Origin of the sequence: Actinomadura spongiicola, from assembly GCF_003432485.1 — a bacterium.
Classification (GTDB): domain Bacteria; phylum Actinomycetota; class Actinomycetes; order Streptosporangiales; family Streptosporangiaceae; genus Spirillospora; species Spirillospora spongiicola.
This window is the reverse complement of record NZ_QVNQ01000013.1, coordinates 57672-114376: the sequence shown is the minus strand read 5'-3', so window position 1 is coordinate 114376 and position 56705 is coordinate 57672. Positions and strand designations below refer to the sequence as shown.

Annotated in this window: 66 protein-coding genes (1 of these 66 only partly in view); 55 read left to right on the top strand and 11 right to left on the bottom strand. The window is 66.1% G+C overall.

Annotated elements, in window-relative coordinates; translation table 11 throughout:
* Positions 1-68 precede the first annotated feature (68 nt).
* The 37 genes from D0T12_RS31680 (at position 69) to D0T12_RS31530 (ending at position 29825) form a co-directional block, all read left to right on the top strand.
* Entirely contained in the window at positions 69-839 is a 771-nt protein-coding gene (locus tag D0T12_RS31680) for a transposase family protein (protein WP_117404350.1), read from the top strand.
* A 930-nt stretch (positions 840-1769) separates the two neighbouring features.
* On the top strand, positions 1770-2612 hold the full coding sequence (locus tag D0T12_RS31675) for a hypothetical protein (protein WP_117404348.1): 843 nt from the start codon (positions 1770-1772) through the stop codon (positions 2610-2612).
* Between the two features lie 1068 nt (positions 2613-3680).
* Entirely contained in the window at positions 3681-4016 is a 336-nt protein-coding gene (locus tag D0T12_RS31670) for a hypothetical protein (protein ID WP_147339716.1), read from the top strand.
* Positions 4017-4082: 66 nt separating this feature from the next.
* Positions 4083-4262 (top strand): hypothetical protein, encoded by a 180-nt coding sequence (locus D0T12_RS31665; RefSeq protein ID WP_117404344.1) that lies wholly within the window; start codon positions 4083-4085, stop codon positions 4260-4262.
* Positions 4263-4612: 350 nt separating this feature from the next.
* Positions 4613-4819 (top strand): hypothetical protein, encoded by a 207-nt coding sequence (locus D0T12_RS31660; RefSeq protein WP_117404342.1) that lies wholly within the window; start codon positions 4613-4615, stop codon positions 4817-4819.
* Between the two features lie 160 nt (positions 4820-4979).
* A complete protein-coding gene (locus D0T12_RS31655; protein ID WP_147339715.1) occupies positions 4980-5240 on the top strand; it encodes a hypothetical protein in 261 nt (86 codons plus the stop codon).
* The gene (locus tag D0T12_RS35670) at positions 5237-5374 is read left to right on the top strand and encodes a hypothetical protein (protein WP_158581702.1); all 138 of its coding nucleotides are present in this window, start codon (positions 5237-5239) and stop codon (positions 5372-5374) included. The genes D0T12_RS31655 and D0T12_RS35670 overlap by 4 nt, the downstream gene beginning before the upstream one ends.
* A 159-nt stretch (positions 5375-5533) precedes the next feature.
* Entirely contained in the window at positions 5534-5665 is a 132-nt protein-coding gene (locus D0T12_RS37105) for a hypothetical protein (RefSeq protein WP_267900429.1), read from the top strand.
* Positions 5666-5842: 177 nt separating this feature from the next.
* Positions 5843-6211, top strand: a complete 369-nt coding sequence (locus tag D0T12_RS31650; RefSeq protein WP_117404340.1) for a hypothetical protein — start codon at positions 5843-5845, stop codon at positions 6209-6211.
* Between the two features lie 173 nt (positions 6212-6384).
* Positions 6385-7005 carry a hypothetical protein gene (locus tag D0T12_RS31645; RefSeq protein WP_117404339.1) on the top strand — a complete coding sequence of 207 codons (621 nt, stop codon included), beginning with the start codon at positions 6385-6387 and terminating at the stop codon, positions 7003-7005.
* 460 nt (positions 7006-7465) lie between these two features.
* Positions 7466-7984, top strand: a complete 519-nt coding sequence (locus D0T12_RS31640) for a hypothetical protein (protein WP_117404338.1) — start codon at positions 7466-7468, stop codon at positions 7982-7984.
* Between the two features lie 121 nt (positions 7985-8105).
* Positions 8106-8456 carry a ParB N-terminal domain-containing protein gene (locus D0T12_RS31635; RefSeq protein WP_158581701.1) on the top strand — a complete coding sequence of 117 codons (351 nt, stop codon included), beginning with the start codon at positions 8106-8108 and terminating at the stop codon, positions 8454-8456.
* Between the two features lie 375 nt (positions 8457-8831).
* Positions 8832-9620 (top strand): hypothetical protein, encoded by a 789-nt coding sequence (locus D0T12_RS31630; protein WP_147339714.1) that lies wholly within the window; start codon positions 8832-8834, stop codon positions 9618-9620.
* Between the two features lie 224 nt (positions 9621-9844).
* A complete protein-coding gene (locus tag D0T12_RS31625) occupies positions 9845-10936 on the top strand; it encodes a DUF932 domain-containing protein (protein WP_117404335.1) in 1092 nt (363 codons plus the stop codon).
* A 244-nt stretch (positions 10937-11180) separates the two neighbouring features.
* The gene (locus tag D0T12_RS31620) at positions 11181-11699 is read left to right on the top strand and encodes a hypothetical protein (RefSeq protein ID WP_147339713.1); all 519 of its coding nucleotides are present in this window, start codon (positions 11181-11183) and stop codon (positions 11697-11699) included.
* A gap of 176 nt (positions 11700-11875) precedes the next feature.
* On the top strand, positions 11876-12250 hold the full coding sequence (locus tag D0T12_RS31615; RefSeq protein ID WP_147339712.1) for a hypothetical protein: 375 nt from the start codon (positions 11876-11878) through the stop codon (positions 12248-12250).
* A 564-nt stretch (positions 12251-12814) separates the two neighbouring features.
* Positions 12815-13993, top strand: coding sequence for a DNA cytosine methyltransferase (locus D0T12_RS31610; protein WP_147339711.1), 1179 nt, complete (start codon positions 12815-12817; stop codon positions 13991-13993).
* 41 nt (positions 13994-14034) lie between these two features.
* Positions 14035-14262 carry a hypothetical protein gene (locus tag D0T12_RS31605; RefSeq protein ID WP_117404327.1) on the top strand — a complete coding sequence of 76 codons (228 nt, stop codon included), beginning with the start codon at positions 14035-14037 and terminating at the stop codon, positions 14260-14262.
* Positions 14263-14554: 292 nt separating this feature from the next.
* Complete coding sequence (locus tag D0T12_RS31600; protein ID WP_117404325.1) at positions 14555-14773, top strand: hypothetical protein; 219 nt, start codon at positions 14555-14557, stop codon at positions 14771-14773.
* Complete coding sequence (locus D0T12_RS31595; RefSeq protein WP_117404323.1) at positions 14770-15219, top strand: hypothetical protein; 450 nt, start codon at positions 14770-14772, stop codon at positions 15217-15219. The genes D0T12_RS31600 and D0T12_RS31595 overlap by 4 nt, the downstream gene beginning before the upstream one ends.
* A 110-nt stretch (positions 15220-15329) precedes the next feature.
* Positions 15330-15734, top strand: coding sequence for a hypothetical protein (locus D0T12_RS31590; protein ID WP_117404321.1), 405 nt, complete (start codon positions 15330-15332; stop codon positions 15732-15734).
* A gap of 1 nt (position 15735) precedes the next feature.
* Positions 15736-16011, top strand: coding sequence for a hypothetical protein (locus D0T12_RS31585; protein WP_147339710.1), 276 nt, complete (start codon positions 15736-15738; stop codon positions 16009-16011).
* Positions 16012-16216: 205 nt separating this feature from the next.
* Positions 16217-16663: a hypothetical protein gene (locus tag D0T12_RS35100; protein ID WP_147339709.1), complete on the top strand. Its 447-nt coding sequence runs from the start codon at positions 16217-16219 to the stop codon at positions 16661-16663.
* A 147-nt stretch (positions 16664-16810) separates the two neighbouring features.
* Positions 16811-17608 carry a hypothetical protein gene (locus tag D0T12_RS31580; protein WP_147339708.1) on the top strand — a complete coding sequence of 266 codons (798 nt, stop codon included), beginning with the start codon at positions 16811-16813 and terminating at the stop codon, positions 17606-17608.
* A gap of 94 nt (positions 17609-17702) precedes the next feature.
* Positions 17703-18326 carry a hypothetical protein gene (locus D0T12_RS31575; protein WP_147339707.1) on the top strand — a complete coding sequence of 208 codons (624 nt, stop codon included), beginning with the start codon at positions 17703-17705 and terminating at the stop codon, positions 18324-18326.
* Entirely contained in the window at positions 18323-18580 is a 258-nt protein-coding gene (locus D0T12_RS35095) for a hypothetical protein (RefSeq protein WP_147339706.1), read from the top strand. The genes D0T12_RS31575 and D0T12_RS35095 overlap by 4 nt, the downstream gene beginning before the upstream one ends.
* 175 nt (positions 18581-18755) lie before the next feature.
* A complete protein-coding gene (locus D0T12_RS31570) occupies positions 18756-19238 on the top strand; it encodes a DUF3085 domain-containing protein (RefSeq protein WP_117404313.1) in 483 nt (160 codons plus the stop codon).
* Positions 19239-19474: 236 nt separating this feature from the next.
* On the top strand, positions 19475-20560 hold the full coding sequence (locus D0T12_RS31565) for a DUF3560 domain-containing protein (RefSeq protein WP_117404312.1): 1086 nt from the start codon (positions 19475-19477) through the stop codon (positions 20558-20560).
* A 198-nt stretch (positions 20561-20758) separates the two neighbouring features.
* A complete protein-coding gene (locus D0T12_RS31560) occupies positions 20759-22318 on the top strand; it encodes a YifB family Mg chelatase-like AAA ATPase (protein ID WP_117404311.1) in 1560 nt (519 codons plus the stop codon).
* A gap of 66 nt (positions 22319-22384) precedes the next feature.
* Positions 22385-23119: a hypothetical protein gene (locus D0T12_RS31555; protein WP_117404310.1), complete on the top strand. Its 735-nt coding sequence runs from the start codon at positions 22385-22387 to the stop codon at positions 23117-23119.
* A 323-nt stretch (positions 23120-23442) separates the two neighbouring features.
* Complete coding sequence (locus D0T12_RS35090) at positions 23443-24096, top strand: hypothetical protein (RefSeq protein ID WP_147339705.1); 654 nt, start codon at positions 23443-23445, stop codon at positions 24094-24096.
* Between the two features lie 132 nt (positions 24097-24228).
* On the top strand, positions 24229-25341 hold the full coding sequence (locus D0T12_RS31550; RefSeq protein ID WP_158581700.1) for a DUF4192 domain-containing protein: 1113 nt from the start codon (positions 24229-24231) through the stop codon (positions 25339-25341).
* Positions 25342-25645: 304 nt separating this feature from the next.
* Positions 25646-26047 (top strand): hypothetical protein, encoded by a 402-nt coding sequence (locus D0T12_RS31545; protein WP_147339704.1) that lies wholly within the window; start codon positions 25646-25648, stop codon positions 26045-26047.
* A gap of 639 nt (positions 26048-26686) precedes the next feature.
* Positions 26687-26986 (top strand): hypothetical protein, encoded by a 300-nt coding sequence (locus D0T12_RS35085; protein WP_147339703.1) that lies wholly within the window; start codon positions 26687-26689, stop codon positions 26984-26986.
* 384 nt (positions 26987-27370) lie between these two features.
* A complete protein-coding gene (locus D0T12_RS31540; protein WP_117404307.1) occupies positions 27371-28264 on the top strand; it encodes a phosphoadenosine phosphosulfate reductase domain-containing protein in 894 nt (297 codons plus the stop codon).
* A 14-nt stretch (positions 28265-28278) separates the two neighbouring features.
* Positions 28279-28755, top strand: coding sequence for a hypothetical protein (locus D0T12_RS31535; protein ID WP_117404306.1), 477 nt, complete (start codon positions 28279-28281; stop codon positions 28753-28755).
* Positions 28756-29327: 572 nt separating this feature from the next.
* A complete protein-coding gene (locus D0T12_RS31530) occupies positions 29328-29825 on the top strand; it encodes a hypothetical protein (RefSeq protein ID WP_117404468.1) in 498 nt (165 codons plus the stop codon).
* 91 nt (positions 29826-29916) lie between these two features.
* Here the strand turns inward: D0T12_RS31530 and D0T12_RS31525 are convergent, their stop codons facing one another.
* The 4 genes from D0T12_RS31525 to D0T12_RS31510 form a co-directional block, all read right to left on the bottom strand.
* Positions 29917-32781: an OmpA family protein gene (locus D0T12_RS31525; protein WP_158581699.1), complete on the bottom strand. Its 2865-nt coding sequence runs from the start codon at positions 32779-32781 to the stop codon at positions 29917-29919.
* A gap of 461 nt (positions 32782-33242) precedes the next feature.
* Positions 33243-34502: a cytochrome P450 gene (locus D0T12_RS31520; RefSeq protein ID WP_147339701.1), complete on the bottom strand. Its 1260-nt coding sequence runs from the start codon at positions 34500-34502 to the stop codon at positions 33243-33245.
* A gap of 59 nt (positions 34503-34561) precedes the next feature.
* A complete protein-coding gene (locus D0T12_RS31515) occupies positions 34562-34978 on the bottom strand; it encodes a hypothetical protein (RefSeq protein WP_147339700.1) in 417 nt (138 codons plus the stop codon).
* Between the two features lie 102 nt (positions 34979-35080).
* A complete protein-coding gene (locus D0T12_RS31510) occupies positions 35081-35524 on the bottom strand; it encodes a hypothetical protein (RefSeq protein WP_117404298.1) in 444 nt (147 codons plus the stop codon).
* 99 nt (positions 35525-35623) lie between these two features.
* Between D0T12_RS31510 and D0T12_RS35080 the strand changes: the two genes are divergently transcribed.
* From D0T12_RS35080 to D0T12_RS31460, 10 genes are all read left to right on the top strand, one after another.
* Positions 35624-36199 carry a hypothetical protein gene (locus D0T12_RS35080; RefSeq protein ID WP_147339699.1) on the top strand — a complete coding sequence of 192 codons (576 nt, stop codon included), beginning with the start codon at positions 35624-35626 and terminating at the stop codon, positions 36197-36199.
* 931 nt (positions 36200-37130) lie between these two features.
* Positions 37131-37724 (top strand): SAF domain-containing protein, encoded by a 594-nt coding sequence (locus D0T12_RS31500; RefSeq protein ID WP_158581698.1) that lies wholly within the window; start codon positions 37131-37133, stop codon positions 37722-37724.
* Entirely contained in the window at positions 37721-38530 is an 810-nt protein-coding gene (locus tag D0T12_RS31495) for a hypothetical protein (RefSeq protein ID WP_117404292.1), read from the top strand. Before D0T12_RS31500 ends, D0T12_RS31495 begins: the two co-directional genes overlap by 4 nt.
* Positions 38531-38682: 152 nt before the next feature.
* Positions 38683-39954, top strand: coding sequence for a CpaF family protein (locus tag D0T12_RS31490; protein ID WP_158581697.1), 1272 nt, complete (start codon positions 38683-38685; stop codon positions 39952-39954).
* Positions 39951-40814, top strand: coding sequence for a type II secretion system F family protein (locus D0T12_RS31485; RefSeq protein ID WP_117404289.1), 864 nt, complete (start codon positions 39951-39953; stop codon positions 40812-40814). Before D0T12_RS31490 ends, D0T12_RS31485 begins: the two co-directional genes overlap by 4 nt.
* Positions 40811-41695, top strand: a complete 885-nt coding sequence (locus D0T12_RS31480) for a type II secretion system F family protein (RefSeq protein ID WP_117404288.1) — start codon at positions 40811-40813, stop codon at positions 41693-41695. Before D0T12_RS31485 ends, D0T12_RS31480 begins: the two co-directional genes overlap by 4 nt.
* A 25-nt stretch (positions 41696-41720) precedes the next feature.
* Entirely contained in the window at positions 41721-41912 is a 192-nt protein-coding gene (locus tag D0T12_RS31475) for a hypothetical protein (protein WP_117404287.1), read from the top strand.
* 25 nt (positions 41913-41937) lie between these two features.
* Positions 41938-42339: a TadE family protein gene (locus D0T12_RS37100; RefSeq protein ID WP_158581696.1), complete on the top strand. Its 402-nt coding sequence runs from the start codon at positions 41938-41940 to the stop codon at positions 42337-42339.
* The gene (locus D0T12_RS31465) at positions 42339-42806 is read left to right on the top strand and encodes a TadE/TadG family type IV pilus assembly protein (RefSeq protein WP_117404285.1); all 468 of its coding nucleotides are present in this window, start codon (positions 42339-42341) and stop codon (positions 42804-42806) included. Before D0T12_RS37100 ends, D0T12_RS31465 begins: the two co-directional genes overlap by 1 nt.
* The gene (locus D0T12_RS31460) at positions 42803-43261 is read left to right on the top strand and encodes a pilus assembly protein TadG-related protein (RefSeq protein ID WP_117404284.1); all 459 of its coding nucleotides are present in this window, start codon (positions 42803-42805) and stop codon (positions 43259-43261) included. The genes D0T12_RS31465 and D0T12_RS31460 overlap by 4 nt, the downstream gene beginning before the upstream one ends.
* Before the next feature lie 362 nt (positions 43262-43623).
* On the opposite strand, the gene D0T12_RS31455 is transcribed toward D0T12_RS31460, so the two are convergent.
* The 5 genes from D0T12_RS31455 to D0T12_RS31440 all read right to left on the bottom strand — a co-directional run bounded on the left by D0T12_RS31455 (position 43624) and on the right by D0T12_RS31440 (position 47122).
* Entirely contained in the window at positions 43624-44451 is an 828-nt protein-coding gene (locus tag D0T12_RS31455; protein WP_117404283.1) for a phosphotransferase family protein, read from the bottom strand.
* Complete coding sequence (locus tag D0T12_RS31450; RefSeq protein WP_199487817.1) at positions 44448-45236, bottom strand: aldo/keto reductase; 789 nt, start codon at positions 45234-45236, stop codon at positions 44448-44450. The genes D0T12_RS31455 and D0T12_RS31450 overlap by 4 nt, the downstream gene beginning before the upstream one ends.
* On the bottom strand, positions 45233-46420 hold the full coding sequence (locus D0T12_RS31445) for a JmjC domain-containing protein (protein ID WP_117404281.1): 1188 nt from the start codon (positions 46418-46420) through the stop codon (positions 45233-45235). Before D0T12_RS31445 ends, D0T12_RS31450 begins: the two co-directional genes overlap by 4 nt.
* Positions 46421-46507: 87 nt before the next feature.
* On the bottom strand, positions 46508-46657 hold the full coding sequence (locus D0T12_RS36075) for a hypothetical protein (RefSeq protein ID WP_170180442.1): 150 nt from the start codon (positions 46655-46657) through the stop codon (positions 46508-46510).
* A gap of 87 nt (positions 46658-46744) precedes the next feature.
* A complete protein-coding gene (locus D0T12_RS31440) occupies positions 46745-47122 on the bottom strand; it encodes a hypothetical protein (RefSeq protein WP_117404279.1) in 378 nt (125 codons plus the stop codon).
* A 247-nt stretch (positions 47123-47369) separates the two neighbouring features.
* Between D0T12_RS31440 and D0T12_RS31435 the strand changes: the two genes are divergently transcribed.
* Complete coding sequence (locus D0T12_RS31435) at positions 47370-48254, top strand: helix-turn-helix domain-containing protein (protein WP_199487816.1); 885 nt, start codon at positions 47370-47372, stop codon at positions 48252-48254.
* Positions 48255-48275: 21 nt separating this feature from the next.
* Here D0T12_RS31435 and D0T12_RS31430 read toward each other — a convergent pair whose 3' ends face one another.
* The gene (locus D0T12_RS31430; protein WP_233526406.1) at positions 48276-49043 is read right to left on the bottom strand and encodes a DUF6879 family protein; all 768 of its coding nucleotides are present in this window, start codon (positions 49041-49043) and stop codon (positions 48276-48278) included.
* 180 nt (positions 49044-49223) lie between these two features.
* Between D0T12_RS31430 and D0T12_RS31425 the strand changes: the two genes are divergently transcribed.
* Positions 49224-49787: a nucleoside-triphosphatase gene (locus D0T12_RS31425; protein ID WP_158581695.1), complete on the top strand. Its 564-nt coding sequence runs from the start codon at positions 49224-49226 to the stop codon at positions 49785-49787.
* Here the strand turns inward: D0T12_RS31425 and D0T12_RS35075 are convergent.
* A complete protein-coding gene (locus D0T12_RS35075) occupies positions 49768-51057 on the bottom strand; it encodes a helix-turn-helix domain-containing protein (RefSeq protein WP_147339698.1) in 1290 nt (429 codons plus the stop codon). The genes D0T12_RS31425 and D0T12_RS35075 overlap by 20 nt on opposite strands.
* A gap of 896 nt (positions 51058-51953) precedes the next feature.
* Between D0T12_RS35075 and D0T12_RS31410 the strand changes: the two genes are divergently transcribed.
* From D0T12_RS31410 to D0T12_RS31380, 6 genes are all read left to right on the top strand, one after another.
* The gene (locus tag D0T12_RS31410; protein ID WP_117404269.1) at positions 51954-52172 is read left to right on the top strand and encodes a hypothetical protein; all 219 of its coding nucleotides are present in this window, start codon (positions 51954-51956) and stop codon (positions 52170-52172) included.
* Positions 52169-53023: an SAM-dependent methyltransferase gene (locus D0T12_RS31405; protein ID WP_117404267.1), complete on the top strand. Its 855-nt coding sequence runs from the start codon at positions 52169-52171 to the stop codon at positions 53021-53023. Before D0T12_RS31410 ends, D0T12_RS31405 begins: the two co-directional genes overlap by 4 nt.
* A complete protein-coding gene (locus tag D0T12_RS31400; RefSeq protein WP_117404265.1) occupies positions 53004-53837 on the top strand; it encodes an SAM-dependent methyltransferase in 834 nt (277 codons plus the stop codon). Before D0T12_RS31405 ends, D0T12_RS31400 begins: the two co-directional genes overlap by 20 nt.
* 119 nt (positions 53838-53956) lie before the next feature.
* Complete coding sequence (locus D0T12_RS31395) at positions 53957-55438, top strand: S53 family peptidase (protein WP_117404263.1); 1482 nt, start codon at positions 53957-53959, stop codon at positions 55436-55438.
* 99 nt (positions 55439-55537) lie between these two features.
* Positions 55538-56098 (top strand): hypothetical protein, encoded by a 561-nt coding sequence (locus D0T12_RS31390; RefSeq protein WP_117404261.1) that lies wholly within the window; start codon positions 55538-55540, stop codon positions 56096-56098.
* A gap of 410 nt (positions 56099-56508) precedes the next feature.
* Positions 56509-56705 carry the 5' portion of a hypothetical protein gene (locus tag D0T12_RS31380; RefSeq protein ID WP_117404256.1) on the top strand. 193 nt of this gene lie beyond the right edge of the window, so the window shows 197 of its 390 coding nt (coding positions 1-197); it begins with the start codon at positions 56509-56511; its stop codon lies off the right edge, out of view.

Here is a 56705-nt window from a genome sequence, read left to right as displayed (position 1 = left end):
GAATGAGTGAAGCTCCTGCTAGATGAGGTTGTCGACCAAGATCAACCTTGTCCGCACAGGAGCTTCATGTGCTGTTCTACCGTGCCGCGCTGGATCTGTCGCGTCCGACCCTGACCTTCGTTACCGGGCTGGTCCGCGATCACCGGGACCGGATCGGGTCGCGATGGCGAGCGCTGAACCCCGAGCGCCAGGCCCTCCTGGTCCTGGTGCACCTGCGCCGCAACGACACCTTCGCCCGCCTGGCCGCAGCGTTCGGGATCGGCGCGGCGACCGCGCACCGCTACGTCACCGAGGTCATCGCGCTGCTGGCCGACCAGGCCCCCGATCTACGCGAGGCGATGCGGATCGCCCAGCGCAAGGCGTTCGTGATCCTGGACGGCACCCTCGCCCCGATCGACCGCCTGTCCGGCCCTAACGACCGGCTGTACCACAGCGGCAAGCACCACCGGCACGGGGTGAACATCCAGTTCCTCACCGACCCCAACGGCGAGCTGATCTGGGCTTCCCCGGCGCTGCCCGGCTCGACGCACGATCTGACCGCCGCCCGCACCCACGGCATCATCCACGCCCTCACCAGCCGCGCGATCGCCTGCTACGCCGACAAGGCCTACGTTGGAGCCGGCGGCGCGGTCGGCACCCCCTACAAGCGCAAGAAGCGCCGCAAGCTCGGCAAACGCAAGAAGCTGTTCAACCGCTACCACGCCAAGGTCCGCGCGCTCGGCGAACAGGGCGCCGCGACCCTCAAGCGCTGGCACATCCTGCGGAAGGCCCGCTGCTCACCCAGCCGCCTGACCGCCATCGTCCAAGCCATCCTCACTCTTCACCACCAAGCCGAATGAGGTTGGAATCAGCTCACGGATGCAGCATCTTGTGACTGCCCGCTTTGCGGTAGACCGTGCACGCCGTGACGAGCCAGGGGGACGGGGCTGGCCTCCGGCAATCCCCGCAGCTGTGTGGCCGAAGCCTCCGAAAACCCAAGAACTGATTCTGGCTTGGCCGAGTAATGTTATCTTCTAAAGAACTTCCCAAGGCCTGCGCGAGGGCTCGATCAGCCCAAGCCGGCCGCTCTCGCCGTGCTGGGCGTGAGATAGGCCTCCCAAGCCTGAGAAAAAGCCGACCGGGACAGCCTAGGCATTTACCGTCCTATCAATGCAGGCACTTTCTCGCGCACGTGGCTCGCGGCTTACCTGGAGGCAGCCCGCCAGTTCAGGCCGAGCCATCAGCAACGCGCCCAGATGCAATCGGCGCAGAGAACAGGAGCTCGGCCACCATTCGTGTGCCCTCCCGCTGTATTCACCAAACGAACCTAGGAACCTGCAGCGCCCCCTATTAGGGAACCCAATAGCCCGCCCACTTAGGATCAGGCGGGAGAACTGGCACATTTGACCAGCTTAGGACGTCCCAGCACACCTCTATGAAACCGCGACTGGCTAGTCAGAAGGACTAACCAGAGGCGGAGGTGGCTTGGTTGAGGCGGGACGGGGGTTCGATGAAAGCCAATGGAGTGTCTCTTTGTTGGCATGAGAGGGAAGGTCCTGTTGGCTTTATTCTTTGATATAGCCCTAGAATGGACCCTGGGCTGATCAATCCTTCGAGAATGATCAATGTGTGGCGCGCACGGCTCCGCAAAATGCCTGGTCACACGGCCGTCAATGGCCTCGAAATAGCGACTCCGGACATATTGCATTCCCGGACAATGGGAGGTTTAATAGTAGGTAGCAGAACACAAGAGTGACGCGCAAGCGTCACGAAACGATCGGAGTCGGATCGTGTCGAACTGGATTCCGGGAAGGGCAATCCCGATCAACGTTCCGGGTGGTGATCTCACCCCAGAGGACATGTCCCGAGTGACCCCCGATGATTGGGCGGACGTGCGCACGCTGGCACGCGGCTACTGCCGCGCGGTCGACGGAACGCGGTCACGTAAGCGCATGGACGGAAGCGCAACCGTCACGCGAAGCGGGCACGGCGTCTACGGCACCGATGACGTCTCGGACGACGTCACGCAAGATGCCGTTCTGATGTTCGCCTCACGTCTGCGGGACGTGCTGAAGTCCTGCCCTACCGCTTCGCTGTGGGTCGACTCCCGCGAAGTGGCAGCGTGGCAGTACCGCCGTAAGGACGGACAGACCACGATCATCACGCGCAAGACTCTTCTGCGCTGGGCAGTCCGGGACGCTGCGGCGCGCAACGGGTACCGGCTGGACGTTCCGCCAGACGAGATCACCGAAACCCCCGGCGCTCAGCGCATGCGCGGAGTCCCGCACGCTGAGAACGTGACGGCACTCGCAACGGCGAACGGCGTCTCACAGCTCAGCGAAGCGATCATGCGCAAAGCATGGGGTGACGGTAGCGAGTTCCCGACGCTGGCAAAGATCATTTTCCTGGCTAGCGAAGCGGACGATCTGAAGCGTGCGGGCATTCTCTCTACCGTCGCGCAAGCCGAACACGGCGGAGCCTACGGCTCACGCTGGAACGTCCGTCGCACGCGGGACAAGGGACGTCGGGAGTGGGAGACGCTTTCCGAGCGTCTTGACGACGCGCGCGACGAAATGGTGCACAAGAGCATGCGCCCGAGCGAAACGACTAGTCACGCGGAGCAGGCAGAGTAAAGGAGGGCAGTAGGGAGGGACCCCTAGGGGTCCCTCCCTACTGGCCTGGGTGGCCCCGAGCATGATCAATTACGAGTGAATCACGAATGCCGAACGGACGGTCATGATCAGTGCGTCACTGAGACGTACGACGTGATCCGTGACGATCGGCTGATCACCGGAGAGATCACCTATTGGCGTCACCTTTATGTTTGACGCCAGGTGATCAAATTCCGTACGCGGGCGGGTACCCTACGCGCGATGCGGCAACCGAAAGCCTGTAACGGGCTCTCCGCGCGATACCAGACTCCCTAGGGAATGCCCTAAGGGGTCACAACTGCTCTGAGAGCCTGCCACCGGTCCGACCGTTGTTCCATACCCTGACTGGCCAGTCTGCGCACATAGACGCGCACGCACCAAACGGCGGAATCTAGACCGTAGCCGTTCCGGCTCATCCGGCAAAAGAATCTTGAAGAGTGCCGACGGTTCGGCCGTTCCGGCGCCCGTATTAGAGTGAGAGCGGATTTCACGCACAGCGCGGACAACGCGCTGACTGTGCACCGCTCACGGTATCGTCCGCGCGTATCGCGCGCGGCACGTCCCCGTTGTGCACGCACACGGGAGAACGGAATACGAGGTACCGGAGAAAGCCGTTCTCCGGGCGAACACAGGATCTTGAATGTCGCCGACGGTTCGGCCATTTCGGTGCCCGTATTCAAGTGAGAGCCCGAAACGGGGGCGGCGCATTTCGCCCGTGCCATGGCGCGTGCGGGATCGTCGCCGCTGGATCTCGGGCTCGCTGTGGCTCTGGCCCCCGCTCGGGGAGGGATGCGTCCCGGTCTCCCCAGCGGCACAGCACCTTTTGTGGGACGCCCACCACTGTTCCCGGCCGCGCGGTCCGGTGGGCCAGGGATCGCGCGCTGGGAGCGTGGTTGGACAACCCGTCTGCCTGATCGCCGGCACTGGACGAGCAGACCGTCCAGGCCGGCGGACGGGCGGCGGCAGCGCAGCTCCTGGACGGCCATTCCGACACGCCACCTGGTTGTGGCCTGGGCATCGGGCCTGGGCCCCGCCGTTCAGGAGGCTGAAGTGAGTGTGCAGCAGGCGCTCGCGAACATGGTCAAGGACGACCTTAAGGCCAAGACCTTCTCCAGCGGGTCCAAGGGCTTCCACGCCACCGGCAAGATCACCGTGGACGGTGACCGGTACCAGGCGCAGGCCCAGGCCGTGCTGATCGGCTCGAAGGCCGACCCGAAGGTCAAGGTCCACGCCAAGCGGGACGAGGCGGTCTCCGTGCTGGCGGCCATCGCCGAGAACCTGGCGCCCAAGACGTTCTCCTCGGGCCGGACCGGCTACTACGCCACCGGCAAGGCCGAGATCGGCGGGCAGCGCTACCAGGTCCAAGCCCAGGCCGTGCGGCTCTGACCCCAGGTTGCGGGGCTGGGATGTCGCGTGTCTCCCGGCCCTGCCCCGTCCCACTGGAGGATCGCCATGTCCGCACCACGCGTCGGTAAGGACCGGTCGCCGTGGCGGGTGTACACCCGCAACCCGGCCACCGGTGTACTCGTCCACGACGGGCTGATCTACCGGGGCGAACGCTGCGCCCAGCGAGAAGCCCGTAAGATCAACCGCGTGCTGGGCCTGCCCGCAGAAGCGCGGCCGGTCGACTGAACCCCATAGACACCCCGCCGGGGTGACCGTGCCCGGTCACCCGGGCTGGGGTTGGCTCATCCGCCCGGTGAGAGGCGGACGGGCTTACGGGCCGAGATTAGGGCCCCTCGGCCTCGACTGTGCTCGGCGAGTCTCGAACTTGGCTCCGTTCTAGGTGGCTTCCGGCACACCACCCGCGAACCTGCAGGCGGTGTGAGGTGCGGAGTTACGAGGCGGCGCGCAGTCTCCCGGCTAGTGGACGCGGCCAGTCCACGCCACCGGCTCCCGAGCACAACGCATCACGCGGCCAACGGCCTGCGTGAACGCCGACCTGCGAACAACCCCTCAGTTCCGCAAAGGAGGCGGTCCCGTTGCGGCCCCTGCTTCACCCTCACCTGCACCACGACGACCACCACCGCGCCCACCTGATCGCCCCGGTCGCCATCTTGCTGGCCGAACTGGCAATCATCCTGCACCTGCACATGGTTGCCCTGCACCTGGCCCTGGCGATTGGCGCGTTCGGCCGCGAGACCTACATCACCCTGCGCCACCGCCGGACGGACAGCCCCGTCCAGTAACCCAGCCCAGCCTCTCGCCCGGGGCCTCGTCCCCCCGGGCGGGAGTCCTCCCCTGCGATTTTGCGAGGTGATCGTGATGGGCAAGGTGTCCATCCGCTCCGGCGTTGGCGGCCCTGACGGCCCCCTGGCCCGCCTTCAGCCGTTCGATACTCACGGCGCCATGAGCGCCGTGCCCTACGCACCGTCCTCGACGGGACGGTTGCCGCTGCCCTGGGCGCGCCAGTACGACAGTGACGCTCGCGGGCCGGGGATCGTCTACACCGTCCGCTCCTATGCCACACCGATCGCCTGGGTGCGTGCCGACGGACGTACGGTCATCCCGCCGGTGTCCTACTCGGCCACCACGACCCGGCACCAGAACCTGTGCCGCGCATGGCTGGGCGCCGCCGCTACGGCATACGAAGGAGCGGCAGCGGCATGACCCAAATCATCAGCCCAGTACGGGCCGTGCGGCACTACCACGTGTACGACTCATCCCTCGGTTGCCTGCCCGAGTCTGATCCGTACGTCACCGATGAACCGAGCGACGCGGTGGAGACGCTGGCGAGTCGGTGACAGCCCCGATCAGATTCACACCGCCCTTCGCAAAGCGAAGATCACTGGTAGCGCGGCAGCCGGTACGACTGCCCCCTGGCCCGGTACGTCGCCGACCATGCGCGCAAGCGGGTGCCGTCGGCCCAGGTGAGGGTCCGTGTCTACGAGGGTGCAGTCGTCGTGGAGATCGAGGAATCCGACACCGGCGGGTACCGCGAGGTCGGCGTGGAGCAGTCTGAGGCCGTGAAGCGGTTCGTGCAGGCGTTCGACGGCGGCTACTACCTCGACCTGGTCGACCGGGCAGCCGCCTGACGCCGACAGCTATTCCCGAAGGTTCCGGCTCATGCGCCCGCGCGGGCGCGGTACGAGCCGGTCTGATCGTCCCGCAGGTCCCTGGCGAGGGGGTGGGGACCTGCGGGACCCGGCCGATCGGTGCACCAACGCTCAGCTCTGCCCGCGCCGCCGACCTGGACGAAAGGGGGTTCTTGCATGCCCATCAACAATGCGATCACCGATCGGTGGCTGGCGCAGGTGCTGAGCAAGCTGGGAAACACTCACTCAGCCGTCGCTGCCAGGCTGCGCGCGGCGCAGGTCACCGGCCGCCCGGGAGACCCGTGCGCGTGCCCCATCGCGCGCTACGTCCTGGCCCGGGTCCGTGAGCACGTGCCGTCCGGCCCGGTGCTGGTCACCGTCACCGACAAGGTGTTCGTCGACATCGATACGCCAAGCGGTGACGGCTACCGGTCGGTCAGCGCGACCGTTCCGGAGCCGGTCACCGAATTCATCACGGCCTTCGACTACGACGATCACGAACCGCCGCGCCTCTACAGCGACCTGATCGAGCACGCCTTCGCATGAACTCCCGCGCTGGTGCGCTCGCACAGGCGGACGCTTCCTGAGCCCGCAACGTCGGGTCCTACGCCGGGCCACTGCTGCCGCAAGCCCCCGAACCCACTCTTTCCGATCCGGTCCCGCAGGTCCCGACAGGGGGGACGGGGCCTGCGGGACCTCCCATCTGCGGGAGGGATTCCATGACCACGATCGAGGTGAGCATCGACGTCCACCGCCTCGACGATGTGACCTTCACGGTGGACACCGGCGAGTTCCTGGAGGCGATCGGGCCGGTCGACCGCAAGGTCGAGGACGCGCTGAACGAGGCGCTGGACGCCTACGTCGACGAGCACGCCTACTACCAGTCCGAACGGTGGTACAGCCTGCTCCACGAGCGCGATTCGCAGAAGGTGCTGCGCTACGCGCTGGCGACCGCGCTGGGCATCGATGCCGATGAGGTGTCCACCGATTACTCGTTCTGCACCTGCAACTTTGAGAACCACCTGGCCGAAGACTTCGGCGGCACCCTGTGGGATGTCGCCGACGGACGTCGGTTCCTGACCGTCGAATCCGGTGCGCGCGGGTTCATGAACACCGCCGTCGAGGTGCGCGCGATCACGTGCGAGGAACCGGCCTACGCCATCACGGTCAACTCCACCGAGGTCGATATCGGCTGCACCGCCTGCGACTTCACCCTGGACACCGGACACGACCGCATCCCCTGGACCGACCTGACCCGCGCCGACCATGACGGATGGGCGCGCGACGGGCTGTTCTGCCCGCGCTGCCAAGCCCCGATGACCGCCGAGGTGCGGATCTAACCCGGCCTTCCTGGCCGAGCGGGCGCACTCCCTCGGTGGAGTGCCCCCGTGGGGACGGAACTCGAAGAGGCGAAAGCCGCTGTCGGGAACGTGGTCCTGGGCGGATGCCCTGAAGGTGGGGTTCAACTCCCTCCGTCCCTACGCAACGCGCTTGCCGCACGCAGGAAAGACGGAATCCGTGAACGAGTACACCGTGACGCTGAACGTCACTGAGGAGCCGTCGGGCTAATGCGTGCAGATACATCACCCGGTCGAGAGCGCCGCGTGCGCCTGTGAGGCAGAACGGGTCGCCGCCCGGCGGTTCCGGGACGCGATGACCGCCCGCCAGGCCCGCAACTGCGCGCGCCACCGTCGCCATGACCGTGCCCGGCATCAACCGCTGGTTCTGGTGAAGCTGACCAACCGGCCCCCTTGCTGGCACGGGCCGACCGCACACCCCAGGACAGGAGGTGACCTGTTGATGATCGAACTACCGCACAGCGGCCTGAGCGTGCCGCATACCGACCTGCATGTCGTCAGCCTTCGTGAGGCCATGCACTCCTACGGCGTTTCCTTCACCGCCGTACTGGCTGTGGGACAGCGAGTCGTCGGCGCCGCAGAGAACGACGGTCGCGGCGGTCCAACGATCTTCCAGCCCGGAGCAGGCAACGTCTTCACGTGGCGGGACATGGAAGCCTTCGCCGCGCAGTGCCGACACGGCGGCGAACCGGTGGACGTCGGTGGGGTGCTGGACTGCCTCGTCGATGAGTACGACCTCGCCCGGCGCCTCGCCACCGCGGCAGAGCTGGGGCGGACCCTGATCCGCGCGGTCGTCATGGACCGCTTCCCGGTGAACGTGGTTGAGGTCGACCCGCCGGCAACAGATGCCCAGCGCGCTGCCCTGATCGCCCATCTAGCCGACGTGCCCGTGCCCGACGGTGCCCGCTGGGAGATCTGGGACGGCCACCGCTGGTCCCCCCTGACCAGCCAGACACCGTGACCGATCAGGCCTGCTGGCCCCTTGTTCGGCCACAGCCCGCGGGACGTCGGGCGCATCCATGCCCCGGCGAGCGTCCAGGAGACGCCGCTATCGATCGCCAACAGACAAACGGAGGGACCCGATGAGCGATCGCGAAGTGTTTCAGTTTCTGGCCTTCCGGTGGGACATCACCAAGGCCCAGCAGATCGCAGCCGACCTGCCGGTCCACCGGTTCGACCCACGGCCGTGGTTCGGCTGGCTCGCCGCGATCGCCCTGGACGAGGACCACATCCCCGCCGTGGATCTGGATCGCCCGCTCATCGCGGTGCGGCTCCGCGAGGCCGACGGCTCAGCAATGATCATCGACGGGTGGCATCGCGTCGCCCGCGCTCAGCGCGACGGAGTCACGGAGCTGCCGATCGTGGTCCTGGATGAAGACCAGGAATACCAGGTTCGGATCTTCGGCGGCGACAAGGTCCCTTGCTCGCCGTGAATCGCCCTGGTCCGGACGCGAGCGTGACGGCCAAGGCCGCGCTGCACTGCCACCCACAAGGGCTCGGTGTCACGTCGTGGATGTCTGTATCCCATCTCGACCTGAGGGGCGGTCCCGCACTGCCCGCATCGTCACCGGCTGCCCGGACGAGGTCCGCGAATAGGCCGAGACCCAAAGCCACACGCCTGCTGGCCCTTCTCATGCCCACCGGCACGGCTCGCCGCCAGGGCGAATCGGAGCCGGTGACCGCTCACCAGGTGTGGACATGGCGGGGCGGGAGATCGCGCTGACGGGAGGCGACTCCTCCCGTCGCGCCGACTCTGCGAATGACCAGCCATGGACCGTTTTCGGTCCCAAGCTCCGGAGGGAGTGCCAATGTCTTCAACCACGACCTATCGCGCACAGCGGGCCCTGACCGGTGACGAGCTGACCGCAATCAGGAAACAAACCGAGGCCGCCGGTAGTCCTGCGGAGATCGTCGCCACGGTGGTGCGCGCGGTGTTCACCGTATTGCTGGCGCCGCTGGGCGAGTCACTGGACGACTACAACCGCGACCGCCAGCTCATCCCCGGCCAGTTCGCCATCCCACAGACCCAATGGGAGGCGATCAGCGACGCGGCGCTGAACCGGGCCGACACCTTCGCCGCCCGTGCCCTGCTGGCGTTGGAGCTGATCGACGTAATGCCGTGCACCTATCCGGACCCGGACGCGCCCGTCCCACCGGTAGAGCGGGTCGATCAGCGCCCGTATGAGCATGTGCTAACCGTCGCGCGGGAGGCCACCGACGTCATCGCCGCCGCCAGCGCGCACTGTGACCGGCTCGGCGCCGCTTTCGGCGTCGGCTCGCCGGAATACCGAGAGGCGGTCACGTCCTGGCAGCACGGCCTGTCCCGGCTGTTCGCAATGGGCTTGGGTGCCCGGACCTACGTCACCCGCGACGGTGAGCTGTCGCTGCTGGTGCGCTGCGAGCCCGGGTTCGTCTACGGCATCGTCTTCCACCCGGTGCAGCGCCGGTGCACCCGGGACGGGTGCCGCGCGGTGATCAACGACGACGGTCACGCCTGGACCTACCTGCGCGACGACCCGAAATGCCCTGACGGCGACCACACACCGTCCTACCCGCTGGACGCGCCCCACCCGGGCATCTGGCAATTCCATTCCTGACCGCGCGTCCACACGTCCGGCCCAGCGGCGCGAATAACCCGCCCTGCGCCGCACCGGCTGACTGCTAACGCCCCGAGGGCTGGGCCCACGGGGGCGTGCTTGTTCCCCCGGGGTGCCGCTGCCCGCACACGGGCCGCCCACGCAACCCGCCCGCCCCTTGCTGGGCTGCCCACGCTGGGTCAGCGGCGCCCCGGGCCGTTCCCGCAGAAAGGGGAGAGTCCCGCATGTCCAAAGAGACCTTGCAATGGCTGAACCAGAACACGCTGATCGGGTTCACCGACAAGCGCGGCACGGCCTGGCACTACCGGGCCGACCTGCAAGGCGCCGAACCCAACCACTACTCGGGCGCCATCCCGACCGGTGACGTCAGCCGTCGGCTGTTTCATTGGGAACCGGTCGAGCAGCCGATCTACGTCCCCTCCTCGGGGATGGAGTGGACACCGAATGGGCATGTCCCGATCCCCGGCACGGTGGAAGCGGTGACCGACACCGGCGTGCTCAAGCTGGCCCCACTCCATGACCGCAAGGCCATCCAGCGCTCCGACACCGGCCACACCATGGGGATCTTCACCGATTCCTACCAGCCGCACGAATACAACGAGTGGCTGATCAACACCATCGCCACGCTGCTGGACGACGACCTGTCGATCGGGTCCGCCGGGCTGCTCAAGAACGGCGCGGTCGCGTGGGTGTCGGTCGAGGTCCCCGACAACGTCACCACCCCCGAAGGCGTGGAGTTCCGCCCCCACCTGTTCGGCGCCACGTCGTTCGACGGGTCGCTGGCCACCACCTTCAAGCGGGCCGTGACCAGCATCGTGTGCGACAACACCATGGCCGCGGGGCTGGGCGAGGCCGGCCAGCAGATCAAGATCAAGCACTCGCGGCACTCCAAGCTGCGCATCGGCGAGGCCCGCGAGGCACTCAACATCATCTACCAGGTCGCCGACGACTTCGCCGCCGAGGTCACCACGCTCTGCCGCACCAGCGTCAGCGACACCGAGTGGAACGCGTTCCTGGACGCCCATGTGCCGATGCCCGACGAGCCGGGCCGCTCGCGCACCATGGCCGAGAACAAGCGCGACACCCTCGCCCGGCTGTGGAACCACGACAAGCGCGTCGCGCCCTGGAAGGGCACCGCCTGGGGCGTAGTCCAAGCGGTCAACACCTACACCCACCACGAGCAGACCGTCCGCGGCGCCGTACGCGCCGAGCGCAACATGCTCCGCGCCGTCACCGGCGGCGTCGACGAGCTGGACCACACCACCCTGCACACCCTGGCCACCGTGCAGAACAACCCGGCGCTCCTGGCGGCCTAGCTCCTCGGCCAGCGCGGGTCTCGGTGGGGCGCGTGCCTGACAGGCGCGGCGCCCCACCGATCCGAAGCCGCGTAACAACGCAAGCGCCGTGATGTGAAGGAATATGCGCTACGAAGTACGCGGCGGCAAATCAACGCTTTGATGGCACATATACACCCATTTCGATTAACTGTGCGGTGGCGTCTCAGCGACATGTCGATCAACCGTATACAGCCGATTGGAGAGAGCAGTGAGGAGTGACGTCATGAGCGATTGGGCCAAGGCATATGTGACGATCGATGGTCACGATGTCTTTCCCGCCCAAGTGGCGACCTGGACGTCATGGAACGGCGCCGCCTGCCCGCGCTTCACCCGACAGGTCGTCGAACGAGTCGTCGAAGCCGTCACCAAAACCAAGCAGCGAGCGCCCTACGAGGACGCCGAGGAGTTGTTCTGGGACGGTGACGTGATCATCTGTCGGGTCCCGGGAACCGAAGGCCAGGAAGGGTACGAGCCCGAACGGATCGAACCCGACCACGACGGCATGTACGCGATCGGGTGGAAGGCATGGACCTGGTCCGAGGTGTGGTGCCACGGCGACACCCACTCCGGTGAGCCCGATGACCTGGCCACACCAGTGGCGATCCTCACCTGGGTTGAGCTCGACCAGAGCAGGCCCGACGCACAGCCCGCCCTAACGGACGCAGCGTTCTGCGCTCCCTGCCTGGAGCGGGCGCGGGCCGCCCATCCGAAGGCCACCGTCACCTCCCTGCCCCCGCTGTAACCCGCGCAAGGCACCGCCCGCATGGAGGCGGTGGCGAGCCGAGCCGGGCGTCGCCAAGGCAGACCACATAAGACCGAGATCGCGGCCCCCTCCGGAGCATGTGGCCCGCATAAAGGCGCAGCCGGTGACGCTCTGCATCGCTGCCAGGAGTTATCGCTCCAGAAAAGGGGGAAATCGTGAATGTCACCGTGACGGTCGAGGTTTTCCATAACGTATCGAAGGATGCAGCGGGGAGACATCTGGGTTTCGACGGCTACCAGCAAGGCCATCCCGTGGTGAAGGTGTTCGAATTTCCAATGGAAGCCAACGAAGCCACTGAGCCGGTTCGCTTCGCTGAGACAGCGTTCCAGATCGGCAACGAGCTCCACGAACTGAGCGCGGACTATTACCGCCGCCGCCTTCGGTCGCTCAGCGTCGGAGACCTGGTCAAGATCGGGCTGCTGTGCTTGTCGTGCGAACCGGCTGGCTGGCAGCCCATCACCGATCACCACCCTAACGACCTCACCGCCACCCACGAGGGCGAACACGGCACTCAACCGTGGAGATCCTGATCGCGTCGTAACCCAGGTCGGTCTGCGCGGCCACAAACGGCAACGTACGACAGGAGGAAGGCGCTAATGACCTCCGGCTGGCCTGCGGCATCGGGATGGCAGTCCACTAACGGCGACACCATTAAGCACCTCGTCGCCTGACAATGGCAGGCCGGACAGCTGATCTGCGTGTCATGCATGCCGATCGGCACCGGGCTGGAACTGTCGGATCGGTTCCCCGAATGGGCTGACGCGATCGGTGAGGTCTACCCCTGGACCATCCCCGACGGCACTGCCGAAGGACGACTAATCTGCGACTTGTGCGGCCAACCGATCATCGCCCAAATCGCCTAGCTGACGACGGGGACCCCGGCCCACTACCGCACCTCACAGAGGTTGGAAGACGCCGAGTCTTCCAACCACGACGGGGGAAGCCGACCGTGCTAAAGGGGCACCGACTCACGCTAGCTGGAAGGTGCGGCGCTCTGCGTGAATGCGGTCGCGCTCCTGAGATGACAGACCCAACCAATTCGCGCCGCGCGGGATTCCGGTGCGGAGCCTTTTGTGTACTCGGGGGAGGACAGCGTGCTGACATCGGTGCACTTGATGGCCGGTGGTGGAGGTGATCTGGCCGGGTTCGCGCTGGCCGGTTACGACACGCTGGCGGCGGTCAACCATCTCCAGGCCGCAGTGCAAACAGTTCTGCTCAACCGGCCGGTGAACGGCATTGTCGAGGACGTCTCACGGCTGGACATGCTGAGCCTGCCGGGCGCCGATGTGCTGGTCGCCAGCCCGATCTGCACTGAGGCGGCGCCTGCCGGCGGCAACGCCGTCCGCCAGCAGCGCCAGCAGCCGTGGGCGGCGACGCGGGCGACAGCGTGGTGCCTGATCCGCTACGCCGAGATCCACCGTCCGGCCGTGATCGTCGGAGAGAACGTCCTGCGGTTCGCGCGCTGGGACCTGTTCGAGCCGTGGCTGAAGGTGTTCGAGGCGATGAACTACACCGCCCGGATCGTCCCGGTCAACGCCGCGCACATCTCCTCGCCCGGCAACCCGGCCGCCCCACAAGTGCGCGAACGCCTGGTGTTCGTGCTGGCCCGGCGCGGTATCGAGGTCGACCTGGAGGTGCGCCCCGCAGCGAGGTGCCGCGTGTGCGGGCCCGTTCAGGGCGTGCGGTGCTGGAAACCAACCGCGACCAGGATCGCTGGCCACCTGATCGGCGACTACGACCCCGGCACCGGCAGGCACGGCGCCTACTACTACCTCTGCCCGGCCGGGCATGGCCGGGTCGAACCGGCCACGACCGCGATGGCACCGGGGATCGACTGGTCGCTGCCGATGCGGCTGGTCGCCGACGGGCACCGGCGCGGACCGTATGCTCCCGCCACCCGAGCCCGGATCCGGCACGGCCTGACCCGCTGGGACGGTCGCCCCTTCGTGGCGATCCTGCGGCGGCACAAACTGTCGGAACCGCTGGACGGCCCGGTCGCCACGATCACCGCCGCGGGCACCCACCACATGCTGGTCCAGCCCGGCGACGACAGGACCATCGATGGCTGCCGGGTGCGGATGTTCACCACCCCGGAAAAGGCATACGCCCAACGGTTCCCTGACAGCTGGAAGTTCGTCACCCGGTTTCCCAAGGCCGACCGGGACAAAGTCCCCCACGGTGCCACGCCAGGTGGGCTACTCACTGGCAACGCCGTCCCCTCGAACATCGCCGAATGGGCGGGCGGGCGCATCAAATACGCTCTCACCGCTTGACCGCCCAATCCGGCTCCTGCGATATGTGAAAGGAGGCCACTGTGCGGACGATCACGCTCGGAGAAAACGACGACCAGCCTAGCGCTTTCGTTTCTGACTTGACCGCTGGCGACAGCTACGCGCCCTGGTACATGGATGGTCCCGGCGCTTGGCAAGAACTGCTGGAAGACCCTGTCCAGCACGGCGACGAGATCTATCTCTACCACGTCTCCGATGATGGAGCCTCTCCCGCCATCTTCGACGCATCCACGCTGGTGCGCGTCCGGTGAATGCCGCAAGAGCTCGCGGCTCGACGGCTCGGTCACCAAGGCGGTTCATAGCCAGGCGAAGGGCTGAAAGCCGGGCGCCGGGCACGCACTTCAGCCACCCGGTATCGCTCCGTGAATCGAGTGGTTTCCGGCGTGGCTCCTCCTGACCGCCTGAACGACATCGTTGACCCGCTGGAGGCGATCAATCATGTTTCTGTCGACGTTGCGAACGAGTCTTCGAGCGACCTTGAGTCCGCTGCTACGGATGGTCTGGGATGGCGAACGCTTGGCCGGTTGGCGCTGCCGTGCGGCAGTGTGTCTGGCGGGCGCTCACCTGGACCATGTCACCGCTGGGCAGACCGCCGTCGCGGTGTGCGGCTGCGGCGAACCGGTCGCCGAATACTTCGGGGACTGGTTCCACGTCCTCAACCCCGAGCTGCGCGGCACCGATGACCACTGGGCCAAGCCGACGCCCGGGACGGTGGTCCGGTACCGGCACTGGCGGCCCCTGGACACGCTGGACCCGCCATGAGCCACGAGCAATGGCCGGGCGTGGATGAGGCCGTGGCGGCACTGCGCGAGGCGTTCGGAACTGCCTACGTCGAGCACACCGGTGGCGGCTGCTTCTCCATCTACGTCCCGATCGAAGGGATGGGCGTTCTGTCGGTCGGGGACATGCACGGACCGCTGGGCGACAGCAACCACGGCTGGGGCGTTGAACTGATCGACCCCGACGGCGACTACGCAGGGCCGGTCTGCAATGTGCCAGACCGCAGCGTCCCCAAGCTCGTTGAGGCGCTGCGCGCGTTCCTGCGCGACGGCACCCGCACTGGGCTGACCCACCACGACCTGGTGTGCATGCGTCGGGACCAGCATCACGCCGACACCGGGCATTTCGTCAACCCAGCACACGCGGGCGATCCCGAATGCATTGAATGCCAGGAAATCCACCAAGGATTCCAGGCCGACGAACAATGAGGCAGGGCGGCGCAACATTTTCACGAAGGCGAGCCTCATGGGGCTCCGGCCTGGCGGTTTAGTGCCCCGGGATGCCCGCTCCTGCACCCGAGATACTGGGAGGAGTGTCGATGATCCATAAGAGTCACATCACCGAGGACTCGCCGCGGGCAGTCCGGGAAATGCTCAAGACACTCGCCCGGCTGGCGGGCGAGCGCGAGGACGACGTGGTCCGTTCGGCAACCATGCTCCAGAAAACGGAAACCAACCACCAGCAACGGCCGATGGCCGATACGCGAATGCGGCCGGAGGACGAGGCCCGCATCGCGCGGTCCAAGGCCGACACCGCGCGGCATCTGCTGATCGAGGCTTGGGTTGCCGCCGGGTACGACGACGAGGGCCGGCGATGGATCTCCCGCACCGAGGCCGAGCGATTCGCCGACGCAATGATCCAGATCGCACTGGCCGAACGCTGCGTCCCCAGCTTGAGCCTGGAATTGGAGGATGTCTTCACCGGCAGGATCGAGGTGACCTGACATGCCGCGAGAGCCCGATCGGGTCGGCTGCCGTCACCCGGGTTGTGCGGGCGCGATCGAGGCATGGGCGCCCTTGTGGCTCAGTTTGCACGCCGACGGAACCTGGTCGGTCTACGGAGTCGGCGACGAAGCAGCTGAGATCATCTGCGACGAGCACGGCCACAACAACCTCACCACGGTCCTGCACAAGAGCCTGAGCGCGTTCCTGGACGAATTGCTGCCCAACGGCACCTGGCAAGGCGCACGCCCCGCGCCGGGAGACACCCCGGAACTGTGAAACCCACCACCGCGCAAGCGAGGGCATGACGCCAACCGACAGCGCATCCCTGACGGCCGATGCGCGGGCCCGAGCAAGGACCACGTTTCAGGCTACCCCGCGCGGTACCTCACGCTGCGCCGCCGTCGTGGTCACGCAACTCCTCATATTCCAGGCCCGGCTATGCGAAAGCGAGATGAATCTTAAAGGGCAAGGAGAACCGCCGATGCAGCCATACACCATCAACGTGTCCGGTTCAGAGCGCCACGACGGCGAGAAGCCCTACACCTACGTACTGAACACCGAAAGCCTTCCCGAGGCAAAAGCAGCGGCATGGCTGTATCACCTCTGGTTTGCCCAGTCGGAGCAGGGATTGGTGGCCTTCGACGGAACGATCCTGAACCAGCCGAACTGGTGGGACGCCCACGGACGAAACGCCGACGTGGTGGTCATCGACTGCCCTGAATTCCCCTGCCACCCGGGGATCCCCCCGCAGTGCACGGATCGCTGCCACCGCGACGCGATTGTGGAACCGACATCGTGTCGCTGCCCATTCGCGTGGCACTGGATTTACCGCACGCCACAAACCTGCCTACCGGTCGGCGCGATCGACCGGCTGAAGGAACTCGGCTACGACCTCCCCACATCACCGCCAGAAGAGACCACTTGGTGAAACCAGCTAATCCTTTCAAGCGAAACTACCCCTCATCGCCGTAGACAGGCCGGGTGATCCGGACCTCGCTTTTGCGACGGCCTCGCCTAAGCGACTGGAGATCCATATGGAGGTGTCGTGCAGATCGCGTCAGAACAGGAGTTCCCCATGATCACCGAACAGTTCCTGCCGCTGGACATCGAGTGTCTGATCAAGACCGCCGTCGAACTGTGGGAACAGATTGATGTTGGCGACCTGTCCGAACGCCAACAGCAAGTTCTCAACCGTGCCCGCCACGCCATGTACGCCGAGTACGCAGGCGAGGAGCCGGGCGCCCCGATGACGACAGCTATCCCCGGGCCAAGCCCGCAGCGGGCGTGGGTGCTACGCCGCTGGGAACGCCACAGTGACGAGGTGACGCTCTGGGCCGACGAGGACTCCGCCCTGCGGGCCCTGTCCGAGCACGCCCGGTCGAGCTGGGACAGCATCGCCGACCGGGACGATGTTCCCAACCAACCGCCCACCGATAACCGCCAAGCCGTCGACCTGTACTACAGCCCCGAGCAGGAGCGCGGCGAGGAGGGCTACACCCTGTACACCGACGAAATTCGCACGAGCGCCCCGCCTGGCGGCACCAGCCTCGTGACGGCGCACGGCTACCAATTCCCCAACACAGAAGACTGCGAGCGGGCCAACCGCGCCGCTGCCTTCCACCCCATGCGCGACGAGGACACTCTGCCGTGCATCGAGGTCGCAGGCATTCAGGTCTACACCTACCTCGACCCCACAACGCGAACAGTTCGAGTCTCCATCCACCTCGACACCACTGACGCCGCCCTCCTACGGCCCGACGAGACGGTACCGCTGCGCGTGATGTGCGGGGACGAGGTCCTCTTCGACGACGACCGACCCCTCAGAGGCACCGCCGCCGCAAACTATGGTCGCCACCGGTTGACACCTGAGTGAACAATTCGCGCATTCCCTTCAGCTAGCCGCATTTGGCGTCGCCAATTCTAGGCATGGAAGATCCCCCCGTCCGACTACAACAGGGGGGAGCTCCATGGACGACCGAGGCCGATCGGACCACGATCTGACCAGTACGGACAGCGCCAGCCCAATTCACGTCGTTGGCGAGCAGCAACAGCTCTCGTTGCCAGGCACGCTATGGCCGGCGGGCTGTGACCGTGGTCAAAGCGATCCTTTGTTCTTCGCACCGGTCACCAAGCAGCAGGCCAACGAGCTCCTCGTGGCCTTCAGTCACCCACTCGGCCCGTTCACCCGCCCCTTCGGCTATCAGGCGTGGGGTCTGGCGATCGACGGCCAGGCAGTCGCAGTCGCGGTGTCCGGCTCGACGGTCGGCGCGCGTGCCGCTGGTTTCGCGCGTCGCGAGGTCGTCGACCTCGCCCGGATCGCGCGCCACCCGCAGCATCCGGGAATCATGCGGGTCATGCTTCGGCTCTGGCGTGACTACCTGGCGCCCCGCTGGAACTACTGGCCCATCCGGGCCGCGGTCAGTTACGCATTGCCCGGCAAGACCGGGAACCTCTACCGATTTGACGGATGGCGCAAAGCCGGAGTGTGCAAGCCCTGGGCTGGCGGGGGCACCTGGAGTAACCCTTCCAGAGCGAATACGATGGCCGATGGGATTAAAACCGTGTTCGTCTACGAATACCCACCGTCTTGACCGAGGCTCAAGCGAAAGAGTTCGATCCTAGCCCTGGCACCGCCACCCTCTGCGACGAATGTAGCGAGTGGATCAATGACGCCAACCCGGGAATGCTCAGCGTCGACCACGCATCGAGCTGCTCGCTGTACCCCGCGACGGTCCGCTGCAAGTTCTGTGGCGAACTCGCCGACAAGGCGACCGCTCACCTGCATGACGGCGGTTGGGTTGGCGGCGAGTGTTGCTGGGAAGCGCGGCTGCGCGGCAGCGAGTAGCGAGCCAGTGCGCCCAGCTCACCCCTGATCTCTGATTCCGTCGCCGCGCCAACGAATAGGGCTCCACCGCCGCATATCCTGCGTTAACGGTTGCTCGCTAATCAGTTCATGCACCATCTCGCGTCTTACGGCGACGATGAAAGCGTCCCTCCCAGGATGAAAGGAGTGCATTGGCATGCCCAGACCCTCGGTCGAATTGCGCTTCGACTTGGCCGCGGTCTTGCGGCTGGCTGAAGATGCCACTGCGGCCAATGAGCACACCACACGCTGGGAACCCGGTCCAGCCCTGAATCACCCGGGTTTCGAGGTCGATGCCGGACCTTGCCTGATCCTGGTCCGCGACGACGGCGTCTACCTAATGTCGACTGACAAGAACGCCCCGAGGGACGCCGAGGGCCGCGTCCCGCTCTGTTATGCCAGTGGTTTCGATCCCCGATGCGGAGACTGGTGGAGCCGGTGGAACCGCACCGGGCTGCCCGGCGACGACTTCGCTGAGTATCTGGAGCTGGTCGAATCAGGTCTGCTCGATGATCTGCGTGTAGCGGCCGAGCGCGGCTATCACTGGTTTGTCATCACTTTGGGCGAGGAGGTCCTCAGCCTTAAATTCGAGCGCGACTTCCCACCGAAGCCCAACAATCAGGCTTCCTTGGATGAGTAGTGAATCGAAATACCAAATGAGGCACGGGAGAGACCCTGTTGGACTTCTAACATTCTCCGCAAACCAGTCCGGCTCCAGAATCAGCTAAGAAGGTCCACTTCCACTCCAGGGGCTAGCGGGCCTGGAAAAGTCTCCGCATCTATACGCTGGCGCCAGATATACGGAGATTGAATAATCTTTTTCACCGGCCCAGGAAATGCCCGGCTTCGACTCTTTGGACTTTTAGGGGGATTGGTATGCCAATTGTCATCAAGCATACCCGTGACGACGGCACTTTGATCGAGGGATCCGAAAAGGGCGATGGTGTTTATGAGGTACTGCGCGACTTGCGGTGTGGATGGCGGTGGATGCGCTCGATCGGCAGGATCGGGTTGCAGCGTAGCCGGTTCAAGGCGGCCAAGCGGTATGAGATCGAGCAAGCCGCGCGGGCATTGCGGGCGGCGGGGCATGACGTCCAGGTCGACATCGATGACACGACGCTTCCCGCGACTGGCTTCGCCGAGCAGGAAGCCGAGCGCGTCCAACGCGCCGACCAGCGTGCAGACCGCTACGGCGACTATGCGGGTAAGGCGGCGGCGCGCAGCGAGGCGGCGTACGAGCGCTACCGCCAGTCCGCCGACAGTTGGCCCTTGGGGCAACCACTCATCTCAGACTCGGCGCGCGCCGCGCACCGCCGGATGATGGCCGCCCACGACGCCTCCATGGCTGAACAGGACAAGGTCCGGTATTGGGCGGGCCGACGCCGGGCCGCCCAAGCCCACCAGCGCCACCGGGAGGCTTTGCCGACCGTGCTGCGCCGGATCGAGCGGCTGGAGCAGCAGCGCCGGCGACTGGTGCGGCTGCTGGAGGGCGAGTACCGGTGGGTCCACGACGACAACGGCGGGCCCGCGCCCATGCGCCGCGACGGCGACATCTACCGCAAGGTCACCCCGGCCGATGCGGGCCGGTGGACCGCCGACCTCATCCAGCTCGACGGGGAGCTGGGCTACTGGCGCGACGTGGTCACCGACAGGCAGAAGGCGGGGCAGAAGGTCTGGAGCAAGGACGATTTTAGCGTGGGTGATTTCGTGAAACGGCATGGGACTTGGTTCGAGGTCATGCGGGTCAACAGCAAGTCGGTCACGGTGCCGTGGATGATCGGCGGAGTCACTCGCGGGATCTACACCGTAGCCGATGCCCGTCGGCAGTTCCCGCAGGACAAGAAGGTCAGCACAGACACGATCCCCTATAACAAGGTCGAGGGTCGCGCTTCGGCCCAGGAGGTCCGCGATGCAATGACGCGCGCCAATAGCGAGAAACGTCATTTCGATAGCGGAAATTAGCTCACAAAGGGCCGGGGATCAGGATCGCTACTGCCCGCGCTCTTTTGTGCTTATGCCCGTGGGTTCCCGCGAAGCTCCGGATATCTCGCAAATCCGCACGTGCGTTCTCCCGAGCGGAGAACCACTTATTTGGACGGGGCTTGATCCCGTCTAGCTGTCGTTGCTCGCCTCAACCCCCGACGAAAGGTTTGACGTGCCATGGGTATAGCCCGTACTCGCGCGATCGCGCTGGTGGGCATCGACGCCGTCGTGGTCGACGTCGAAGGGTCGATCACCGATGGGACGCCCGGCTTGCACCTGATCGGGCTCCCGGACACAGACCGTAACGAGATCCGCGATCGTGTTCGAGCCGCCATCATCAACTCCGACCAGCAGTTCCCTCACCGCCATATCGCGGTCAGCCTGTTCCCCGTCAGCTTGCCCAAACACGGAAGCGTCTTCGACCTGGCCATCGCCGTGGCCGTCCTGGCTGCCAGCGGCACCATCCCGGCCCAAGCGTGCGCGAGCATGGCGCTGATCGGGGAGCTGGGACTGGATGGGCAGGTGCGGCCTGTTCACGGCGTGCTACCCGCGGTCCTGGCAGCCGTCGACGCCGGAGTCAGCGTGGTGGTCGTCCCTCAGGCCAATGCCGCTGAAGCATCGCTGGTGCCCGGCATCGACGTGATCGGCATCACCTCGCTGGGCCTGCTGATCGCGCAGCTGCGCGGCATGCCACCGCCCGACAAAGGCGGCGACGATCCGCACGACAGCTACCACCCCACCGCCCACCCCGCGATCGGGCTGCCCGGCGATCTGGATCTAACACAGGTGCGAGGGCAAGCCGGTGGGCGCGAAGCGATCGAAGTGGCCGCCGCGGGCGGTCACCACCTCGCTCTGGTCGGCCCCGTCGGCACGGGTGCGGTCATGCTCGCCGAGCGGCTACCGGGCCTATTGCCCGACCTCGATCACGACACCGCACTGGAGGTGACCGCCCTCCACTCCCTCGCGGGCCTCCTCCCACCCGACAAGCCTCTGATCGTCCGGCCTCCATTCCGCGCGCCGCACCACACCGATCCGCGCGGCGCCGTCCTCGGCGCCAGGACCAGCCGCACCGTTCAACCCGGGGCGGTCGCCCTCGCCCACCGAGGAGTGCTCTTCCTGGACGCCGCGCCCGAATTCTCCGTCCAGACGCTGAAGTCGCTGGCCCGGCCGCTGGAGGACGGGACGGTCACCGTCAGCGGAGCCGAAGGGATCGTGACCTTTCCCGCGCGTCCGATCGCGGTGCTGGCCGCCCATCCGTGCCCGTGCGGCGCACCAGACTCGCAGGCGTGCACGTGCCCGCCCGGCATCCGCCAGCGCTACCTGGCCCGGCTGCCACGATCACTGCTGGACCGCGTCGGCATCAAGGTCCGGCTCACCCCGGCATCGCCGACCGAGCTTCGCCGTGATCTGGCCGCGGCCGAGTCCAGCGGACGCGTCGCCGACCGGGTCCAGGCCGCCCGTGACCGCGCCGCGCGTCGGCTGGCGGACACGCCGTGGCGCACCAACGCCGAGATCCCAGGCCCGGAACTGCGGCGCCGTTTCACCCCACCAGCGCAGGCGACCGCGATACTCGACGCCGCACTGACCGGCGGCCAACTGACTCCGCGCGGCCTCGACCAGGTGCTTCGCCTGGCCTGGACCCTCGCTGACCTCGCGGGCAGAACCGCGCCGAGCTCCGAGGACATCACCATCGCCGCGCGTTTGTGGGACGGCTTCAGCGAACCACCCAGCAGCTGACTCAAGCAGGCCGTTCCGTTTCTCCATCGCCTCGAAAGGGGGTGTTCACGCATGGGTGAAAGTGGTGTGACCGTCGGAAAATTCTTCGCGCGGTGTCGACTCGCCTACCGGGACGACACCAGCCAGATGCGGCTCTGCGACACGAAGTTCGACCTCCGGGCCGAGTTCGTTGAGCACATGGCGGACGTGCACGGGCGCACCCAACCCCGGACCCCGGGCCAGACCCCGAAAGCACGCACCTGGCGGCGCCCTCAACGGACTCGAAAGCTGTATGAACCCAAAGAATACGGAGTCGGCGCCTGGGTCACGTTCACCGAAAGCCGTGACGACAAGATCGTCCTACGGCGTGGACAGATATGGTCCCTGGGCCCTCCCCGCATCGGCAACAGCCGGTGGGTGGTACCCGACGACGACGGCGATGCGGTCGTGGTGAGGATCAACCAACGTCCGGTCCTCACCAGCCAAACCTTGCTGGACGTCGTCCCCGGGCACAACATGCACCGGCAGAACCTGCGGCGGGCCGAGAACCTGCGCCGATTCGGCCGGCTCTTCCCCGTCGTGGTCAGCAAGCACTGGGAGTACCTGTGGTTGACCGGTAAGACGCTGGTCGAGTCGTGGTGCTGGCACGTCGACCCGATGTGCCCGGACGCAGTCGGGAGAGCGGCGCCCTCTAAACAATTCCAGCCCTTCAACATCACTCAGGTCGTTCTGGAGTTGATCAGCGGCCGGATCAACGCTTCGACCTCGCGCTTTTGCCGCCGCTGTTTTTGGCTCGACGACACCAATGACACAGCGGCCTGACCACGCCGACCTGCCCTGGCGGTACTCAGGCGCAGCGCAGCTGACGCAATCGCTCAAGGAGCCCCGTAGAGCGCGGTGCGCCGCGACCTGCTACCCCGACGGCCCCCGCTTTATCAAGCTGAACCCCAAAACTGCCAGCAGCCATGCTGTGGGCCTGGTGTGCGACCTTGAGGAACTCGGCCGAAAGAATCAGCCAGGACGAGTCCGACTAGCTGTTCACGCTCGCCTTCACCCGTCGGGACGAGGGACTTACACGCAGCGCACTCGATTGCCAATTCTGTCGTCACCGCCCCTTTCCACTGAAAGCAACATAGGAGTGCAACATGCCTGATACGCACCTGCCAACTCCTGCGCTCTGGCGAGGCTTGCCCGTTCCCTGGGTGGTCCGCTGGACCGGAGAAAAGGTCGACCCTTCGCTGCGGCTCGGCTGGCAGGAGGGGCGGCTGGCCTACCGCCGCGAACTGCCCACCGACCGACGTTTCGGAGCGGTGTGGTACCGCAACCGAACCGGCAGGTCAGGCGAACCGGAATTCGCCGAAATCCATACAGGGCGGCAGTTGGCCTGCATGACCAGCGGCATTTGCCAGGTCTGTGGTGGCAATGCAGCCGAGACTGATGGTCGAATCGCCTGGCTGCTGCCGGGAGATGAATGGCCGTTGCTGACCGATCCGACCGAACCCAACCTGGTGCCGACGCCGCCCACATGTCGTGCCTGCTGGTCCCTGGCAGCGAGTTCTTGCCCGCATCTGCGGACAGTCGGCTCCGTCCCCGTCACGGCGGCAGCCGCAGTACCTGCCGCCGCTCATGGCGACCTGTACCGACTTGAACAGGCGGCACCTTGCGCCCGCAATGTCATGGTGCCGCTGACCTCTCACAGTGCCTTGCGTCGGATGCTGGCCAAGCAACTGATCGTGGAACTCCGCGACATCCGGGCCGCGGGAGACCGCACCACGGCGCAGGTGCCGGGTTCCGGTTAACACGGACCCGCGCGCTCTCCTCTCCCCATTGGTCCGACACCTTTTCCGATTGACACAGGGATGTGATTTCTAATGCCGAGCGAGCGTGAGCCGAGGCCGGATACCCCAGTACCGGACGACACAGCAGGGAAGGTGGGTGACGGGATCAAGCTTTCACGCCTGGTTGTCAGCTCCCCTGTGGACGCGATCGCTGTGGCGGCCCACCTGGTGGGCTTCCACCCTTCGCTGAGCTTGGTGGTCGTCGGTATCTCCGACCAGGAAGGGGTAATGGTAATGCGGCGCGATCTTACGCCGGCACATCAGGTCGCCGACGTCGATGCCAGCGATCTCAGCAGTGTTGAGGGATCCGAATCGGTCGACGAATGCTTGATGTCCATGCTGAAACGCAACGAGATGTCCGCGGTGCTGCTGCTCGGCTACGGACCCGAGGAACTGGTCACTCCCGCGATGAACAGCGTTTCGCAAGCCGCAGAGCAGGCCGAACTGCCGGTGTGGGTGGCGTTGCGCGTCGACCAAGGGCGTTGGTGGTCCTACACCTGCCAGGACCCCGGCTGCTGCCCGCCGGAGGGCACCCCCTACGACATCAGCACTAGCGTGATCGCCGCACAGGCGACGTTGGCCGGACAGGTCGTCCTGCACAACCGCGACGAGCTCATCGACTCAGTCGCGCCTCTCCAGGGGCCTGCGCGCACGGCGATGCAACAGGCCACCCAACGCGCTGAACAACGGATGTGTGAACGGATGACCGCCAGCGGTTCGGCTACCGACAACGCCGCCCAGGTGGTGGACGAAGGGCGGAGGTTCATCGCGGAACTCGCCGACCGGGTCCGCGACGGCCTGGCGCGGCTCACCGACGATGAAGCCGCCTGGCTCGGGCTGCTACTGCTCAGCCTTCGGCTCCGCGACGAGGCGTGGGTGCGCATCGACGTCGATCACCTGCACCAGCACATCGCGTTCTGGCGGGAGATGACCCGCCGGGTTCAAGAGCCTTACGCCGCGGCCCCGGCAAGCCTGCTGGCCTACGCCGCTTTCGCCAGTGGCGACGGCGGACTGGCCAATGTCGCTCTCGACCGCGCCGAGGCAGCCGACCCGTCCTACACGATGGCGCACCTGCTCCGTGACGTCATCGTGGCGGGCATTCCACCAAAACATGTGCGATTGAACATCACACCCGAGGAACTGGCCACTGGCTACGCCGAGCAGAAGCCCACTCAAGGCCACGATGGTTCCAACAGTCCATCCTAGTTCCGGACCACCATTCATTCGTCATCGTGCATACCTTCACCTGCGCGCCGATCCGTCCTGAAACGCGCGTAAGCAACAACTGCTGGCCCTGGCCAAACTTGGGGCAGGGCCGGTCCGAGCACAGCTCCGCTAGCTACCGTTAGCTGCCGTACGATATCTGGGTCGTGAGAAACCATATCATTGAGCGTCCCTTCAAAGGCACTAGATCAATTCGCACTAGACAGCCGACCTCAAGTTCTGTATTTCGAGAACCGCACTTCTGGATGTATTCCGTCAGCCATCACAGATGAAGGGAGGGGTCGCCGTGTCTCACCAGCTCCCTCGCTGGGTTATCCGTTCTCAGCACGCCTACCAACCAGCGCGCCTCAGCAAGCTGAGCTACACCAACCACGGGGATGCCTGCGCTGACCTGGCGCTTACGCTGGAATCCCTGGCGTTGTTCCTGCCCGGCCTGTCCAGCTTCGGCCGGGTTCTAGCGCTGCGCGAGGCCGCCGAGGCCGTCAAGAGCGGACGGTTCGACGTATGCCTCGACAACAAGATCGTTATGACGTTCCGCGTGGTCGAGCTGGACGCTCGGGGGCGGCCGCTCGGCCTTGACCAGATTCCCGACCTGACCGCGGGTCCTATCCCAGTCTCCACGATCGAAGCAGCCGAGTCTGCCGCCTTCCGGTCGGCCGACGCTCGGGACACGCGCGGTTCGCAGTGATCGTTACCACAATGCTCAGCGCGGCCATCTGGCCCGTCGGCGAGGCACTCGGCTGTAGGCCTGACCTTCGATGCGGGTGAGGTCGTCGGCCATCACCTGTCGCCGTCGCCCCTGCCATTGAAGTCCGCTCCATTCCAGCCACGCGACCTCGGCGCCCCATGCCCCGTCTGGTGCCTGCTGCCATTGCAGAAGGAAGACGGCTCCCCCTGCGGTGGCCGAGAAGACAACGGGTGCGATCACGGGCATAGCCCCTGTTCTACCCGATCGACCACACAAGGCCGAACATATATTCGCATCGATGGGCGCCTGGTGGCCACGTCCCCGTGGGAGGGCCTCTGTCTCTCGATGGGGTCACTCGGGTCGCAGTTCACCCACCGGGCCTCGCACTCCCGTCCCCACGCACCGCAGTCCGCAGTGGCTGACCACGATCAAAAGCGGCAACCGAGAAGGACGCCCCCTTCGTGGGCAACCCCAAGCAGAAGAAGGGAGGAAAGGCGTGCAAGTTGGCGACCGAGTCACGCGAAACCTGGACACCGAGTAGCCGAGCGGGCACGCAACCACGGCGAGGTCGTCAGAATCGAACAGCGCACCCTGTCCGGTCTCAACTCCAGGTGGACCACGATCCGCACCGACGACGGCGTGGAAGTCCCCCACTCGCCCGATGAACTGCTTCGGCTCTGGGAACGAGCAGATCGCTGGATCCCTGATGCTCTGTCCTGGTGGCCCGGTATTCCCGAGAGCACGCCCTACAGGCGTATCCGCGTCATCGATGTGGCCGAGGCAAACGGATATCGCTACCAGCTTCAGGGCAGCGCCGGTCGGTGGTTCATCGTCCGCGATCTCTTGGAACCCAAGCCAAACACCCCAAGACTTCGCACGAAGTTTTTTCCAAACCAGCAGATCGCGCAAGAGGTATTCACCCACTTGACCACGGTCTAAACCTCCAAGGCCAACGCTCCTACGACCTCTTCGTCGCTTGGCCCGCGTCGTACGGGTCATCTGAGACCGACGCCGTCAACGGTCGGCACCATGCCAATAACTTCAATCCCTCTCTCCGAGCAGCCCCATACACAGCAGCAACTGGGGGCCACGGCTTGAGGCTCCCCGCCTCTGCTCCACGCCAGAAACGGCTGCTGGCCTCTACCAGCCAGGATGATTTCGCCTGTGACAGGGCAGGGGCGCTGCTCTGCGCAATGACCGGCCCACACCGCCGCAGGCTGAGTCGAGCGGCACTTCTCACGACTATCAGTGCCCCATGAACCAGCGTCGCCCCTCCCTCGGATTACGGGCGTGCGAATCTTTCTCGCAAGACCAGGTGCGGACATGACCGAGCCAAACAACGCAGTACACCTATCTGCCGATTACAGCGCACCACCGGACCTGAAAACCTACGACATACTTCTTTGTAACATATCTGGCGGAAAAGACTCTCAAGCAATGCTCGATGTTGTCGTAGAAGCCACAAAAAAGGCTGACGTCGGCGATCGTCTCGTCACCGTATTTTGCGACCTCGGCGATGAGGACGAATGGCCGGGAACTAAACAACTAGCGGCCGAACACGCAGCACACTACTGCGTACGCCATGAGGTCGTATTCCGTCAAGTGCCAGACGGTGCAGGAGCGATGCGCCAGCAAGGGTTGACTGAGCACATCGAGTCTCGACGACAGCAAAAGTGGCCGGACAAGGCTCGTAGATTTTGCACAAGTGACATGAAGCGGGCCCCTGTACACAAACTCATGACCCGGCTCGTGGCTGAAAAGCGAGCCCTGGGCGTCATCGGGCGCAGGGTGCGGATTCTAAATATCATGGGGATGCGGGCTGAGGAGAGTATCGATCGGGCAGCCATGGTCCCCTATAGAAACGATGCCCGCGCTTCCAACAAAACCAAGCGCGAGGTCGATGAATGGCTGCCGTTGCTTGACTGGAAAGTGCAGCAGGTCTGGGCACGACTCGCCAAGGCACGTACCCGCATTCATCCAATCTATGCCGTGCTGCCCCGGCTCTCCTGCCGGTTCTGTGTTCTGGCGGGTCGTCGGCATCTGGTGACCGCAGCCCGGCTCGACCCAGCTGGCGCCCGCCGCCGTGCGGAACTGGAAGCAGCGATGGAACACCAGTTCAGGCCCGATGTGTCTATGGCACAGATTCTCGCCGAAGCCGAGGCGATCAACCGGGTCGATGGGCCGATAGCCGTTGATGGGCTGGAGATCCCGAAATGAATCGAAATCGGAGAATGGTGATGAAGCCCTTTACCCTCAACGAGGAGGCAGCGCGGGAGTGGCTGAGCGAGCTTGTCGTCGCGCACGAACTGGCTGATCTGGATGACCCAATTGAGAACCGAGGGAGGAGAATAGGGCCGCAAGTCCATCTTGCTTGGCGGCCCCGTGAGCCGGGCCAGGAAGACGCTGTCTCCTGCTTGATCGAGCGAGCCCATGATCAGAAGGAGGTGCTATCCCATTCCGAACACGCCACTACTGCTATTGAGTTTATCGACGACGGCAATGATTGGTGCTATCGATTCCTACTGCACGTCAGCGCCCCTGTGGCGGTGACTCTCGCTGGCCCAGCGATGGAGGTGGGGCAGCTCGGTGCTGATGCGGTGTGCGGAGTTGATGCAGCGCTTGGGATCCTCCGTGAAGCCCAGCAATCTGCAAACTCGCTCCTCGGGCAGCTCAACGCATTCGTCACAGCGATGACCCCCGACTCTTGATGCATCCACCATGGACACGCGCGAGGAATCCAGGAGCGGCCACCGCCAAAGCGAGTTGTCACCATGTGACCGGATGTAAGAGGGTCGACCCCCGTACGCGGGGGTCGACCCCTTTGATCAAATCCCATACTAGATAGCAGAACACAGTAGGAGACCGATCGCTCCCTCATGATACGCCTTCGGACACAGAGCCGGTAAGGCTGATCCGGCCACTGCCACACGCGATCATTGGTGGTTCAGGACCGTGCGACTTGGACCCTGTTGACGGCCAGGGCCCACGCGCGTCCCTGACCTTGTGGACCCGCAGCCGCGCCTTCACGACCAGCACATCCTCCCAGTGGCGGATACCCGGGCCGTCGTCGACATCGGCGGGCCACTGGCTGATCAGCGCGCAGGGGTCGAGGAGGCGCGTAGCGCGCTGGCCGACGCACCGATCTTGGCGTCGGGCCTGGCCCCTGGGTGGCCGCAGGCCAGCCGTGCCTCGCCTGACGGCTCTACCTGCATCCCTTCCAGCGGCCGGCCCCGACGGGGAACCTTGCTCCGGCATGGATGGGGTGGAAGGGTGGTGCCAGATGAACGATGACCTTGCGGCAGTGCTCTTCGACGTTGTGGAGCGACAGGAGCGGCACATCCGGGCTAACGAGTACCTGGCGATCGCCGCACTCGACGGGCAGCGCAAGTTGATGCTCAGTGACTACGACTATCTGCGGGATCGCGCCGCCGCAGTCGCGTTCGAGCAACGAGCAGCCGTCCACGTCCGCCGTGTTGCCGCAGTCCGATGGGTTCTGGCCGTCCCGCAGGTCTGGGTGATCAACGAGCGGGATGTGGCCGCTCGTGCCCCCTCTCCCCACCCGCTGCGCCCCGGGGAGGAGGAGGGCGTCACGTGGATGGGCTTTGATCAAGAAGACGGCATCGACTACGGCGTCGTGCCCTACACACGCCGGCCCAGCGGCGAACCTGTTTTCGACGACCCCAAGGTATTCACCGTACCGGTCATCCCCGGTGACCTCATGCCGGGGCACTCGCTCTTGCGCGCCCTTCTAGACGATGAATCGCCAACTGAAGACTGACTCACTACCGTGCGCTATCCAATCGCTCACGCTAATGGATCTCAGTATCGATATGTCGTAATCGCTTCTCAGCTACAAAACCGATTCTGCTTCAGCGTTGACCCATTTGTGAGCTACCGCGGGGGTGGAGCAAGCGCCACAGGAGTTGTTGGGTTTCCTCGCTCGGGTCGACTGCCAGATCCTCCAGGGAGGTCTCCAAGAGACGATAGGTACGTCGTACGGCATCAGACCGGCCGAGCTTGGCCTGCAAGGTCATGATGTGCTGGTAGATCTCTTCAGCGTAGCGGTCGAGCGATCGTGCGCGTTCGAGGACCGTAAGAGCTCGCTCGGGTTCGTGACGCTCGTAGAGGATGGCCAGGTGGATCAAGGCTTCGACGGCTTGGCGCCGTAGCGTCTCCCGTTCGGGTTCGATCCATTCGTATGCCTGCTCGAAGGATGCCTCAGCGGCCAGGTGCCCCTGGTAGGTGTCGGCGGCCTCCTGCAGCAGCACTGCCTGGTCCTGGTCGCGTTCGGCCTGTGACGCCTCATGTAGGGAGGTGTGGAAACGCCACAGGTCGACACTGATGAGTTCGGGATCGATGCCGTAGCGATCCGCGGTGCGGGCGATGAAGTTGTCATCGATTCGTCCGGTAGCTCGTTTGAGAGTCTGGCGGGTTTCGTGCAGCAGGGCGTGAAAGCGCATCACGGCATGTTTGTGGTCGACGTCCGGCCACAGCGCCGCCACAATCGCGTCGCGACTGGCGCCTTCGGCGTGGACGGCCAGATGGGTCAACAGCTCCCGGCCCTTGCCGCGAATACCGGTCTCTAGAATCTTGCCGTCAACTCTTACGGTCGGATGTCCTAGGACCTGCAAGTAGACGGGGCGGTCCCCGCGAGCCTGTGGCACCAGTGGCGCCGACCGCGTCATGGACACCGGGGGGCGCGCGGCTGTCTTCGTCTGCGCCGCAGGCTGGGGTTCTGATTCGGGCTCTGGGGCGCCGTGCGCGCTGCGGATCAGTTCGAGGACCTGGTCGGCATCCTGTTGCTGGATGTGGAAGAGGCGTAGCCCGTCCCAGATGTCGGTGCCAGCACCGGTCCAGGAGGTGACCTGTGCCGCGTCGTCGAGATGCACTGTGGGGCCGACCGGGTGCTCGCCGAGAGTGATGATGGCGATGTCGTAATCGGAGGCGGCCACAGTTACGGCTTCCAAGCGGCGCTGCTGCTCTGGGGCGGAGGTAGCCATCAGGACCAGTCGGGGCAGGGGCTCGGTCGGGTCGGCCTGACGGACCGCCTCTAGGTCTTGGCTGTCGGGCGCGGTGTCGAGCAGGCGAGCACGGTGGATGCGCTCGGACGCCAGCAGCCGCAGTGCCGCGTTCAGGTCAGCGGTAACGCGCAAGGCTCGGGCGTATTGGGTGAGCTCTTCGACCTGGTCGGGGTTTAGTGCGAGAACCTGGCTTGCGTCACTGCGGGGGATGAGGATCTCCACATCGTGGTCACCCGCGTGCATCAGGAACGTGAGCAGCAGTGCTCGGGCGACCGCGATCCCACCGGGCCCTTTCAGTCCGACGAGGAATCCGCCGATCGGAACTGTGATCTCTTGGTGGTCACGTACTCCCAGGACGATCCGACCGCTGGATGGCAGCGGAAACAGGTGGAGTCGACTGGGCTCGTCGGGTGGCTGTTCAGGATCGGAACTTTGCGCTTCGCGGCCGAGGTCGACGCGCCGTAGTCGGCGGATGGTCGGCGACGGTGGCGGTTCGTGGCGGGCCAGATCGGGGCCGGTGGCGGGTGTGCGATGCCGGCGGCGCCGGTGCAGCCGGGTGACCACGAGCGCGGTGCCGACACCGGCTGCGAACGACAGGCCGACGATCGCGCCGGAGGGGAGGTCCACCGTGAATGGGTGATCTGTGGAGGCGGGTGGGCTCGTGGGAGATGAGCCTTGCGATGTGGCCGATTCCGACGGGATTCCAGATGTTGTCGCCGTCTCCGACGGGGTGGGTGGTGGCGTCGGCTGGGAGGGGGCGGTCTGAGTGGCCGGTGGTGAGGGTGGCGGGCTGCCTGAGTTACCGTCGCCCTGCTCGTGAGGTGGCCTGGCGGTCGGGCTGGCCGGTGGCGCATGCCGGGTTTTGAGGGTGTAGGTGATCTCGACGCGGCGGTTGCGTGCTCGCCCGGATGGGTCGTCGCTGCCGTCCGCGTGGGTCTCGACGGCGATCGGCGTGCGCTCGCCTTTGCCACTGACTTCGAACCGAAAGCCGTGGGCTGCCAGCTCACCGAGCGCCTCTCGGACGGTGCGAGCCCGTTGGATCGACAGGCGCTGGTTGTAGTCGGCGGGGCCGTGTGCGTCCGTGTGGCCGACGATGCTGATCGGCTGTGCCGGGTCGGCATCGGTTCCGATGTCGCGGGTTGTCCGAGCCAGAGCCTCCTTGACAGGCGTAGACAACTGGGCAGACCCGAACCCGAATCGCACCGTGACTTGGTGTCTCTGCGGGCGGGTGGCCGACTGGCCAGGCGCCGCATCCCGGTTCAGGGGCCTGACGCGGCTCGTGAGAGTGGAGGGCGAATCGTACTGGCCGCCCACCGCACTGTCGGAATCGGTGGTTGCTGAGGGGGACTGCGTGTATGGGGGCGGGGCCGCGGCAGCCACATTGTGAGGCACGGAGGGGAGCGTGCTTGCTCGGCTCACGGCAGCTGTCGTTCCGATGACGGCCACACCCAGCGTGGTGACCAGGAGCGCAGCCAGACGTTGAGGGCCATCCAGTCCTGGAATGTGCGGCGCGGGTCGGCCCCGCAGCCGGGCACCGGTCTCCAGCACCAGCAGTGCAATCCAGATCAGCCAAAAGCCCCAGGCGACGTAGGTGAGGAAGCCGAGAAACAGCGTTCCGTCGTCGCGTCGGGACAAGGTAGAAAGGATCTCGTCCCAGTCGAGGATCCGCTCGGGGATCGGCGATCCGGCGAGCGCAACGAACAGGTACGGCACGCCGACTGTGACCGCGCCTAGTACCAGGGCCGAGCCTATGCCCCGCAAGACTCTGCCGATGCGGCGGCGCCACCGACGTGGCGAGGGGGAGGGAACCATGAAGATCCGTGTGCTGAAAATTGACTCCTGTGCTTCGACGGTGGGGAGGTCGTCGTCCTTACTGAATTAGCACGTAACAGCAGCACACGGCAACGATGGGGCGTTCGTACTGCTGAGGCTCGCCGACATTGAAGGATTGGAATTCAGCTTCGTTCGGTGAGTTCGCCGGCTTGCAGTGATCGGTTTGGGCACTGCAGGTTGCGCAAACGAGCTGGGGAGACATGAATTCGTCGTCCGGAGGCGCCTGGAGACGGCCTCGCCGGAGATCGCAAGAGGCCAGAACCAGTCAGGTCCCTCGCCGTGGCGACGGCTCGCTCCGCTGAGAGGTGGGCCCACACCGATGTACCGCCGCTGTCTCATCGCTACGACACCGGCTGGTGAGTAACCGGTCCGATCAGTTGTACTGGTAGATTGATGAATCCTCGCAGATTACTGCCCCGCTCGCGGTGCGGTTGTCCGCTGAGCTCGATTGTTGGATAACGGCGTAGCATGCGGCGAAAGAACTCGGTCGCTTCTAGCCGAGCAAGGTGGGCTCCGAGGCAGTAGTGGATACCACTCCCGAAGGACAATGGCGGAGCTTGGGTGCGGTTGATGTTGAAGTGGTCAGGGTCGGTGAATTGCGCCGGGTCGCGGTTGGCTGCAGCGAGAAGGGCGATGACGAATTGCCCGGGTACCAGCTCGATGTCAGATAGCGTGCATGGCTGAAGGACGGTGCGCGGGTTGAGGTGGGCGGGCGGCTCAAAGCGCAGGATCTCCTCGATCGCGCGGGGTATCAGGTCGGGGTTCGAACGAAGTAGATCCAGTTGATCAGGATGGGTGAGCAGGGTATGCAGGCCGTTGCCGAGCAGCTTGGCGGTGGTCTCCAGCCCGGCTCCAAGAAGCAAGATCGCGGTGGCGATCATCTCGGTGTCGGTCAAAGCTTCGTCATCTCGGGCAACCGCCAACCGGGTGAGCAGGTCACCTTTGTGGTGGCGGCGTTTGTGGGTGAGCAGGCGGGTGAAGTAGTCGGCCAGTTCGGCTTCCGCCTCGGCGGCCCTGCCAAGAATGGTGGGATCGGTGAAGGGTTCGAAGACTTTCATGGCTTGGGGCACCAAGGTGGCGAGCCGTGGCCGGTCGGCGGAGGGTACGCCGAGCAGTTCGCCGATCACTTGGGTGGGGAGCGGGAAGGCGACGGTGCTGATGAAGTCTCCGCCGGGCTGTTGGGCTAGTTGGTTCAGGAGTTGGTCGCTGTGCCTGCCGATCGTTGCCGTCAGGGCCCCGACGTGGCGATGTGTGAAGGCGGAGCTGACCAGTCGGCGTAGCCGGGTGTGGTGCGGTGGATTGGCGAACACCATGGTGTGCCGCCAGCGGTTCATAACCGCTTCGGCCTCATCCTGCGGTAGGTACTTGAGGTGAGCAACGCTCTCGTCGCCTCGTCCAAGGGCTCGGTGGCGGAGAGCGGATTCGACGTCGCTGTAGCGGGATAGAACGATCCAGTCCGAGCCGGTGCGAAGGATGGGTGCCTGGTCTCTTAGTTGCCGGTATAGGACGAACGGATCCACCTCGGGATCACCGGCCAGGATCTGACGTAGCAGGCGCGTGGGCTCACCGGACGTTGCGGGCGAGGCATGAGGTTCTTCCACGGTGCTTTCCGATCGCGTCGGCAAGTCGGAGGGACTGTGCGCTGCGCGTGCTCGTGTAGTTATGAGTCAGAGCGGGGGGCAATCACTGGAAGGCGACGCGCATAACGGTTCTGCTCCGCGTTGATGTCGGCTAAAGCTTCGGCCATATCTTGAGTGATCAAATCCTCGCGGACGAAGACAGTGTGGACGCTGCCCTGGAGATCGAGCACGGCTGGCTGTAGCGGGGCGGGCATCTGTTCTGGTGGGAGCCGGTGCATCCTGATCTCGGGTCTCGGCTCGGTCGGGGTGGTAAGCGAAATAGTGGTTTGGGTATAGCGGTTGGCTAACGCCTCGAACTCACGGGCGAGTTCCTCAGAGATCTTGTCTGCGCGGCAGTAGTAGATCCAGCCTGCAAAAGTCCTGTGAACTAAGACAGGACCAAGCCTTTCGTCCATTTCCTCCGGACCTAGCCTGACGAATCGTGACGGGATGCTCATTTCATCCCCCTACGGCTTAGCGAATTCTCGGGTTTCTGTCGATCATAATCATGGACAGTCGATGCACACTCCCTCTGCCACATAGGTCCGAACGTATCCCCCTCAAATCGAAGGCGCCCCCGTGTCCGCGTCATCTGGGGGTTCGCTCAGGCGCCGGGTCTGGCGGCGGACGAACTCCTCGGCCATTCGGCGGAGCATGCGCTTGTCCTCATCTGGCAGGTCTCTCGCCAGGCGGAACAAGATCCATTCATCCGAGCCGAGCCTGACTTCGCTGATCTCATACTCCAGCCACTGACGTGCGGCCAGAGTTTTCACCAGTTCTTCGGGGACCTCCATGGCGGCGGCCAGGGCGCGCATCTGCCATGGCTCAGGAGCCTTGGCCACCTGCCCCGCCGCCAGCTTGCTGATCCACTGAAACCCGAGCGTCTGTCCGCTCTGCGGGTCGGTCGCACGTACAGCCATGCGTCGATAGCTGAGCCCAGAAGCGTTGTGATCGCGGACGAACTCGCTGAGCGCCAGTTGCCGCGGTTCGGGTGTCGTTGCCATGCGCCTCTCCTCACCCGCCCGTCCCTCTTTACAACCCTACCCGACAGTGTCTTACTATCTCGACAGATCGTCCTAGTTTCGCGACAGAGGACGGAGATCATGAGGCGACACTACGGTCCGGCTGATACAGCGCGGAGCCCTGACATCTCGCCTGCTCACACACCCTCCCTTCATCAAACACTCCTGTTCGCCGCGCTGCTGATCAGTGCATGCGGCGGCAACGATGACCCAGTGTCACTCCCCTCCAGCCGGGCACCCAGCCCACCAGCGGCATCGACGACGGTCCAGGACGCGGTTAAACACAGCTACAGCCAGTACTGGGTGGTACTCCCCCAGGCTGAACAGTCCGCCCGCCCACAGCATCGCCGTGAGCTCCTCGGGCAATACGCAGCGCAGCCGCTCCTCGACGACGTACTCGGCAATATCGAAGAGCTCCACGCCAAGAACCTGACCTCCATCGGGCACATCGTTGTTCGCATCGAAAAGGTGCAGGTCAAAGGGAACCAGGCGACGGTGTGGGATTGCCAGAACAGCACGAATGCGCAGCTGAAGAACTCCCGCACAGGGAAGATCACCAGTCGCGGGACACCAAACGATCATCTACGAGCAACACTTGCGCGAGGATCTGATCGGCAATGGCGTATCACTCGCATCTCTCCACTAGGACGCTGCTAGGGCGTCCGCTATCGATAACGGCGACGGGCCTGGCTGTCGCGATGACCTGCGCCGTAGCACCCGCGGGTGTCGCAATGGCGCGACAAGACCCGATTCCGCCAGAGCCTTACCCGTGGGGCTATGGCTACGGCGCCGAGAAGCCCGGCCACGGCGGCAACTCCGGCGGTGGCGACGGCGGGAACAGAGCACCAGACCCACCCGCGGGCGGAGACGAGGGTGATGGCGCCGCTGGCCCCGTAACCATCTGTGGTGCGTGGCGGTACGGAACCGACGTATGCGGTCCCTTCACCTTCCCTGGAGAAGCTCCCGCAGGCAACGCGCCAGCTCCGACCGTGTCGCCTGTGCAGTTGGCCCAGCAAGCGTGGGGGCGGCTTCCGATCCCCAAACCCGAAGTGCGGACCGCACCGCCGCGTGGGTCGGAGGGACTGGTGGGACTGCCGCAGTGGTTCTGGGTGACCAACTGGACCAGCCACACCGATCGAGTGTCGGCCGGCGGTGTCTGGGCCCAGGTCACAGCACGACCGACCAGCTTGGTGATCAATCCGGGGTCGGGGTTGCCATCGGTGAACTGTAGCGGCGCCGGCCGGGCCTACGACCGCAGGCTCCCCGCACACGCGCAGCGGTCAGAGTGCTCCTACACCTATCAGCGTTCGTCGGCGGGTCTGCCGGGGTCGGCGTATCAGGTGACGGTGACCGTGACGTGGGGTGGGACCTGGGTCGGTTCCGGAGGGGCCGGGGGTGCGCTACCGGCCTTGTCGCGGTCGGCAACGTTCTCGCTGCGAGTCGCCGAGGGCCAAGCGGTGACGGGAGGTCGATGATGGCGCGCAAAGCCCCATACGTCCAGGAGTACACCCCTGCACCCAGCTCCGATGGCCATCAATCGCGCGGCCCAGATCCGCTGCCTACTCTCCCGCGGCAGCGGCGCCGCCGGATGGTCGTCATCGGCATGCTGCTGGTTCTGGCCGGGGCGCTGTCGGCCGCCTACCTCTACACCGGGATCGGTGATCGCACAGCGGTCGTGATAGTCGCCCGCGATGTGTCCGTCGGCTCCCAGATCACCGTGTCGGACGTAGCGACCACGCAGGTGGACGCTGGCCAAGGCGTGTCGCTCATACCCGGGCGGCAACTCCAGCAAGTCGTGGGGCGGGTCGCAGCTGTGGATCTGCACAAGGGCACGCTGCTGGCACCCTCGCAGGTGACCACTGAGTTGAGTCCACGACCAGGTCAGCAAGTGGTCCCGGTCGCGCTCAAGGCCAGTCAGCTCCCAGCCCGGGGGCTGGCGCCAGGTGACCAAGTCCTAGTGATCGCCGCCCCTGGCCAACAAGGACAAGACCCCGCAGCCCCTGGGACCAGAGATCAGCTGACGCAGGATACGGCGGCGACTGTTGATCGGGTCAGTGCCCCCGATGCCGAAGGCAGCGTGCGGGTCGACCTCGTGGTCGACGCCCGGGTGGGCCCGGCGATTGCCAAGCAGGCATCCACTGGGCGGCTGGCGGTGGTGGTGACCTCACGGAGGCCGCAGTGAGCATGATCGCCTTCACCAGCCCCGGAGACGCCCCCGGCACCACCACCACGACTTTTGCGATGGCGCTGACCTGGCCGAGCCGGGTGCTACTGGCCGAGTGCTCCCCGGCAGGCGGACAGATTCTGCGCGGCTACTTCCAGTGCCATACACCGCCGGTGGGCGGGCTGTGGGATCTGGCGCTGGCCGCCGTGCGCGGCTCGGACGCCGCCAGGACCGCGCTGTGGGAGCAGACCATCGCCTTGGACGACGAACGCCAGCATCTACTACTTCCCGGTTTGGTCGACCCTTTCCTGGCAACCGAGTTCTCGGCGGCCACCTGGGACAATCTGGCGGCCACATTCTCGGCGCTGCCGTTCACCGTGCTCGCTGACACCGGGCCCATCAGCCCGGAGCAGCCCTTCGCGTTGTTGCGCGCCGCCGAGCTGGTAACCGTTGTAATGCGGCCGACGCTGGCTCAGGTCGCTGCGGCACGCCCGCGGATTGCCCGACTCCGTCAAGCCCTGGGCCCGACCGTGCCGTTGGCGTTGTGCCTGATTGGGGGGCGCCCCTACACCGTGCGCGACCTTCGCACCGAACTCGGCGAGTTCGCGGTGACGGCCACGCTGCCGATCGACGAAAAGGCCGCCAGCGTGCTGTCGCGGGGCGGCGGCAGCGATCGGGCCCGTCGACGAATTGAAGTCAGTCCGCTCATGCGCGCTGCCCGCACCGCCGCAAACCAAGCGTTGAGCTTCACGACCGCACAACGCATGGCCTTGACCGGACCGAGTTCCGGACGGGCCCCAGCGGTGGGAGAGGGGCGGCAATGAGCAACCGTTCACTGTGGCCCACCGGTGGATCGGTTGGATGGCCCAGCTCGGTTACTGGACACCATTCAACCGGCGGTCTCGTGGACCGGCGCCCGGCTGGTTGGAGACCGGGCGCTCTGCCCGGGGCGCGGGCGGGTGTAGAGGAGGCAGCCGTGCGCAGCGCGGTCGCCGACATCAACCAGGCCCTCGATGACCAAATCACTGCGGACACCACGCCAGAGCAGGCGCGGACGCTCATCGCCGCCGAGGTACGGGCGTGGATCGCCGACCAGGCCGGCTCGGGCCGCTACCGGCTCACCGCAGAACTGGAAGCGCGACTGGTCGGCGCCGTCTACAACGAACGGTTCGGGCTCGGAGCGCTCCAGCCGCTCCTGGAGGACCCAGACATCGAAACGATCGACGTCAACGGCGCGCACCAAGTCTGGGTCAACTACGCCGACGGCCGTAAAGAGCCGGGTGAACCGGTCGCCGACTCCGACGCGCAACTGGTCGAGCTGATCCGCCGGTGGGGCGCCTACCAGGGCCAGACCGCCCGCGACTTCTCGCCCGCCAAGCCCAAGCTTCGTTTGGCGTTGCCGGATGGCTCGCGGCTGACCGCGCTGATGACGGTGACGCCGTGGCCGTGCCTATCGATCCGGCGACACCGGATGCTCGACGTCGACCTGGACCAGCTCGTCGACTACGGCACCCTCGACCCGGGCTTACGGGAGTTCTTGCGCGCCGCCGTCCGGTCCCGCAAGGACATCGTGGTGACCGGCGGGATGGGCAGCGGCAAGACCACCTTCGCCCGCGCGCTGGCCGCCGACATCGACCGCGACGAACGCATCGTCACCGTCGAGAACGAGTACGAATTGTTCCTGCACACGCTGCCGCACCGGCACGCGGACATCGTGGCGATGGAAGCCCGCGAGCCCAACGCCGAAGGCGTCGGCGGCATCCCGGTCCGCCAGCTGGTCACCGACGCGCTACGCCTGAACGCCAAACGGATCATCGTCGGCGAAGTCCTCGGCGACGAGCTGGTGCCGATGCTGACCGCGATGAACACCGGCGGCGAAGGCTCGCTATGCACCATCCACGCCGACTCGGCAGGCGAAGTGTTCGCCCGGATGCTGATCCTGGCCGACTCCGGCGGCCTGACCTACCCGCCCGCCACGCTCTTCCACCTCGCGGGCATGGCGGTGGACTTCGTCGTCCACCTCACCCACCAGGTCCACCACCAGCACGGCCACCCAGTGAATCAACGGTACGTCTCCGAAGTACTGGAGGTGCTGCCGCCCGGCGACACCGACGAACCAGCCAGCAACCAGGTCTACGTCCCCGGACGGGACGGTCGGGCGGTGCCACACACCCTGCCGCAGTGCGCCGCCGAGCTGGAAGCAGCCGGGTTCAACCTGTCCTACTTCCAAAGGGGGGCGGCCCGATGACCAACAACGCCGTTCTCGCCGCGCTAGCCGCCAGCCTGGTCATCGCCGGCCTGCTGCTGATCGTGGCGGCCTGGACCCGCACGGATCTACTGCCCGAACCACCCGCCGGTCGCCCGCGACGGCACTGGACGAAATGGCGATCGCGCCGCACCCTCGTGGAAGCCACCGCGGCCGTGGCCACGGGCGCCGGAGGGTGGGCGGCCACTGGGTGGCCAGTGGCCGCGATCGCGGTTGCCGCCGCCGTCATCGCCCTGCCACGCCTGCTGGGCGGACGGCCCGCGCAGCGACGCATCGCTCGGCTGGAAGCCATGGAGGCATGGACCCGCCAGCTCGCCGACATCCTCACTACCGGCACCGGCATCGAAGAGGCACTGCTGACCACCGCATCCAGCCCGCCCGGCCCGATCGCCGCCGAAGTGACCGCGCTGCGGCGACGGCTGGAGTACCGCGTCACCACCGAAGACGCGCTGCGCGCCTTCGCCGACGACCTGGCACACCCGGTCGGTGACACCATCGCCGCCACCCTGATCATCGCCTCCCAGGTCCGCGGACGCGGGCTGCACCAGGTGCTCACCGCGCTCGCCGACACCGTGGCCAAGGACGTGGCCATGCAGCGCGAGATCGATGCCGAACGCGCCACCCACCGCACCACCGCCCTCTGGGTCATGGTCGCACTCGCCGTGTTCGTCGGCTTCGCCATGCTCAACCGCACCTACGTGGCCCCGTTCGGCACCCCGGCCGGGCAGCTGATGCTCGTCCTCGTCGTCGCGCTGTACGCCGGAACCGTCGTGTGGCTACACCGGCTGGCCTCGCCCGCACCGGGCCACCGATTCTTGCCAGAACACCGGAGACGCCGATGACGATCACATTGGTGCTCGCGGCCGGGGGCCTCGTCGGGCTGGGACTGTTCCTCTGCATCAGAGAACTCTTCCCCGCCCCGCCGCAACTGGCCGCCGCCGTAGACCGCTTCGCCCCGCCAATACGACGCCCAGCGGCCGACGTTGTCCCCCATGGTCGAACAGCACAGACCGGACGGTGGCTGGCGACACGCATCACGGGAACCGCCCTCGACGTTAGGATCCCGCGCCGGGACCTGGCGCTCATCGGCAAGTCCACGGAGGAGTACCTGGTCCAAAAGCTCGCCATGACCGGCCTCGGGCTCGCCGTGCCGACCGTGCTGTGGACACTGCTGATGCCGCCCGTGCCGTGGCTGGTCAGCACCGGCTCCACCGTGGCCTACGCCGCCATCATGTTCGCCGCGCCTGACATCGCGCTGCGCAGCCAAGCCAAAGAAGCACGCGAAGAGTTCAAGATCGCGCTCATCGCCTACCTCGACCTAATCAAAATGGCCCGCGCCAGCGGCGCCGGCCCCGGCGAGGCCCTGGAAACCCCCGCGCGTGTGTGCCGAGGCTGGGCGTTCCAACGGATCGCCGCCACCGTAGACCCCGCGGCCCGGGGCACCCGCGACCCGTGGGACGAACTCGCCCGCCTGGCCGATCAGATCGGCGTCCACGAACTCGCCGACACCGCCGCCATCGCCCACCGCGCTGGCACCCAAGGCGCCGCGATCCTCGACAGCCTCACCGCCAAGGCCGCCTCCCTACGCGAGCAGCAACTCGCCGCCGCGCTCGCCCGCGCCAAATCCCGCACCGAGACCATGACCCTGCCCGTCGCCCTGTCGGTTCTGGGCTATCTAATCCTGCTCGGCTACCCCGCCTACGCCCGCATCACCGGTTCGTAACACAGCTATGGAGGTCATCCCTGCTATGAAGCCGCAGCTCCCACCAGACTTGGCCTACCTGCGCGCCCGTCTCGACATGTGGCGCGGCGAAGCGCGGGACCGCGGCAGCATCACCCTCGAATGGATGGTGATCATCGGCATCCTCTTCGCCGCCGCCATCTGGGCCGCCACCAAGATCGTGTCCGCGATCCACTCTCACGCCAACCAGATCAAATAGGGCCGCCACAATGGACCCAGGCACCATGAGCGATGACCGGGGCAGCATCACGCTAGAGACCGTCATCGCCGTACCCATCGCCTTGCTGGCCGTCCTGCTGACGATCAACGCCGCGCTGTGGTTCCACGCCCGCAACACCGCCCTGGCCGCCGCCCAAGAAGGCGTCCGCACCGCCCGTGCTTACGGCGCCGATCCCGCCCAGGCCAGCACCACCGCCCTCACCTTCGCCCGCAGCAACAACGAGGGCTTCCTCCAGTCTCCGAGCGTGGACACCAGCGACAGCACCGCCACCACCATCGTGGTCCGCGTGCGTGGAACCGCCATATCCGTGATTCCTGGCCTGCATCTGCGCGTCGACCAAGTCGCCCGCGGCCCCATCGAACGATTCACGGTGCCGTCCGGAAACAGCGTCACCGGAGGCGGGTGATGCGCGAACATCCTGCCCCGCGTCCCCGCCACACGATCTCCACGTCGAGCGGTTACGGCGATCGCGGATCGGTGACGCTGGAGCTCGTCGTCTTCGCCCCCGCGCTGATCGTCATGCTGCTGTTCGTCATCGCTGCCGGACGCATCACCCAAGCTCACCAGGCAGTAGAGGCCGCCGCACGCGACGCCGCACGCCAAGCCAGCATCGCCCGCGACCCGGCCACCGCCCAGACGATCGCGACCAGCAGCGCCCAAGCAGCGCTCACCCGCGAAGGCATGAACTGTCCCGCGCACGTCAGCGTCGACACCTCCGGGTTCGCCCGCCCCCTCGGAACCGCAGCCACCGTCACCGCGCATGTGACGTGCACCGTCCAGCTCGCCGACGTTTCCCTAGCCGGAGTCCCCACCACCACCGTGAAATCGCATTTCACCAGCCCCATCGACCCATACCGCGGGCGGCAACCATGAGATGGAGCATCCTTACCACCACTCGGAAACTGCGGACCCGAGACGACGGAACGATCAGCCTGCTCGTCATCGTGTTCTTCCTCGCCCTGCTGGCCGCCGCAGGCCTTGTTGTCGACGGCGGCACCAAACTCCGCGCCGCCCGCGAAGCCTCCGCCGTGGCCGAGGAAGCCGCCCGTGCCGGCGCGGGACGGATCGACCGCGACCGCGCCTACGCCGAAGGGGGCCGGTTCGTCATCGACCGTACCGCCGCTGTAAGCGCCGCCCGCGCGTACCTAGCCAGCAGCGGAAACACCGGGTCCGTCAGTATCACCAACGGCCGAAAAATCCGCGTGACCGTTACCATCAGCGAACCCGCCATCCTGCTGTCAGCTATCGGCATCAGTGACCTCCAGGTGACCAAGACCGCCACCGCCGACCTACTCCAAGGCGTCGAGCGGGAGCACCATGGGTTTTAACCCATCCGCATACCGGTGCCGAGGCCTGCAAGCAACCCGGGGCGCTCCACGGTAGGGTGCACCGCGATGATGCGGGGGTCGAACGCGCGCTGATGGTTGTACCGGTGCCAGTCCCACGGTGAATCTCTGCTGGCAATAATTGAGAAGTGGCAGATTTCCCGCCAGCCTAAATCGCCCGGAGATGGTGCACCAATCGGCCTCCAGTGCCCTTCTTGATGCTCATGAAGGTCACGGTTGAAACCGGCTGTAGACTCGGCTTCGGTTCTTCACGGAGAAGCGTCAACCAAGGTCGTCTAACCGCTAAACTCTCCCGTCCCTGTATTTGAACCCGCGCCACTTCAGCGGGGCGATGGCGGGGCAGGTCACCTCAACTGGTCGAGTAGCTTTCCGGCGGCTTCCGCCATCGGGTCGGTGAGGGGCCCTTTCCGCCCGGTCCGTTTAAAGGCACGGGCGACGTTGGCGCACATCATGAGTCGGGTGAGTTGCCCGGTTCTGGTGGACAGTACGTCTGCGAACACCTCGGTGACCTTGTCGGCTAGGTCAGAAACCCGCATGGATGCGGCCCACAGGGATACGGCGTCGAGTGCGGCCGGTCCCTGCCCCCAACTCTCCCAGTCGATGATCGCCAATTCTGGCCCGCACAGGTTCGCCCACCCCAGGTCGCCGTGGACGGTTGCCCAGTCGGTGATGGTGGTGTCGATCCCTTCTCCGTAGGCGTCGGCGATCCGGCCGGACAGGTGGGTTTGAGTCATGCACACGCGGTCGGTTACATGCCCGGCGAGCGTCTTGCAGGCTGTCTGCAGGCCCGACCACCACGCGTCTGGCAGCCCCGGGTCGGAAGGGATGGCGGCTTGAGGTGAGATCACCGGGTCGGAGGTCCGGGTCATCTCTTCGGCTCGCCAGACGACCTTGCGGCCCTGGTCATACCAGGATGCGGCGGCCTGCCAGACCGGGCGGGGTACACCGTCTAACGCGAGCGCTGCCTCGAACCCGGTGAGCGCTTGGGCATTGAGCTTCTCTGGCTGGTACCAACTCAGACGCACCCAGGTTCCGGTGCTGGTCGGGAACCCGGCGGTGCCGTTGAGTGCGCTGTAGTGAGCTTCGCTGCGGTTGAGGACGACCCCGAGGCGGGATTCGAGGACGGTGAGGACGTCGTCGTGTGGGGTCTGGGACAGGTCGTACAGGTTCACGGGGTCACCGTAGCCTCACGGTCGGCGAGCAGCGCCCGGTACGCCGCAACTCTGCTCTGGTCGATGTCGAGGCTGACAGCTGCGACCAGTTCGGCCAGGTGGGCGGGCTGGTCAGCACCAACGGCGATGGTTGACACCTCGGGCAGGTGATAGGCGGCGGCGAACGCTGCCAGCACTGGGTTGGGCTCCTGCTCGCCGTGGGCGAAGGTGCGGGCGGCAGGCCAGGGGACGCCTACAGCGTCACCACCGAACGGTGCCATGCCCCACCGGGAGGCGGGAGTGATGCGCAGCAGCGCCGTGAGGTCTTCAGCGGCTCTAAGGGCCTGGTCACTGACGGTGAGGCCGCACCTGGTCATCAGGACATCCGGGATGGGCAGCCGCCCCGACTCCGCGTAAGGGGTAAGGATGCCGGGCCGCCACGTCGAGATTCCCCACGCCCTCGTGATTCCCTGCGTCTTGGTTTCCGCTAGGGCTGTGGTCGCGGAGGCGAGTATGTCGGCTCCGGCACTCGGCGGGAGGCCGTCCAGTGATCGTTCCGGGTTGTGCAGGAACACCAGGTCGGGGGTACGGCCGAGGTCAGCCGCGCTCTGTTGGACCGCCCGCCTGAGCCGGACCGGGTCGAGGCTGTGCCCTTCGGGGAAGAAGCCGACCTTGGTGGAGATCTCGAACTCTCCTAGCAGATCCCCGGCTACCCGTGTCAGCGTCGAATGGGATGTGAAGTTCAGATAGTTGAAGGCGGTGTCGAGGCGTTGGACTCCAAGGCCCAGCGCGGCCTCCAGCGTCACGCGCAGGTGACTAGACCGGTGTAGCCCAAGGACAATTCCTCGGTCATCGGCGCGCATATCCCCTCCTTCACCAGTGCCGCCGCCACGGTGCGCGTGTCGGCGTCGGTGAATTGCACCGGTGCACCGCTGAGCAGCGATTCCAGCGCGTTGGCGGCTCGTGCCTTGAAGGTAAGCTTCTTGCCGGCCGCCAAGACGGCGATGGTGTCGCCGTGCTGTTCGATGGACGGCTCGAATTGGGTGACGCACACCGCTCCGTGCGGTTCGCCGAACAGGTCGAAGGCGGGAATTTGCCGGGCGGGTGGGCGCTGTGTCTCCCGAGCGTGTAGGGACTCGGCCGGGGTGTGCTCTGCCGCCAGTTTTGCCACGGCGGCGAGGAGTTCGGCCTGTTGTGCCGCCCACGCTTCCGGCTCGGCCCACCGGTCCAGATCGGTCCGGAATAGATCCTCGGCGCGGCTCTGGTCCGCGAGCCAGTTCATCCACGTAACGCCGGTCCGCTTCACGAAGCCGACGGTGGCATGCAGGCTGAACCCTTCCCCCATGCCTTCCCGAGTGGCGCGGTGCCAGTGTCCCCGAGGGATGTGCATGACCTCCCCGGCCTTCAGGACGCCTGACCAAACGACGTCCCGGCTGGGTTCGGTAGCGGTGACGGCGTCCCGGTACATCGGCGCGTTTCGCGACGGGGCGCGCACCTCCCAGCTCTTCTCGCCCGCCACCTGGAAGATGATCACGTCGTGGTCGTCCCAGTGCATGTCGAACCCTGCCGCCTCCTGTGTGGTGAGGTAGGCATTGATCTGCACGATCTCGTGCGACCACCACTGCATGGCACGACAAAACACCTCAAGGACCGGGTCGAACACGTCGATCTCGTCCAGAACGAGAGTGCACCCCTCGCGCAGGATCGCATCGAGCTTGATGGTGTCGACCATACGGATACTCTGGCCGCGACGGCCGATCTCGTCGGTGCAGTACAGGAAGGGATGAAGTTCTCGTCCGGACTGGAAACACCGTAGCTGCGGTGTGGTCAGGCTCCGTCGGGTCGCCAGGTCCAGCAGCTTCGTCGGCGTCAGCAGACGGGCGGCCACACCCGTACCAGGCAATTGTCCCCGGACGAAGTCTGTTCCCACCCGGCCAGGGCCACTCCAACCGAGGGCTTGCTCCATCGCCGAGACGATGAGGTGTTCCATCACGTGCTCCTTTGAGGCTTGCTTGAAGGTGGGGAGGGCCCGCTGCGGGAGTTCGGGCCCTCCGTCCTTTCGATGGGTTGGGGGGCGTCAGCCTCGGCCGGGGAAGTTGTGGTCCTTGTTCTCGCCGTCGTCACCGACTGATGTGCCGGTCGGGTCGGAGTGCTCGGAGTCGAACCGGTCGTGGACGGCGGCGAGGGTTTCTACAGCTATGAGCAGATCGCTGGTAGCGGTGTCCATCGTTTGATCACCTTCCGAAGGGGTCACGTAGCGGACAGTCGCAGGATCGAGGTGGCCCGCGTGCCCTGTCGGCCCTCACGTTTGCATTCACCTGCGCACCGGCACCGAAAGGGCCACCGCAATCGTGCAGGCATGCGCCTGCGCTTGCCCCGGCCGGTGGATGTCGTTGGCATCGCCGAGTTCGTCGCCGGTCGGGTGGTACCGCAAGTGCAAGCGATCGTCAGTGGCATATAGGCACGCCACCTGGACCGTCGTGCCGCGCCGGTTCGGGTTCCAACACCGCAGTACCTGCGGGTCGTCGCCGACGTCGGTCGCCAAGCGCGAGTGGACTCCGAGATCACACAAATCCCCGGCGAGGGCGAGCAGCACAGTTCGGGGGCGCAGGGCCTTCTCACCGGCTGCTGACTCGCTGGCGCGGGGAATGGTCCTCTGGTCGGTTTCGCGCGGGGTATCGAGCGCCATCACGCGGCCTCCCCGGCCCAAGGGGCGTAGTTGGCTCCAGTGGTGACGGCGGTCGGCATTGGCCCCTCCGAGCGGGATGCGTGAACCTTTGGTGTCATCCGACACTGACCGTCGGCCAGGCCCCGCCGGAAGAGAGTTGACGAAAGTTGACCCCCCGACTCGCTCGACGGCGAAGGGCTTCGATAGAACCAGGGGTCAACCCTGGTCAATCTCCGCTGGTGACGAGCTCGCCGTAGGTAAGGATCGCTCTGTGCCGTCCTCGTCGTCCTCCTCCGCGCAGCAGGCCCGGCAGCGCCTCGCCGACCAGCTCCGCGAACTGCGCACCGACGCCGGCCTGACCGGCCGGGAGTTCGCGCGCCGCGCCGGGTGGAAGGACGCCACCAAGGTCTCCCAGGTCGAACGCGCCAACCGGCCCGCTTCGGTCGCCGACGTCCGGCTGTGGTGCCGCCTATGTGGTGCGTCAGAACAGCGCACGAACGAGCTGCTTGCCGAGCAGCGCGCCGTGGCTGGGATGTGGGTCACCTACCAGCGACTCAACCGAGGCGGGCTGAAACGAGCGCAGGAGTCCGTACGCGACATTTACGAGCGAGCCAAACTGATGCGCGACTACCAGACCCGCGTCATCCCTGGGCTGCTCCAGACAGACGCCTACACCCGCGAATGCCTGGCGGCGGTAAAGGTCGAGCAACTGGTGGAAACCGACGATGTCGGCGAAGCCGTCGCCGAACGCATGGACCGTCAACAGGTGCTGCGCCGCCCCGGCGCGCGTTTCGTCTTCCTCATCGAGGAGCCGGTCCTATGGCTGCGCTCGGTGCCGACCGATGTGCACACCCAACAGCTCCGGCATCTCCTGGACGTGATGCGCTGGCCGTCGGTGTCCCTCGGCGTCATCCCGTTGACCGGCGACCGCAGAACCTCCTACGGCGGGGACGGGCCTGGCGTGTGGCCCGAAGAACCGTTCCTCATCACCGACGACTCCCTGGTGAATGTGGAATTGGTGTCAGGCTTCTTGACCGTTACCCACCCGGACGAGATCGCCGCCTACGTCCGGGCGTGGGAACGGCTTTTCCCCCTCGCCGTACACGGCGACCGCGTCAGAGCGATCATCAGCCGGGTCCTACTGAGCCTTGATTGAGAAGGCGAAAGGGACGGGTGATCAGCGCTCTGCCGACCTACGTGGCGGCTTGTACTCGGCGTGCGGGATGGCCCGCTCCCAGACCCGTTCGAACGCCAGCAGGCATCGGGCGACGGTGTCCGGGTCAGAGGTGAACTCCTCCTCTTCTGTGTCGGTGCCGTCGCCCGAACAGAAGTTGAACGCCACAAGCTTGTGGTCCAGCAGCCAGAAGTCGGCACCGGGCAGCATCAAGTCGAACGCGCGACGCCGCGGCAGCCAGCGCACGTCCTCACCGGCTTTGATGTTGTGCTCGGTGAGCATGTGCTCCCACGCGATGTAGTCCGTGACCGGCTCCGATACGATCCGGGCACGGCGGAACTCCGCGCCGCGCTCCACCGCCGAGGACACGATGGAGTTCCACTCCGTCCAATCCAGGTCGCCGGGGCCGCCTGCCAGCCAGTCATGGAACGCGGGAGCGCTGGCATCGTAGGTGTCGCGCATCTCCAGGTGGAGCGCTGACCGCTGCACCTGCCTGAGCAGGTCGTACACCGTCACCGGGCCATGACCCGTCCGGCCTGGCTCGAACGTCCCGGCTGCCGCCTCGGCCACTTTGGGAATCATGTCATTGGCCAGCCACACCGTGGACTCGTCCGCCGCCTCCTCGTTGTCGCGGGCGAGCCTGGCTAGGACCACCGGATCAGTGACGGTCTTGCCGCGCACGTAAAGACCCGTCTTGTCCCGCCACACGGCCGGACACTTGCCCTGCGGGGACTGGTCGGTTTCGCCGACGAACTCGATGTCTTCCGTCACTGAGCCCTCCATCGGGATGAGAGGTTGCGGACCGATCCCGACCCTCACCCCCGACCGCCGACCCGGTCAACGTCCGGCCTGACCATCCCGTGAGTATCAGCCCACCCGGAACACGGGATGCGTGACATGGCACGCCAGCCGGTCGAGACTGAAGGCAAGCACCTCTGTCATTCTGGGCCCATGACCGCCCAGCCGCGCATCCTTCTCGTCGGGCCACCGGGCATCGGCAAGACCACCGTCGTGGACGACCTGGTCAAGCGTTTGAAAGCCGCAGGTCTTCGAGTAGGAGGCATCCTGACGACCGAAGTCCGCAAGGACCGTCGCCGCATCGGGTTCACCATGGAAGAGATCGATGGCCCTGCAGCGCTCATCGCGCATCAAGACTGGGAGGATGGCCCTCGCGTGGGCCGTTACCGTGTGAACGTTTCCGCCCTGGAACACATCGCACTGCCTGCTCTAAATCATGCAATAGCCCACGCCGATGTGATCGTCGTTGACGAACTCGCCCGCATGGAGCTCTTGTCGGACGCGTTCGTGGCCGGGCTGGAAGACCTCCTCGCTCGGTCGCGACCACTAGTAGCGACCGCGCAGCTGGCGCCTCATCCGGGACTGGACGAACTCAAAGCGCGTGACGATATTGAACTGGTGACGGTGACGGAGACAAACCGAGATACCTTAGCCGCGATCTTGGCGTCCCGGCTGAGCGGAGATCGAGGCCCTGGCTCTACCGGGCGCCCGCAATGAGGGCGACTCGCTGATCCATCAAGAGTTCGTCGACAGCCCGCACAGCCCGACTGTCGCGATGTGGTTCGAGCACGCTCCGGGCCTGCCGGATCAGGTTGAGCTTCTCGACGGATCGAACGTGCAAGTTGTGCTCTACGGCTCTGACAAGCTGGCCAGCAGCCCGGTCGACATCTCCTCGGCTCGCATATGTCAGCGCTCTATTGGTGACCAAGGTGACCTGATACCGCTGAAACACAGCGGAAGTCTGTTTTTCGAGTCGATCGAGCAGATCGAGAGTTTCCTGATCGCCGAAGGAGGCCATGGTCAATGCCCGCTGACGCTCGACAAACGAGGTTCCTGGAATGCCGAGCCATGGCGACGGGGGCTCGTCCCGCGTTTTGTCGGCGTACGACGCAGCTCGATCCAACGCGCTCAGGACGGCGTCCCGTTTCGCTTTGCCGAGCTGGGGGGTGGCGGCATGAGCGTGGGCCTCGTAGACCGCGAGGTAACAACGCGCGGCTGTCGACAACGACAGCGGCTGGAGCTGTTGGAGGACCGACAGGGCCATGCCGCCGTTCTGGTTGCGAGCATGCATGTACGCGACGCCGCACATGGCGAAGACGTAAAGGTCTTGGCATCGTGCTCGGCCAGCGAGATCGGCGGAGCTCCGGTACCACTCCATGGCCTGTACACGCCCACCTTGATCAAACGCCTGGTAGGCGACCAGATGACATGCATCGGCCGCGAGGACGCCGAGTTCGTCACGCAAGGCGTGATGGTCGTCGGTGAGGCGCCAGAACGTAGCGAGGTCACGGGCATGCTTTGTCGTGCTCGGCAGCAGCTGGGCAGCTCCCTCCTGGCGGTCCAGCCACCGAAAGCCTTCGGTCTGTGCACGGAGCTGAGCAAGAAGTTGATCGTCTAGGTGAGGGAGGTTGGATGGCGAAGGCTCTCGCCAGTTGTGAATGAGCGGCGGCGCCAGAATGCTCGCCAGCATTACTCCAGCGCCTGCGAGAAAGTCTTTGCGGCGCGTGTCGTCTCCTTCGGCTTGTCCTGGCTCTCTTGCTGCCAGCATGCCCGGCCGCGGCGGTGAGGTCGAGTCATCCAGCGCATCGTCGGGGGCATCGGAACCTTTGGACGGCGGCGGGTGACCGGGCATCCGAAACCAGAGATGTTGCCGCGGGATCCGAAGAGTGCGAGCCCAGGCGATGAGCTTCTTCAGGTCGGTGACGGCGGCGCCGTTCTCGTAGCGGCTGACCTGGGTTTGGGTCAGGCCCAACCAGCCGGCCAACACGTCTTGCGGTATCGGGCGGGGACCGTGGCGTGGGGCATGCCTGTATGCATGGAAGACCTTCCCGATATGCGCCTCGGCGAATGCTTCCTGGAGTGCGGGAGACTCCCAGAACTCTGCGGGCACGCGGGGAGGACCGAGTTCGGATCGTCGAGACCTTTGACAGGACGCGCATAGATCGCCCGCATTGTCCCACGCAAGCTTTGTCCCGCAGGACTGACATTGGTGCGTGGTCGAGCGTTGGCTCATTTGGCTTCTCAGCTCACTTAACTCTGAGATGAGGTCGGTGTCTCTAAGAGTGTAGGCCCGGCCGTACGAACGGGTTGATGTATGCGGCTCGTGCATATCCCGACCATGCATCCGCGGGCTTCACTCCCGGCCCCTCTTCCAGCCACCGTCTAGGACCTGACTTACAGGCAACGGAGAGGCGGGGCATGAACGAAGCGCAACCAGCCGAGCCGCTACCCACCGGGCCCGCCATACCGGTGGGTGGCCCAGCCCTGCCGCTCCGAGACCTTGCCTGTCGCCTCGAAGAGCGTGCCTGGGCATGCGAACTCGTTGGCGACGGCGACGACACCGCCCTGCGCCTTCAACCGCCGGGCGCTGGCGACAACCCGGAGCGGACCGTGGAGGTCGTGGTCCGGAAATCGCGGGCACGGTCCCTACTTCGCCTGCTCGCCGATGTCGATGCTCTTGACCGGGCCGTCAACGCGATCGAACTCGTGCACGGCAGCAAACCCCCGCCTGCTCCTGCCGTCCCAAGGGCCTAGTCAAGACTGCCGCCGACCTGGCGGGCATGGGCGGCGGCGCCGTCCCTTTACCGCGGCGGCGGAGAGACCGGCTCGCACCGGATCCCCGCCGCCGTATGAACCCCGCGTTAGCTACCAGGGAAATCGATCATGACCGCAATGCCCAAAGTCACCGACTCCGCTCAGGCCAAGGCGTGGTTGAAGGACGCCCACCCGGATTGGAGCATCGTGCGTTCCGATAAGGGGCGCTGGTGGGGCTTCCTCGACACCGACAAGCGTGGGAAGGACGCGGTCCCTCTGGGGACCACCGCGGTGGACGCCGACACGCCGCAGAAGTTGCACGAGCTACTGGATGCGGCGGAGTCATGACGACGCCTGGTCTGGCTCTGGACTTCACTCAAGCCTCGCGTGCCCGTGTCTACAACTACCTGCTCGGCGGAAAGAGTTGGACCGAGGTCGACCGCGAGACCGCCCAAGCGGTGATCCGGACTTCACCGGACGCCCCGGCCGTAGCGCGGGAGAACTTCAAATTTGCTGGTCGCGCGGCAGCGTGGGCCGTCGCCGAGTTCGGCATCAGGCAGGTCTTGGACATCGGTGTCGGCATCGTGGACGATGTTCCGCTGGACTCGGTGGAGATCTGCGTCCACAACGTCGATCCCGACGCCATGGTGCTCGCTTTCGACCATGACGAGGTTGTTCTTGCGCACGCGCGGGCTCTGCGCCCCGGCTATGGCGGGGTTCTCCAGGGTGACGTCCGTGACCTCGACATGATCTTCGACAACCCGGGTCTGCGCCACCCCGATCTGGCCGACCGCATCGACCTGAGCCGGCCTGCGGTCGTTGTCTTGGCCGCCGTCTTGCATTTCGTGGACGACCCGGCCGCCGTGATGGCGGGGCTGCGGGAGCGTCTTGCGCCGGGCAGCGTTGTCATCGTGTCGCACGCGACCTCTTCGCACACTGGCGAGGAGCGCGTCGACGGGATGACGGCGGCGTACGAGCGGGGCAGCAGCTCGATCATCTTCCGCGAGGAGGAGGCCATCGCCTCCCTCGCCGACGGCTGGGATCTCCTACCGCCCGGGATGACTGACGTGCAGCTTTGGTCTCCCGACGGCACCTATCAGGAAGAGGTGTACGAGACGGTCCGTGTCGTCGGCATGGCCGCCATGCTCCCCCAAGCCCCCGGCTCGGAGGAGGTGTCGCATGCTGCTCTGGCAAGCTGACGAGCTCACCGTCACTACCAAGATCAACTCGACGCCGCCGAACTCCGCCCGCGTGTGGGACTACTGGCTGGGCGGCAAGGACAACTACCCAGCCGACCGCGACGCCGGAGACAAGGCCGCCGAGATCCTGCCCGAGATCATTCAGGCGGCCCGTCACGACCGCGCGTTCCTCAGCCGCGTTGTCCGGTACCTGGCCGACGATGTGGGGATCCGGCAGTTCCTCGATGTCGGCGCCGGAATGCCAGCCGCCGTCGACAATACTCACCAGGTCGCGCAGCGTGTCGCGCCGGACGCCCGCGTCGTCTACGTGGACCACGACGCCCTCGTCCTGGCGCATGCCCGTGCTCTCCTCACCGGGACCCTGGAAGGGGCTTGCGACCACATCGACGCCGACGCTCGCGACGTCGAGACCATCGTGTGCGAGGCCGCGCGGACGCTCGATCTCGCCCAGCCGGTCGCGCTCCTGCTGCTGGACATCTTGAACTACATCGTCGACGACACCGAAGCGCAGGCGACGGTGGAAGGGCTGGTCGCGGCGCTGGCGCCGGGCAGCCACGTCGTGATCGCCCACCCGACCGCGTCGCTGGACGGCGAGCGGGCGTACCAGGCCATGCAGGTCGTGATGGACATGGGCGGCGCCCCCGTAACCGCCCGCAGCCCGCAGCAGATCGCCGGCTTCTTCGACGGCCTGGAGCTGCTGGATCCCGGTGTCGTGTCCTGCTCGCGCTGGCGAACCGAACCCTGGCCACCGGGCCAGCCCGTCCTCCAGTACTGCGGCGTCGCTCGCGTCCCGGACCGGGAGGCCGGGCGGTGACGGCGGGCCGGTTAGCCACCGCGCGGGGTCCCCCGCCCGGCCGGGCCAGCACCACCTAGCCCCTTGGCCGCCCGGCCAGCGGTCACCCCCATCACATTGCGATAGAAAGAGCCCCCCTTTTGTCCCGCACCAAGCGCACGACCTTCTCCGCGATCGCGGCCGGTACCGCGCTGGCCACGATCGGCGCCCTGGCCGCGTGGCCGGCGGACCCCCGCCCCGTCATGGCCGTCGCCGAAACCTCTCCATCGGTGCTGGCCCGCAAGCTCGCCCAAGGCATCCTGCCGCTGCACGGCGGCGGCCCGCTTCAGACCCGGCTCTCCGCCCAGGACGCCCGCGCGGCCAAGACCCTCACCCACGGCGTCACTGCCGCTGGTTCGGGTGCTGCGCCGCCAACCACGGCCCAATGCCGCGCCCAGTTCGGCACCCCGTGCTACTCAGTCACCCAACTGGCCCGCGCGTATGGCGTCGACGACGCCCGCCGCGCGGGCTGGACCGGCAAAGGCACCACGGTGGTGTTCCCGATCTGGTACGGATCCCCCACCCTCAAGCAGGACCTGGCCCGCTTCAGCGCCGCCTACGGCCTGCCCGCCCCCAACATCGAGGTCCGCAAGTTCGGGACCATCCCACCGATGCCCGCGCCCGACGCGCCGGACGCCCCGTTCCGGTACGCGGTGGCCGAAGAGGCCGTGCTGGACATGTCGATGGTGCACGGTATGGCGCCCGATGCCAAACTCGTTGCGCTGGTCACCCCGGGCAACTTCGAGGGGCCCGACGCCGGGTACGCCGAGATCCTGCACGCGATGCGCGCCTACGCCCGCACCCACCCCGGCGCGGTGTTCTCCCAGTCCTACGGCATCTACGAAACCGACCTGCTCACGCCAGTGCTACGGGGCTTGGACCGGCAGGTCGCGCAACTCGCCCGGCGGCACGCCGCGACGATGATCGTGGCCAACGGCGACACCGGCAACACCTCCGGCACCAGCCCCGACCCGGCCGTGCCATGGCCGGCCAGCTCTCCGCACGTGACCGCGGTCGCCGGAACCCGGATGCACCTGACCGACGCCGGTACCCGCATTCGCCCCGACACCGTGTGGGACGACCCGAACGGCATCGGAATGGCCACCGGCGGCGGCCTGTCCGCCGTATTCACCCGTCCGCCCTACCAGAAGCCCTACCGGAACCTGGTAGGGCGGCACCGCGGCGTCGCCGACATCGCCGCCAACGGCTCAGGCGAATCCCGGGTGGTGTTCTACTCCACCTACAACGTCCTCGGCGGCCAAATCGACCGGGACGGCGGATGGCGGCGCGCAGCCGGAACCTCGGTGGCCGCACCGCTGATCGCCGGGATCACCGCCCTCGCCCGACAGGCAGCCCACCGGCCCCTCGGCACCCTCAACCCCACCCTCTACCGGATCGCCGCCACCCCACGCCGCGCCCAGATGTCCGGGATCGCCGACGTCACCCTCGGCTGCAACAGCGTCCCCGGCAACCAGGGATGGTGCGCCCGCCCCTCCTGGGACCCGGTCTCCGGCGTCGGGACCATCGGTGACGCGGCCCGGCTGGTGCCCGCCCTCGCCCGCCTGGGCCGTTCGGCCCGCTAACCAGAAACCGCACGATGCCGGGCGGCCGACCGCACCCCCTGTGATGGGCCGCCCGGCCCGACACCTCTACGTCCAGCCGCCTAGAACGGAGCACACACCGTGGCGAGATCCCGGTCGGCGAAGCCTCGATCAAAGGCCCGCTCCACGCGCCGGGCCACCATCGGTGACCAATGCAAGGAGATCATCGCCACCAGCGTCAACGGTGATCACTACGGTGCGTATGAGGCGTTCGCCGCGATGACGCATCGGAGCGACTTCCCGGAGATCGGCCCGGTGATGGCCGAGGCTTTCATCGAGATCATCCAGCGTGGTTGCCGCACAGTGGGCGCCGTCACCGACGACGGCCTGCCCGATGTCAGCCGTTTCCTGGTCGACGAGCGCACGAGCATCACGCGCGTCCGGACCGCGGTGCCCAGCATGACCGGGCAGGACATGGTCAAGGTCCGCGGGATCCACCGCGCCAACGCCCGCGCCGCCCAGCAGATGGTCCAGACCTACGCGGCACAGGGCCGGGGATCGATCCACGCGCTCTACCAGGAACGCGCCGCCGCCCAAGAACGTGGCGCCGAGAACTTGCTGATCATGCTGTGGGGCACCGCGATCAACGTGCAACGCCAGGTCCGAGAGGCCAACGCCAACGACGCACGCGGACCGAACTAGCAGCCTGAGCGACCTTAGCCCGCACCTAACCACCCCTGTTGAGCCCTCGTCCGGCCTCAGGCCCCGGGCCGCGTCGAGTTCGATGGCCCCCGTCACGCGGTCCTCCGGTGGCGGCCGGGCAAGCACTCCTCCAATCCACTTCGCCAGGCACGCCTTAGGGAGTAACTCACACGTGCTACTCACCGTCATGACCCTGATTTTCCGCTACGGCGGCCGCGCCGACGCTCACGGTCGTCCTGATGACCGGTGGGGCGACCTGGTCGAGATCATCCGGAAGGTCGAGCCCGACCTCCTCCTGGGCCAAGAGGCGCACGGCTGGGCGGCCGACCCGCGGTTGCAGGCCGACGCCGAAGACGACGTGGGGTTGCGCGCACGTCGCACCGTCCCGGTCCGGGGCGCACACCGTGGTGATGCACCGCACCAGCGCCTTGCGGTGGCGGCAATGGGAGACCAAGTACGCGCACGACACCCACCACGGGTTCGGCGTGGCCATCCTGGACGTCGTCGCCGACCCCGAAGTGAGGGTGCCGCTCACCGCGATTTCCGCGCATCTGAACCCCTACTCGGTCCTGGCCGCCGCACCGGAGGCGCAATTGCTGGCGGCACG

Excerpts from the sequence above, each read along its gene's own strand:
- D0T12_RS31665 (WP_117404344.1), top strand. The coding sequence starts at position 4,083 with ATGTCCGCACCACGCGTCGGTAAGGACCGGTCGCCGTGGCGGGTGTAC.
- D0T12_RS31655 (WP_147339715.1), top strand. The coding sequence starts at position 4,980 with ATGAGCGCCGTGCCCTACGCACCGTCCTCGACGGGACGGTTGCCGCTG.
- D0T12_RS35670 (WP_158581702.1), top strand. The coding sequence starts at position 5,237 with ATGACCCAAATCATCAGCCCAGTACGGGCCGTGCGGCACTACCACGTG.
- D0T12_RS31650 (WP_117404340.1), top strand. The coding sequence starts at position 5,843 with ATGCCCATCAACAATGCGATCACCGATCGGTGGCTGGCGCAGGTGCTG.
- D0T12_RS31645 (WP_117404339.1), top strand. The coding sequence starts at position 6,385 with ATGACCACGATCGAGGTGAGCATCGACGTCCACCGCCTCGACGATGTG.
- D0T12_RS31640 (WP_117404338.1), top strand. The coding sequence starts at position 7,466 with ATGATCGAACTACCGCACAGCGGCCTGAGCGTGCCGCATACCGACCTG.
- D0T12_RS31635 (WP_158581701.1), top strand. The coding sequence starts at position 8,106 with ATGAGCGATCGCGAAGTGTTTCAGTTTCTGGCCTTCCGGTGGGACATC.
- D0T12_RS31630 (WP_147339714.1), top strand. The coding sequence starts at position 8,832 with ATGTCTTCAACCACGACCTATCGCGCACAGCGGGCCCTGACCGGTGAC.
- D0T12_RS31625 (WP_117404335.1), top strand. The coding sequence starts at position 9,845 with ATGTCCAAAGAGACCTTGCAATGGCTGAACCAGAACACGCTGATCGGG.
- D0T12_RS31620 (WP_147339713.1), top strand. The coding sequence starts at position 11,181 with ATGAGCGATTGGGCCAAGGCATATGTGACGATCGATGGTCACGATGTC.
- D0T12_RS31595 (WP_117404323.1), top strand. The coding sequence starts at position 14,770 with ATGAGCCACGAGCAATGGCCGGGCGTGGATGAGGCCGTGGCGGCACTG.
- D0T12_RS31590 (WP_117404321.1), top strand. The coding sequence starts at position 15,330 with ATGATCCATAAGAGTCACATCACCGAGGACTCGCCGCGGGCAGTCCGG.
- D0T12_RS31585 (WP_147339710.1), top strand. The coding sequence starts at position 15,736 with ATGCCGCGAGAGCCCGATCGGGTCGGCTGCCGTCACCCGGGTTGTGCG.
- D0T12_RS35100 (WP_147339709.1), top strand. The coding sequence starts at position 16,217 with ATGCAGCCATACACCATCAACGTGTCCGGTTCAGAGCGCCACGACGGC.
- D0T12_RS31580 (WP_147339708.1), top strand. The coding sequence starts at position 16,811 with ATGATCACCGAACAGTTCCTGCCGCTGGACATCGAGTGTCTGATCAAG.
- D0T12_RS31575 (WP_147339707.1), top strand. The coding sequence starts at position 17,703 with ATGGACGACCGAGGCCGATCGGACCACGATCTGACCAGTACGGACAGC.
- D0T12_RS31570 (WP_117404313.1), top strand. The coding sequence starts at position 18,756 with ATGCCCAGACCCTCGGTCGAATTGCGCTTCGACTTGGCCGCGGTCTTG.
- D0T12_RS31565 (WP_117404312.1), top strand. The coding sequence starts at position 19,475 with ATGCCAATTGTCATCAAGCATACCCGTGACGACGGCACTTTGATCGAG.
- D0T12_RS31560 (WP_117404311.1), top strand. The coding sequence starts at position 20,759 with ATGGGTATAGCCCGTACTCGCGCGATCGCGCTGGTGGGCATCGACGCC.
- D0T12_RS35090 (WP_147339705.1), top strand. The coding sequence starts at position 23,443 with ATGCCTGATACGCACCTGCCAACTCCTGCGCTCTGGCGAGGCTTGCCC.
- D0T12_RS31540 (WP_117404307.1), top strand. The coding sequence starts at position 27,371 with ATGACCGAGCCAAACAACGCAGTACACCTATCTGCCGATTACAGCGCA.
- D0T12_RS31535 (WP_117404306.1), top strand. The coding sequence starts at position 28,279 with ATGGTGATGAAGCCCTTTACCCTCAACGAGGAGGCAGCGCGGGAGTGG.
- D0T12_RS31530 (WP_117404468.1), top strand. The coding sequence starts at position 29,328 with ATGAACGATGACCTTGCGGCAGTGCTCTTCGACGTTGTGGAGCGACAG.
- D0T12_RS31515 (WP_147339700.1), bottom strand. The coding sequence starts at position 34,978 with ATGAGCATCCCGTCACGATTCGTCAGGCTAGGTCCGGAGGAAATGGAC.
- D0T12_RS31510 (WP_117404298.1), bottom strand. The coding sequence starts at position 35,524 with ATGGCAACGACACCCGAACCGCGGCAACTGGCGCTCAGCGAGTTCGTC.
- D0T12_RS35080 (WP_147339699.1), top strand. The coding sequence starts at position 35,624 with ATGAGGCGACACTACGGTCCGGCTGATACAGCGCGGAGCCCTGACATC.
- D0T12_RS31500 (WP_158581698.1), top strand. The coding sequence starts at position 37,131 with ATGGTCGTCATCGGCATGCTGCTGGTTCTGGCCGGGGCGCTGTCGGCC.
- D0T12_RS31485 (WP_117404289.1), top strand. The coding sequence starts at position 39,951 with ATGACCAACAACGCCGTTCTCGCCGCGCTAGCCGCCAGCCTGGTCATC.
- D0T12_RS31480 (WP_117404288.1), top strand. The coding sequence starts at position 40,811 with ATGACGATCACATTGGTGCTCGCGGCCGGGGGCCTCGTCGGGCTGGGA.
- D0T12_RS31475 (WP_117404287.1), top strand. The coding sequence starts at position 41,721 with ATGAAGCCGCAGCTCCCACCAGACTTGGCCTACCTGCGCGCCCGTCTC.
- D0T12_RS37100 (WP_158581696.1), top strand. The coding sequence starts at position 41,938 with ATGAGCGATGACCGGGGCAGCATCACGCTAGAGACCGTCATCGCCGTA.
- D0T12_RS31465 (WP_117404285.1), top strand. The coding sequence starts at position 42,339 with ATGCGCGAACATCCTGCCCCGCGTCCCCGCCACACGATCTCCACGTCG.
- D0T12_RS31460 (WP_117404284.1), top strand. The coding sequence starts at position 42,803 with ATGAGATGGAGCATCCTTACCACCACTCGGAAACTGCGGACCCGAGAC.
- D0T12_RS31445 (WP_117404281.1), bottom strand. The coding sequence starts at position 46,420 with ATGGAACACCTCATCGTCTCGGCGATGGAGCAAGCCCTCGGTTGGAGT.
- D0T12_RS36075 (WP_170180442.1), bottom strand. The coding sequence starts at position 46,657 with ATGGACACCGCTACCAGCGATCTGCTCATAGCTGTAGAAACCCTCGCC.
- D0T12_RS31425 (WP_158581695.1), top strand. The coding sequence starts at position 49,224 with ATGACCGCCCAGCCGCGCATCCTTCTCGTCGGGCCACCGGGCATCGGC.
- D0T12_RS31410 (WP_117404269.1), top strand. The coding sequence starts at position 51,954 with ATGACCGCAATGCCCAAAGTCACCGACTCCGCTCAGGCCAAGGCGTGG.
- D0T12_RS31405 (WP_117404267.1), top strand. The coding sequence starts at position 52,169 with ATGACGACGCCTGGTCTGGCTCTGGACTTCACTCAAGCCTCGCGTGCC.
- D0T12_RS31400 (WP_117404265.1), top strand. The coding sequence starts at position 53,004 with ATGCTGCTCTGGCAAGCTGACGAGCTCACCGTCACTACCAAGATCAAC.